Consider the following 56,901-nt stretch of genomic DNA (forward strand, 5'->3'; position numbering starts at 1 on the left):
CCGCGCCATCGGATGGCACTCTCTGACCGTCTCCTGAAGATTCTGTTTCTGAACGTGGGTATAGATCTGCGTGGTGAGCAGCGACGCGTGCCCCAGCAGCTCCTGCACAACCCGCAAATCGGCGCCGCCGAGGATCAGGGCCGTCGCGTACGAGTGGCGCAGGGCGTGGGGAGAGGTGTCCAGATACTTCTGCGTTACCTTGAAAGCCGAAACGCGGCTGAGCGGTTCTCCGCGGTAATTGAGCCATAACAGCGGGCGGCTATACGGACATGCCTCGCGGTAAGCGCGCAGCGCCCTCATCGCTTCTTCGGCGATCGGAACGTAGCGCTCTTTTTCCCCTTTTCCGTGGCGGATACGGAGCCACTCCCCTTCGATGTCCCCTTCCTGCGCCTCGAGGCATTCGCTGATCCGCGTCCCCGTCGCGTACAGAAAAAGGATCAGCGCGTAGTCGCGAAGCCCGAGCCAGTCGCTGCGATCGATCCGGGCGAGTCCGGACTGGATCGTCTCATAGGTGAGGTATTTGGGAAGATTTTTCGGGATTTTGGAAAGGGAAAACTTCGAGGAGATCGAATCGAACCGGCTCCGATGACAAAAATCGAGAAAGGAATTGAAAGAGGAAAGTTTTCGGTTGAGGGTCCGTTTGTTGGGAATCGATCCCCACAGCGCGAAAACATCGGCCGGATCGATCCGGGTCAGGCTTTTGCCCGTCGCTTTTTCGATCTCATCGAGATCGCTCGCATACGCGTCGACCGTCCGCGGGCTCAGCGCTTTGATGACCGTGATGTATTCGATAAAAGCGTCAAGCTCTCCCGACATTACTGGATGGAGATATAGCGGTCGTCGAAATAAAAACGGCCGTCGCCGACAAAAATCTTATCCCCTTCCTGGAGATCGACGTCGTACACGTCGTACGCCAGAAGGTTTTTGGTCAGGGCGATCATATACCCCTCTTTTTCCAGCACGTAAACACGGTCGTTCTGGACGCTGATCCCCACGAAATGGGCAAAAGGAAATTTCTTTTTGGCGCGGAACTGCAGCGCAGGCGACAGAGCGATCACCTCGCCTTGTTTGGTCGTCAGCCAGATCCCCTCATTTGTATAGGCGATATTGCGGATGTCGTATTTTTCCCGAGCCTCTTTTTGCGACAATGCCAAAACCCCATACCCGGTCGACGCGACGAGATTGTTGTCGATGACATTGAGATAGGCGATATTGTTGAAATACTCTTCGGAGCTGACGACGACCGAGCGGAGCACCTGTTTGGTCTGGGAATTAACGATGACGATTTTACCGTCAAGCGTCAGGAACAGTACCAGCTCTTTGAGAAAATAGGGGTTGGCGATGCGTGAATCTACCGCGACCGATGCGTTCGACGCCTCTTTGAAAAGTAACTTTTTCGATTCCAGCGAATAAAGTGCCATCTCGTTGTTTGCAAACAGCACGGCCAGAATATCGTCTTGAACCGATGCGGCGGCGACTCCCCGCTTGAATTCAAACGTCACCTTGCCTTCTCCCCCCTCCGAGGAGAAAAGGACGAGATTGCGCTCGGGGCTTTCGGTCACGATCCATTCCGAGCCGCCGTTGAGCAGACGGTATCCCTCGGGGAGTTTGACCCGTTTTTCACCGTCTTTGGCAAGGAGAACTCCGTTTTCGAGCAACGCGGCGTTCGATGTGACCTGAGCGATCGAATCGCTCAGACGCCCGGCGTTTCGCCATTCTCCCTTGACGTCATCGGGTTTGTACACCTCTTTGTGGGAACATCCGCTAAAAAATACGGCCAGGGCGGCACTCAGCGCAAGCAGGGAAAATTTCATTATTTGACTCCGTAATGAGACAGCGACTGCCCCAGTTGATAAATGGGTGACTCTTCGCCGATCTGGGAGATTTTCTGATGCGCCAGCGCGGTATTGCCCTCTTCGAGAGCGTGGACGGCGAGTTCGAGCAGTGCCAGGTCTTTGTACAGCGCGCCCTGGCGCTTGGTGTAGCTCTCCAGCCCCGCGGCGTCGGATTTGATGATCGCGGCTTCGTACGAAGCGATGTCGGCGACACCGAAGGCTTCGGAGTTTTTCAGCGAAGAGAGAATGAGAGGGTCGTTCTGGGCGATTCCGCGGCTGAGCTTCCACAGGTCGTACAAAGCGGGATTGTCGTTTTTGAGCGTCGCTTCGGCGCTCTTATCCCCCGGGTTGAGCAACAGCGTATTGAGCGCCGCGTTCGAACTTTCGATTTTCGCATCGGTGTAAGCCTGATAGGCGATTGCCCCGGTCGCCGCGAACAGAAGCGATACGACTCCCGCAATCAGCGGTTTTTGGTACCGCTTGATAAAACGCTCGGTTTTGATCGCGCTTTCCAGAAACTTCTCTTCGGAATTGAGCTCCTCTTTGAGAGCGTCCATGTTTTCTTTCAGACTCAAAATAACTCCTGATTTTTGCCTTCGCTTAAAGGGTAATGATAGCTCAGCCAATGTTAAAGTTTCGTAAACCGATTTTTTCGCTACAATTATTTTCATAAATTTATCACGAATCAGGTTAACCATGCAAATCGACGAAACCCTTTTACAGAGACTCGAAAAACTCTCCTACCTCGAAATTCCGCAGGAGCATCGCGCCGAAATGATCGCGCAGCTGAGCGAAATCGTTTCGTTCGTCGACAACCTCGCCGAACTCGACACCGAAGGGGTGGGAGCGACGTTTGCGATGTCGGACGCTCCGACGCGCCTTCGCGAGGATGAGGGGATCGCCGACCGCCGCGTCAACGACGACATCCTATCCCACGCACCGCAGGCACAGGACCATTTTTTCATCGTACCGAAAATCATCGAGTAACCGATGGTTCGTGTTTTCGGCATCAAAAACTGCGACAGCGTCAAAAAAGCGCTTCATTTTTTGAACGCGCACTCGATCCCGTATGAATTCCACGATTTTAAAACCGCTCCCGTCGGCAAAGAAAAAATTGCCGAGTGGGCCCGCACCGTCCCCGTTTCAACCCTTTTGAATACCAAAGGGACGACCTACCGTGCCCTCGGGCTCAAATCGCTTACACTGGACGATTCGGGAAAAATCGGCTGGATGAGCGACCACAATCTCCTGATCAAGCGCCCGGTGATCGAATCGCCCGCCGGCCTGATCGTCGGATTCGACCTAATCCAATACGAAGGAATTTTCGCCAATGCAAGACAATAACGGCGCTCCGCTCGATATCCACAAACTCCTCAAAAGCGTCGTCGCTTACAAAGCGTCCGACCTTCACCTCGTCAGCCGCTCCGAGCCCCAGATCCGTATCGACGGTCGGCTCGTTGCCCTCAATCTCCCCGTTCTGGACGGGCGCGACATCGAAGAGATGGCCTATTCACTCCTCACCGAAAAGCAGAAAAAGACCTTCGAAGAATACAACGAACTCGATTTTTCGATCGTCATCCCCGACGTCGGCCGCTTCCGTGCCAACTACTACAAAACGATGGAAGACATCGCCTGCGCGTTCCGTATCATCCCGGTGACCATCCCTTCGCTGGACGATCTCAACGCCAAAAAAATCTTCAAAAGCATCATCAAACGCGAAAAAGGGCTCATCCTCGTCACTGGTCCGACGGGGAGCGGTAAATCGACAACCCTCGCGGCGATGCTCAACGAGATCAACATGACCGAATCGCGCCACATCATCACCGTCGAAGATCCGGTCGAGTTCGTCCACACGAACAAAAAATCGCTCTTTTCCCACCGTAACATCGGCACCGATACCCGCAGTTTCTCCGCGGCGCTCAAATACGCCCTCCGACAGGATCCCGACGTCATCCTGATCGGTGAGATGCGGGACAAAGAGACGATCCAGGCGGCACTTACCGCCGCCGAAACCGGTCGCCTGGTCTTCGGAACGCTCCACACCAATTCCGCCCCCCAGACGATCAACCGTATCATCGACGTCTTCAGCGGCGACGAGCAGCCGCAGGTGCGGGCTCAGCTCTCAACCTCTCTGGTCGCCGTCATTTCGCAGGTTCTGATGCCCAAAATCGGCGGCGGGCGGATTGCTGCGCAGGAGGTGATGATCACCAATCCCGCGATTGCCAACCTGATTCGCGAAGACAAAGTCCATCAGCTCTATTCACAGATGCAGCTCAACCAGCAGGAGACCAATATGTCGACCCAGACGCAGGAAATCGTCGAATGCCTCCGCAAAAAGCTTATCAGCCGCGATACCGCGATCCAGTTCTCGAACAAACCCGACGAACTGCTCCGGATTATCAGGACGATGTGATTTCCCCCTTTTTCGGGGAAACCTTAAACTTTTTTTCAAAAGTTTGCCCTAACCCTCTGCTTTATCCCTTTTTTCCTTTTTTATTTTCTATAATCGCGGATTATGAAACACCAAGAGCTCCTTAAACGTCACCGTCTCAAAGCGACGCCGCAACGTATCGCCATCATCGAGCTAATGCATTCGGCCGGTCACATCACCATTGATGAGCTCTACCGCTCCATTCTCCAAAAATTCGCCTCCATCTCCCTTGCCACCCTCTACAAAAACATCCACAGCATGATGGACGTGAGCCTGATACGGGAAGTCAAAGTGGCGGGGTACAAAACCCGCTACGAAATCGAAAAGGCGCAGCATGCCCACGTCGTCTGTAAAGAGTGCGGCGAACTCAAAGACATTCCGATGAATCCCTCGTCGCTTCTGAAAGATCCGGGATTTGACATGGCAGGGTACAAAGCCGACGACGTGTCGGTCGTGATCACGGGAATCTGCCCTCACTGTCAGGCCAAATAAAACCGTTTTCTTCAAAAACCGTATCGGATAGCGGACAAAGGGAAAGTGCCGCAAAGCGCGGCGTCTTCGGAGGGAATGGAATTAGCGATGCGCTTCTTTGAGCGTATCGGCGATGAGGAATGCAAGTTCGAGGGACTGGTCGGCGTTAAGACGCGGATCGCAGTGGGTGTGATAACGGCTTTTGAGATTCTCTTCGGTGATCTCGAACGATCCCCCCAGACATTCGGTGACGTTTTTACCGGTCATTTCGAGATGCACTCCCCCCGCGTACGTTCCTTCGGCTTTGTGTACCTGGAAAAACTGTTTCATCTCCCGCAGAACCGAATCGACCGGGCGCGTTTTGTAGCCGTTGCTCGTAATCGTGTTGCCGTGCATCGGATCGCAGCTCCAGACGACCTGTTTTCCTTCCCGCTCGATCGCGCGGATCAGCTTGGGCATTCCTTCGGCAACTTTATCGGCTCCCATCCGGACGATGATGTTCAGCCGTCCCGCTTCGTTCGAGGGGTTGAGGACGTCGCACAAGCGGACGAGGTCGTCGGGGTCCATCGACGGACCGGCCTTGACCCCGATAGGGTTCTGGATACCGCGCATGAATTCGACGTGTGCTCCGTCAAGCTGGCGGGTACGGTCACCGATCCAGAGCATGTGGGACGAAACGTCATACCACTCACCCGTCAGCGAATCCTGACGCGTAAACGCCTCCTCATAGTTGAGCAGAAGCGCTTCGTGGGAGGTATAGAAATCGGTTTCGCGGAGCGTCCGGTAATTTTCGGAAATGATTCCGCATGCCGCCATAAAACGGAGTGAATCGTCGATCTGACGGGCCAGCTCATCGTATTTTTTGGTCATTTCGTTCTGCCCGACGAATCCGAGATTCCACGCATGTACCTGGTTCAGATCGGCCAGTCCCCCCGACGCGAACGCACGCAGAAGGTTCAGCGTGGCCGCCGACTGGTTGTAGGCCTGGACCATACGCTGCGGATCGGGAATCCGGGCTTCGGCGCTGAATTCGACGCCGTTGATGATGTCCCCGCGGTAGCTGGGAAGCGTAACACCTTCCACCGTTTCGGTATCGGACGAACGCGGTTTGGCAAACTGGCCGCCCAGACGTCCGACCTTGACGACGGGTACCCCGCCGGCAAAGGTCATGACAACCGCCATCTGCATCATCACTTTGAACGTGTCGCGGATGTTGGTGGCGTGAAATTCCGAAAAGCTTTCGGCACAGTCGCCTCCCTGCAACAGGAACGCTTTCCCCGCACATACGTCGGCGAGGCTTTTTTTCAACATGCGCGCTTCACCGGCGAAAACAAGGGGAGGATAATTGCGCAGAACGGATTCGACCTCTTCCAAAGCGGTCTGGTCGGGATAGACCGGCTGCTGCTTGATCGGTTTTGTTCTCCAGCTGGATCGTGTCCACGTATTCATTCGTTTATCTCCTCGTACCTGCGTTTACGCACCGCCCGGTTATTGTCTTTGTGAATTGTATCGTTTTAATCTAAAAAGGGACTGATTGGTGGAATCAAATCTTAGATTTATGTTTGAAAAAGTATAATGGCGGCAATTATAAAGGGGGCTTTCCCTAGACTCCCATGGGGTCTAAAAGTCCTTCTTTTTGCCAGGCCGACCCGTTCTTGCGGGAGTTGACCGATTGAATATTGCACCAAAGGCCGAGAATGGACAACAGCCGTTTCAACCCTTTCCTACTCCATTTTTGCAAAGAGCTCTCCGTTCGGCTGGAATCCCTGAGCAACAATCAGGCTACACTCGCTTCTTCCGAATTTTCCGAACTTGCCGAAGCCGCTTTGCATGAGGTACTCGAATCGTATTCATCGGGCGAGTTCGATCTCCAGCAGTACCGCTCCGAGGGGACTTTCGAAGGGTACAAAGAACTCGCGCTGCAAAGCATCACCTCGTATTCGCAAACCAATGAAAATTTCGAAAAGATCACGGCCGACCACGGTTCGCTGCTGGCCGAAAGCCAGGAAGAAGAACTGATCAATTTCGACAAAATCACCGAAAAGTTCAACGATATCCAGTCCCATCTCAGCGACGAAGTCTCACGCGCCAACCAGGTCATAAGCGGCCTGATGGAGCAGGTCAAAACCCTCGAGATGAAAACGACCCTCGATCCGCTCACCAAGGTTTACAACCGTTATGCCCTTCAGGAACATCTCAAGCCGGTACTTGCCCGGGAAAATACCCATTTCGACATTTTCGCCCTGATGGTCGACGTCGACGATTTCAAACGGATCAACGACCGCTTCGGCCACATCGCGGGGGACAAGGTACTCATTTTCATCGCCAAGCTTCTGAAAAAAGCGCTTCGCGAGGGGGACCGCGTCTACCGTTTCGGCGGGGAAGAGTTCATCATCCTTCTCAACCGAACCGACGAAGCGGGCGCCCGTCTCGTCGGCGAGCGCCTCCTTTCGCTGTGCCGTAACAACAAACCTTTGTTCCAGAACCAGCAGATTGCCGTCACCCTGAGCATCGGGCTGACGCAAATCGTGCCGAACGATACGCTCGATGCGATCATCGAACGTTCCGACACGGCACTCTACCGAGCTAAAAACAACGGCAAAGACCGCTTGGAAACGGAGTTTTGATGGATCTGAACTATTTTGACGTCGCGGTCGGCTCGATCGTTCTCCTGCTCGGGCTCAAAGGGCTTCTAAACGGTTTTTCCAAAGAAGTATTCGGCATGGTCGGCATCGTAGGGGGCGTTTTCGTCGCCTCGCACCTCGGCGGCATCATCGGGCACTTCCTCAGCGATACGGTTTTTCATTTCGAAACCGCTACCGCGATCAACCTGATGGGCTTTGTCTTCGCACTGGGGATTTTCTGGCTTCTGATGGTCGCCCTAGGAAGCGGCTTCAAACGCCTCAGCACCCTCAGCGGCCTGGGAACGCTCGACCAGATTCTGGGGTTCGTGGTCGGGAGCAGCAAATTCTTTTTTATCCTCTCCATCATCGTCTACGCCCTTTTCAGCGTTACGGCGATCCGCGAAAATTTCGAGGAGAAGATGGCCCACAGTTTCTTTTACGAACCGATGATGGCGACGGGGAATTTCATCCTCCATATCGAAACCGACGATCTCAAAGCCATCCTTGACGCCAACACCAGCGACGCGAATGCCACCGACGCCAACGCCACCCGCGATGCCAACCAAACCAACGAGGAGCGATAAGCATGGGTTCTTATACCGATTTTACCGAACGTACGGTCGAGTACAACAAGCTGCTGAGCGATTTCAAGCAGCTCCTTAAAGAAAACGGTCTGAAATTCACGATCCAGCGCGAAGTGATTCTCGAGATGCTGTACAATTCCGACGAACATCTCACTCCCGAAGCGCTGCATCATCTGATCCAGGAGAAGCATCCCGATCTCAATACCGGAATCGCGACCGTTTACCGCACTCTCTCGCTGCTGGAAGATTCGGATATGGTTACCTCGCTCTCGTTCGGGGCACAGGGGAAAAAGTACGAACTCGGGGCCAAAGACCACCACGACCACCTGATCTGTACCCAATGCGGAACGATCACCGAATTCGTCGACGACGAAATCGAAGAACGGCAGAAAAAAATCGCCGAAACGCTGGGTTTTAAAATGCAGGAGCATTCGATGCAGATTTACGGCATCTGCAAAACCTGCCAGGACAAATCCAAAAACTAAGAAAGGAATACCATTGGCATTCGAAAACCAATACGTACAGCAGCGGATCGAAAAAGCCCAGGCCCTGAGGGAACTGGGGATAGATCCGTATGCGAATCACTCCGAGCGCAATACGACGATCGAAAAGTACCATAACGTCAACTCCGATCTTTTTCAGAAAGAAGAAAAACGCGACGAGCACCGCCACTACACCGTCGCCGGACGGATCAAACTCTTCCGCCTGATGGGAAAAGCGAGCTTTTTGAAGATCGAAGACGAAAGCGGAATGCTCCAGGTCTACGTCGCACGCGACAATCTCCCCGAGGGGTTCTATAACGACGTGTTCAAAAAGCTCGTCGAAGTGGGCGACATCGTCGAAGTGAGCGGTTATCCGTTCGTCACGCAGCAAGGCGAACTCTCCTTGCATGCGGACAGTCTCAAAATCCTGACCAAGGCGATCTCCCCGCTCCCCGAAAAGTTCCACGGGATTCAGGACAAAGAGATGCGCTACCGCCAGCGCTATCTCGATCTGATCATGAACGCCGAAGTGCGCAAAACGTTCCATATCCGTTCCAAGGTGATCAGCCTTACCCGCCGTTTCTTCGAAGACAAAGGGTTCCTGGAAGTCGAAACGCCGATGATGCACCCCATCGCGGGCGGGGCGAACGCCAAACCGTTCGTCACCCACCACAATGCCCTGGGGGTTGACCGTTATCTTCGGATCGCTCCGGAACTGTATCTCAAACGTCTCATCGTGGGCGGCTTCGAAGCGGTGTTTGAAATCAACCGCAACTTCCGCAACGAAGGGATGGATGCGACCCATAATCCCGAATTCACCTCGATCGAGTTTTACTGGGCCTACAAAACCTATAAAGACCTGATCGCAATCACCAAAGAGTATTTCGAATACCTTTTCGACCATCTTGACCTTCCCAAACGCCTCCCCTACGGCGAGCTGGAAGTCGATTTTGCACAGTTCACCGAGATCGAACTGGTCAAAAGCCTCAGCGTCATCGGCGGCGTCCCGGAGGAGATCGTCAACGACAAAGAAGCGATTCTTTCCTACCTCAAAGCCAATAACCTCGAGGCCAACGCCGCGATGAACCTGGGGCAGCTGCAAGGCGAGCTCTTCGATGAATTCGTCGAGCATAAGCTGATCAACCCGACGTTCATCACCCACTATCCGGTCGAAATCTCGCCGTTGGCGCGCCGCAACGACGAGCGTCCCGAACTGACCGACCGTTTCGAACTCTTTATCGCCGGGCGTGAAATTGCCAACGCATTCAGCGAACTCAACGATCCGGTCGATCAGCTGGAACGTTTCGAAGCGCAGATGGCGGCGAAAGATTCGGGCGACGACGAAGCGCACGAAATGGACGAAGACTTCGTCACGGCGCTCAGCTACGGCATGGCACCGACGGCGGGTCAGGGAATCGGGATCGACCGCCTCGTCATGATGCTCACCAACCAGCATTCCATCCGGGACGTACTGCTCTTCCCGGCGATGAAACCGCTGCACCACACTCAAAACCAACACGGAGAAGAAGAATGAGTTTCCTCAAAGAATTTGACAACGAAATTTACGCCCTGTGCGAGCAAGAGCTCGAACGTCAGACCGATCACCTCGAGATGATCGCATCGGAAAACTTCACCCTTCCGGCCGTTATGGAAGCGATGGGATCGGTGTTTACGAACAAATACGCCGAAGGGTATCCGGCAAAACGCTACTACGGCGGGTGCGAATTCGCCGACGGCGTAGAGCAGCTGGCGATCGACCGTGCGTGCAAACTGTTCGGTTGTAATTACGCCAACGTCCAGCCCCACTCGGGTTCTTCAGCCAACGGTGCCGTTTACGCCGCCTTGCTGCAGGCGGGCGACAAGCTGCTGGGAATGGATCTCAGCCACGGCGGTCACCTGACCCACGGTTCCAAAGTGAGCTTTTCGGGTAAAAACTATCACAGTTTCTCGTACGGCGTCGAGCTTGACGGCCGCATCAACTACGATCGCGTCATGGACATCGCCAAGATCGTCCAGCCTAAAATCATCGTCTGCGGCGCTTCGGCCTATGCACGCGAAATCGACTTCAAAAAATTCCGCGAAATCGCCGATGCGGTAGGAGCGATTTTGTTCGCCGACATCGCCCACATCGCGGGTCTGGTTTGTGCGGGCGAGCATCCAAGCCCCTTCCCGTATGCCGACGTCGTCACGACCACAACGCATAAAACCCTTGCGGGTCCCCGCGGCGGTATGATCCTCACCAACGACGAAGAGATCGCCAAAAAAATCAACTCGGCCATCTTCCCCGCACTCCAGGGCGGGCCGCTTGTACACGTCATCGCGGCCAAAGCGGTCGGTTTCAAGCACAACCTCTCCGATGAGTGGAAAACGTACGCCAAACAGGTCAAGGCCAATGCCAAAGTACTCGCCGACGTATTGATGAAACGCGGATACGATATCGTCAGCGGCGGTACGGACAACCACCTCGTCCTCGTATCGTTCCTGAACAAGCCGTTCAGCGGTAAAGACGCCGATGCCGCACTCGGACGTGCCGGGATCACCGTCAACAAAAATACCGTTCCGGGCGAAACGCGTTCTCCGTTCGTCACCAGCGGTGTCCGTATCGGCAGCCCCGCCCTCACCTCGCGCGGGATGAAAGAAAAAGAGTTCGAACTGATCGCAAACCGGATCGCCGACGTTCTCGACGACATCGACAATACCGAAAAACAAGCCGCCATCAAAGCGGAGCTTCAGGCACTGGCGAGAAATTTCGTCATCTACAAACAGCCTACTTATTAAGCAAGCTGTCTAAAAATTGCCTTTTTTCTCCCCGAAAGGGAGAAAGTCGGTAGTACGATCGCATCAGTAAAAAAGGATACCCTGTGACATCGATGGACATGAAACTGATCAAAATGATTACGGATCATTATTGGCTCAAACACGACAGTGTCGTCAATAAAATCGATTTCAAAGGGCGTACTTTTTACAACAAATACGAGCGTATCGACAAAACGCTGACCCAATCGATCATCGATCAGCACCTCAAGGGGCAGATCACCGTCGCCCATTCCCTCATCAACAAATTCGACAAAGTCGAAAACATCGTCATCGATTACAACGGGACCGATCCGCAACGCTTTTATCACCGCACGCAGCTGCTGCTGCGCGAGGAAGGGTTCATCAATTTCACCGCATTCGAAACAAAAACGCCGGGGCATCTTCACGTCTATATCCATAAGGGGCACACAACTTTACAAGAAGCCAATCAACTGGGTAAAATGATTTCGCTGAAATTGGCTGCCAAACAGCCCAAACAATGGCGGATGTTTCCGACCCTCGATTTACCGATCGAGTACAATATTCTCAATCTTCCCTATGAGGTCTACGCCAAAGAGCGCGGAGCTTCATGGTCGAAGCACATGTAACCGATAAACTCAGAAGGAAACCCTTTCAATGGAAGAAAAAAACGAGCTCAACGATATCATCCTGAACAAAAGCGGTTCGGGTTCCAACAGCAAAAAGCTCTTGCTCGCGATTGCGACGCTGACCCTTGTTTTGATCATCGTACTGGTTATCATGAACTCTCTCAAAAGCGAAAGTGAAGAGCAGCCGCCGCATGCCGCGATTCCTCCCGAACCTTCCGCACCGACCGAAATCATCGATGATCCGCTGTTTGAGCCGGTCGAAGTGATCGAAGAGGGAAGCAATACGACCGCCCCCGCGCAGGATCTGGGTCAAATCGCCCAGAAAATCAAGCAAGAATCGTTCGATAACGCGCCGGTTCAGGAGAAAACGCTCCAGCCTGCCGCTGCCGTTACCGCCCCTGCGCCGGTCGCCGCTCCTGCCGTTCCGGCACGCCAAAACGTCGCCCCCGGGACGCAGCCCAAGACCCCGACCGTCGTGTCGGCACCGAAAGCCGAGCCCAAACCGGCGGCCAAACCCGCCGTGGTAGCCACTCCGACGATCAAAAGCGTCAAGCCCGCAGAGCCGAAGAAAACGGCCGAAACGAAAAAAGCTCCCACTACGGCTCCCGCTGCAGCCAAACCCGCCGCTCAGCCGGTAGCGAAAGCCACCGAAACCGCACCGGCGAAAACCGCCGACAAAACCGAGACGACCGCACCGAAAACGGCCGAAGCGCCCAAGGCCGCCGCAACCGGAGGCGTCTATTACATTCAGGTCGGTTCGTTTACCAAAGAGCCGAATAAAGCCCTCTTCGACCGTCTCAACGCCAGCGGCCTGAAATACACGACCGTCCCCTCAGGTGCGGCCACCAAAGTGCTCGTAGGACCTTTCCAGGGTGAAAAAGCGGCGCGTGACGTCATCGGAACCGTCCGCAAAAACATCGAAGCCGGCGCCTACATCGTAAAGGGATAATGTGATCACTTCCCGCCGTTTTTCGCTTGACCAGTTCGCACCCATCGCCGTATACGAAAAGGCCAAAAAACTTTTTCCCGGCGAAGTCAGTTTTCTGTTCGAAAGTGCCGGGAGCAGCGAAGGAAATTACACGATCATCGTGATCGGAGGCCGCGAACGCCTCACCTACGCCGACAAAACGACCGTCTACACCGATGCGTCGGGAGAACGGCAGATATTGGATGTTTCCCCTTTCGCCTTTTTGAAAAAGTATTATTCCGCGCTCGATCAGAAAACATACCGCGAGCGGGCTCGGGAACTCGGGGTCGGCTATATCGACGGTTTTATCGGCTACATCGGATACGACATGGTGCAGGTTTTCGAACCCGTACTCGAAGAATCGATGTCGAATCTGCTGGATCAGACCCATATTCCCGACATGGACCTGATTCTCCCCAAACTCACCTTCGTCATCTCGCACAAAAACGCGACGATCACGCTGCTCAGCTGTCTCGACGGTTTTATCGGACGGTTCGACGAGATCGAAGCGACGCTCAAAGCGCCCTATACGTATACCCCGCTGGCACCGATCCGCAACGACCGGGGCGGCGAGTTCATCTTTAGCAAAGAGCAGTTTTTCTCGATGGTGGACAAGTCCAAAGAGATGATCAAAAGCGGCGACGTTTTCCAGATCCTGATGACGAACCGCTACATCCGCCACGCACAGGTCGATCCGTTCAGTTTTTACCGGATCCTCCGCCTCAAGAACCCCTCTCCCTACATGTATCTGATGGAGTTTGAGGATTTCAACATCGTCGGAAGTTCCCCGGAAGTGATGGTCCGCCTCAGTGACGGCGAAATCCTGTTGCGGCCGATCGCCGGGACCCGTAAACGGGGCGGGACAAAACAGCGCGACCTCGAACTCGAAGAAGAACTCCTCTCCGATCCCAAAGAACTCGCGGAGCATCTGATGCTGATCGATCTGGGGCGCAACGACGTCGGTCGGGTCGCCAAAACGGGCACGGTACGGGTCGAAGAGATGATGCATGTCGAACGTTATTCGCACGTCATGCACATCGTCTCGGACGTTTACGCGACGATCCGCGACGACAGGGACATGTTCGATCTTCTCGCCGCCGTCTTTACCGCAGGAACGATGACCGGGGCGCCGAAAATCCGCGCGATGGAGCTGATCGCCCAGTTCGAAGGGGTCAAGCGGGGCTATTACAGCGGCACCATCGGCTATTTCGGGTTTGATGGCAACATGGACAGCGCGATCACGATCCGTACCGCTCTCATCAAAGAAGATGAAGTGATCCTGCAGGCGGGTGCGGGCGTCGTCGCCGATTCGGTCCACGAACTCGAATACCTCGAAGTGACCAACAAACTCGGTGCGCTCACCAGTACCCTGGATGATCTGCTCGAACCGCAATGAAGCTCTTTACGATCTTCGGCGATCCGGTGAGCCATTCGCGCTCCCCGCTGATGCACAACAACGTCTTTAAAACCCTCGGCATCGATGCGTGCTATACGCGTACCCATTTGAGCGACGGCCAAAAACTTCGAGAGGTATTTTTTGCCAAAGCCCTCAGCGGCGCCAACGTCACCGTTCCCCACAAAGAATCGGCCTATGCGCAGTGCGACGAAGTGCGCGGCATCGCCTCGATGGTTAAAGCGGTTAACACGCTCGTCCTCGAAAACGGCCGCTTGATCGGTTACAACACCGACGCCGACGGTTTCATCCGGGCCATCGAATCCTTCGGCGAGGTACGCTCCGCACTGATTCTCGGAGCGGGAGGGACCGCGCGCGCACTTTCCGTCGCCCTGCGCGCCAAGGGGATCGACGTCGCCGTACTCAACCGCTCCGCCGGACGGCTGGACTATTTCAAGACCGAAGGGTTCGCCGCCTACGCGTGGGAGGAGTTTTCACCCGCTGCCTACGATATGATCATCAATACGACCTCGGCGGGATTGTCGGATAACGAACTGCCGATTCCCGCACCCCTGCTGCATGGACTTCTCTCACGCAGCAAAGCGGCCGTCGACGTCATCTACGGCAAAGAAACCCCGTTTTTGCGGGAGGTCAAATCCTGCGACCTCCCTTATAAAGACGGATCGGACATGCTGTTGCAGCAGGGGGTGTTGGCCAGCCACCTCTTCCTGCACTGCAAATACACTCCGGTGGAAATCGAACCGGCCATGCGTCGAAGTTTTTTGTATTAAACCGCTATAATTAGCCATCTAAATGCAAAGGCTCTTGATGTGCCCTCTCTATCAGCTCAACGACGCTGAAAAAATTCTCCTTCGCGATCAGCTCCTCGGTTATGCCGCAGCGATCGGCGGGAAAAATTCGTTTTTGAAACTCCTTGAGACGATACACCGTACCTCTCCGCATCCCCTCGTCTCCAAAACGGCCCTGCTCCGTTTTCCCAAAGGGCTGATCAAATGGAACAAAAACATCCACCGCGACAACCTTTCCCTCCTCAGTACCCGCCTCAATGCCCGCAAGGACGGTAATCCAAACCTCATGGCTTCGCCCGAGGACAAAAACTGCAAAAACGTCACGAACATGCTTCGTTCACTCTCCCCGCTGACCTTTACGGTTGCCATGAACAACGAAGCCGACGGCGCGGGATTCAGCTTCAAAGCGTTCGAAATCATCGACGAGAACACGACGGTCATCACCCCGATGTTCGAACTCTTCTTTTTCTGCCCCGTAAGCGTCGCGAAAAAATTGCTCAATTTTATTCCCAAAGAAGCTTCGGCAGAGGAATAACGTGAAAATCGACGGACGTTTCTGGCTCACCAAAGAGGGTCAAAGTTTTTTAGGCGCCGGACGGATCGAACTGCTGGAACGGATCGATAAAACGGGATCGATCAACGCCGCCGCCAAAGAGATGAAAATGAGCTACAAGGCGGCATGGGAACGGATCAACGGGATGAACGCGCTCGCCGATCAGCCTCTCATCGAACGCCTCACAGGGGGCCGTGGGGGCGGCGGGACGAAACTCACCCCCTACGCCCGCGAACTCATCGCGACGTTTCACCGTTTCAACGAGCTTCACCGCCAGTTTATCGACCGGTTCAGCGAAGCGGGAGACGACCCCGAACGGCTCGCCCGCATCCTCAGCCGTACGTTCCTTACCACCAGTGCGCGCAATCAGCTCCCCGCCACCCTCCTCTCTATCGAAGAACGCGGGCTGAACGGTATCCTCACCCTCTCTTTGAACGGAAGCCATAAAATCCAGTCCGTCATCACCCTCAAATCGATCCGGAGTATGGGTCTCACGATCGGATGCGATCTCTATGCCATCATCAAATCGAGCGATGTCAGCATCGTTACCGCTCCTCCAAAAAGCGATGAACCGATGAACTGTCTCAAGGGGACGATCAGTCGCATCGAATCGCAGGACGAAACCGATGAGATCACCTTCGCCCTTGATCTCTTTACCGAGCTGATCGCCCTGATGAATCCCAAAGATACCAAAAAGCTCTCCGAGGGGATGAACGCCTACGCCCTGATCTCTCCGAAACATATTATTATCGGGTTGTAAACTTACTTCACCACACTAGAAAATCAAAATTTATTTGCTTTCATATCTTTCAACGCACTCTCTTCCGACGCAAATACAGTTTTGTGTGATTTTTCATAGATCGCTTGATTGAAATTTTTTACTTCTTCAGCACTTATAGATAATTCAAGATGGTCATAATCTGAAGAATCATTTATCATATACGCGTATTTTGGTGAAAGAGGAATAAAAAAATCTGCATATTCTGGTGCCTCAAATTCATTCAATCCTTTAACAGAACTATGTACGTTTATTATTGGATTGTCACTCGTAATAAAAGGAATATCCGTATTGTTTGTTATATAGATATGTTTGTTCCGAGTTTTAGATTCATATAAGCTCCATCCAACATTAATTCCTAACATAAAACTCAAAAACCACCAATTTTTTTCAAATAGCAATGCTTCATTAGTAAATGGCATACTCATATTGATCGCATCAGATGATCTCTCTTTCATTCTTTTTGTTCTTGTAAGCTGATGACCTAAAAATGTGCAGAACGAAATCATATTGGTTGCAGTATCTAAAATATTTTTATTTCCTTTTGAAAGCTCATTAATAGCCTTTACCGCAGTATCTTCAAATAATGAGTGTAAATTTTCCAAACTATTGTGTTTTATTACATTATTAAGCAATTCCAAATCTTTGGAATAAATCTTAGATTGTGAAATAGTATTGGATACATTTGATAGCTTTATAAAGTATTGCAAATGTGACATATGCATTTCTTGAAGAAAATCGGGTGACATCGCCGAAAATCTTTTTATATATTCAATATCATCTATATTAAGCGGATTAATTTTGTAAAAGTCAATTTCCTTCGCAAGTCCTTTAATACTATCTTTAGAAATTTTCCCCTTTTTAGAAATATAGAATACATCAGTGACTTTAGCCCAACTTTTTAAATAATGGCTCCATACATAATGGTGGTTACGTTTTATCTGTTTATTTTTTTCCAAAATTTATTCCTCTCTATAAAAAAATATATTTATCTCCAATTCTTACACAAAAAATAAAATATGTAAAATCCATAACACTTTTTTATCATTCTCCTACAAACTTTAAGCCTTTTTCTCTATAATTTCGTTATATCTTACAAAACATAACGTAATTGTCGCCCTTTTCTGCGAACCGTTTTTGCAACGTTTGGTTTATCGTTATATCAAAACAGACACAAAGGAGTTTCATGCATCCGCTCAAACTTGTCCTGGCCTCTTTGGCATTCTCCATTTCCTCTTTAGTCGCCGGTGAAGTCAATATTGCCGCTGCCGCCGATATGAAGTATGCACTCGATGATATTGCCAAAGTGTATATGAAACGTCATCCCGAGACAAAAATCAATACGATGTTCGGTTCCTCAGGCAAAGCGTTCACCCAGATTAGCAACGGCGCACCCTATGACATCTACTATAGCGCAGATATTGACTACCCTAAAAAGCTCAAAGCCGCTGGAAAAGCAGTCGGTGAAGTTAAACCATACGCTATCGGGCGTATCGTTTTATGGAGCAATACGATCGATACGGCCAAGGGGATGAATACGTTGCTCTCATCCAATGTAAAGAAAATCGCAATCGCCAATCCCGAACACGCCCCATACGGACGCGCCGCAGTGGCCGCTCTTAAAACGTACGGTGTGTATGACAAGATCAAATCCAAACTCATTTACGGTGAAAACATTAATCAAACGGCACAATATGCCCAAACCAAAGCAGCCGATATTGCAATTTTAGCCCTCTCCATCGCTTCAAGTCCAGCTCTACGAGATACGCCGTCCTTTTTGATTCCGAAAGAGTCTCATCCGAAGCTTGTCCAGGGGTATGTATTGATAAATAACAATCCTGAAGCAAAAGCTTTCATCTCCTTTTTTGAAACCAAAGAGGCCAATGAGATTCTCAAAAAATACGGCTTTGTCGTACAGTAACGTATTGGAAAGGGATGTATGTTTTTCAAATCCATCGATTTCGCGCACATGTACCGCGAACACAAAGCCGCCACCGATTTCAAGGCGAAAAGCCGCGAGGATTGGGATGCCAAATCCTCCGACATGGCGCAATCGACGATCAACAGCCCCTATGTGGAGGATTTCATCTCACGGATGAAGCTGGACGGCGACGAGGTGGTTCTCGACATCGGCTGCGGTCCCGGAGCGCTGAGCGTGCCGCTGGCCAAAAAAGTGAAACACGTCGTCGCCATCGACTTCTCGCGCGCCATGCTCGACGAGCTCGAAGCGTATGCCGCGCGCGAAGGGGTCACCAACATCACGACCTACCATCTGGGCTGGGAAGACGACTGGAGCGCTCTGCCTCCCATCGACGTCGCCGTGGCATCACGCTCGATGGAAGTCCCCGATCTGGATGCGGCACTCTCTAAAATGTCCTCTATCGCTTCCAAAGCATGTTATCTCACCTACAAAGTCGGCGGCAGCTTCGTCGACATGAATATCCTCGATTACATCGGCAAAACGGTCAGAACAAAACCCGACTACTGGTATATCCCCCTGCTATTGTACAAAGCGGGATTTCTCCCCCGCGTCGATTACATCGAGACCGGACGCGGCAGCGTGCGCGCCGGCAGCGAAGAAGAATTCGTCCAATCGCTGATCTGGAGCATCGGAAGTCTGGAGAAAGAACAGCAGGACAAAGCCAGAGAATACTACAACCGGATCGTTGTCGGCGAGAATCGTCCGCCGCGTCCGGTGCACTGGGCTTTTATCGCATGGGAGACCTCAAAATGATCCTTCTTAACGACGCTGAACTCGAAGCACTCCTCGCCGAGGACGTCCCCTACGGCGATCTGACCACCGCGTCGCTGGGGATCACCGACCGGCGCGCGCGCATCACCTTCGCCACCCGTGAGCGCCCTCTCGTCGTCTCGTGCATGGAAGAGGCAGTGCGTTTGTGCGGACTGTACGGATTGGAGATCGACGGTTTTGTCAAATCCGGCTCGCTCGTCCCGCCCCAAAGCGTTTTTCTCGAAGCGCACGGCGAAGCCGGATCGATACACCGTATCTGGAAGTCCGTGCAAAACCTCCTCGATTACGCAAGCGGGATCGCCACTTATACCCGTGAAGCGGTACTCTTGGCACGCAGTATCAATCCTGATATAGTGGTCGCCACCACCCGCAAAACAACCCCGTTTACAAAAAAAATCGCCATCAAAGCGGTCGAATCGGGCGGCGGGATCGCTCACCGTCTCGGACTTTCGGAAAGCATACTGATCTTTGATTATCACCGCGTCTTTTTCCCTGCGGAAGAGGCATTTGCCGAAGCTCTCGACCGTGCCAAAAAAGCCAATCCCGAAAAGAAAATCGTCATCGAAGCCGCCGACATCGCCGAGGCGCTCAAATTTGCCCGCCTCGGAGCCGACATTCTCCAGCTGGAGAAATTTCCCCTCACGAAACTTTCCGATGCCGTCCGCATCCTCCGGACCGATTATCCCCATCTTACCCTCATCGCCACCGGAGGGATCAGCGTCAAAAATATCGCCGAATACGCCGCGACGGGGGTAGATATGATCGTCACCTCATCGCCCTACAGTGCACAACCTGCCGATATCAAAGTGAGGATCGAGCCGTTATGAATATTCTCTCCGCCAAAATTGCCGCCATCACCGCTTCCGAGCACCTCAGCATCCTAAGCGTCGCCGTCGGGGACGACACTTTTCATCTCCTTCTCGCCGAAGTCTCCGACGCCACCGTCGGTGCGGACGTCACCGTGGCGTTCAAAGAAACCGAAGTCATCCTCTCCCCGGAAACGGCCGCTTCGACCGCAAACCGCGCGCGCGCAAGAGTCCGGACGATCGAAAGGGGAATCATCCTCTCCCACGTTACCCTCTCCTACCGCGATACGACCGTCCGTGCGCTGGTGCCGACACTCACCTTCCATTCCCTCGATATCCGTGAAGGGGATAACGTCGGCTGGATGGTTCAGCCCTCTGAAATTTCGCTGCTCAGGGAGACGCATGGAAGCTGATTTTTTTCAAACGATGGTGCTGACGTTCAAACTGGCATCCGTCACGACGCTGATTCTCCTGCTGATCGGGATTCCGCTCGCCGCATACTTGGCATACGGCACCGTGCGCTTCAAAAGCGTCGTCGAGACGATCGTCTCCATGCCGCTCGTCCTTCCTCCATCGGTCCTGGGGTTTTATCTTCTCCTTGCGTTCAGCCCCGCGTCGGCTCTTGGGGAGTTTTTAACCGAACAGGGCATACGGCTGGCATTTTCGTTCGAGGGGCTCGTGATCGGTTCGGTCCTCTTCAGCCTCCCCTTCATGGTTCATCCGATACAGTCGGCCCTCTCCGGGGTTCCGCGCTCCGTCTTCGAAGCCTCCTACACGCTGGGCAAATCGAAACTGACAACGATGACGCGGGTGGTCTTGCCGATGATCCGAAGCGGGCTGATTTCGGGGACTGTCCTCGCGTTCGCCCATACGGTCGGCGAGTTCGGCGTGATCCTGATGATCGGTGGGAATATCCCGGGCGAGACCCGCGTCGCCTCGATCGCAATCTACGACGAGGTCGAGTCGCTCAACTACGCGATGGCTCACCAATACGCACTCACCCTCTTCGCGGTGACGTTTGCGATATTGCTGCTCGTCTACACCCTTAACAAAAAATCCCTGGGCGGCATCCGATGATATTGATCAATATTACCAAACACCTCAATACCGCCGAGGGACCGCTGGAGGCGGTTTTCGACCTCTCGATCGGCAGTGGGGAGTTCCTGACCCTCTTCGGCCCCTCGGGTGCCGGAAAAACAACCCTGATGCGCTGCATCGCGGGACTCGAAACTCCCGATACCGGCCGGATCGAAGTAGCGGGCGAAACGTGGTTCGATTCGGGCCGGAAGATCAATCTCCCGCCGCAGAAACGGAGTGTGGGATTCGTCTTCCAAGACTACGCCCTCTTTCCGACGATGAACGTGCGGCAAAACCTCCTTTTCGCCGCCGAAACCGCGGAGCAGAAAAAAGGGGTGGACGAGCTGATCGAACTGGTCGAGCTGAGCAACCTCGCCGACCGTCTGCCGTCCACCCTCTCGGGGGGACAAAAACAGCGCGTCGCCCTCGCCCGCGCCCTCGTACGCCGTCCGAAAATTCTGCTCCTCGACGAACCGCTCTCGGCGCTCGATCCCGCCATGCGCCAAAAGCTGCAAAACGAGCTGGCACTGATCCACGAGCGGCTCGGGGTGAGTACGCTGCTGGTGAGCCACGACATCGCCGAAACGGTCAAGCTCTCCGACCGCCTCGCCTCGGTTCATGCGGGACGGATCGAACGCATCTGCCCCCCGATGGAATTTTTCAGCTCCCAGACCCTCAGCGGCAAACTTCAGCTCGTGGGGGAAGTGCTGAAAATCGAAGAAGATTCCCCCGCGTGCGTCGTAACCCTTCTGGTAGGTTCCTCCATTGTCCGCACCGTTACGGCAACACAAGAAGCCTCGCGGCTAAAAATCGGGGAACACGCTATAATTTCGACCAAAGCGTTCAACCCGATTCTGCTGCCCATCCATCAACCCAAGGAAACCCCATGACCGTTACTGTTACCGTCAACACCATCGTTACCCTCGATTACACCGTCACTACCCCCGAAGGGCACACGGTCGATGAAGGGCAAGAACCCCTCATCTACGTACACGGCGGATACAACAACATTTTTGCCCCCATCGAAGCAGGGCTGGAGGGGAAATCGGTCGGAGATTCGTTTGAAATTTCCGTCCCCGCCGCCGAGGCGTTCGGCCTCTACGACGACGATCTGGTGGTCACCGAATCGCTCGAGAACCTCCCCGAAGAGATCGAAGTTGGAATGCAGATCGAAGGGCACATGGAAGGGAACGAAGATGATATGCTCATCTACATCGTCCAAGAAATCTCCGACACTCACGCCGTCTTAAACGCCAACCACCCCCTCGCGGGAATCGATATGGTTTTTAAAGGCACAGTCACCGACATCGTCCCCGCCGACGAAGAGACGATCCGCCGTTTACTCGAACATTCGCACGATCATCACTGATCGTATGGCTTAAACTCGGATCACACTCACAGCTATTGGGCTGATTGCAGCCGCTCCCCGTCCGTCCATTTTCTTTTGCTTAAAATTCCAAACGGCGTCAACATCGGCAGGAGCCATAACAGGCTCCACCCATTCAGCCCGACAGCCCCAAGGCCGCCGTACGACCATACGGCCCAGACGATAGAGAGGAAAAAGGTCCCGTAGGGAGCGAGCATGAGCTTCCAATAGTGCGTTGTCGCAAAACGCCAGGGTGCGAAAAAAAGGATGACGAACGCCGACGCGGCGACCAAGGCCATCCCCGCTATCCCCTCCCCGGTTTTTCCCTGGAACAGAAACACGATCGAGAGTACAAGCACCCATATGAAACCACCGGCCCAACCCGCTGTCCAACCGATTTTTTCGCCTATTCGCTCTTTCACCGTTTCACCTCTTCGTGTGGTATGCCCAATTGTTTAAGCGCATCTATTTTAGCAGAGCGTTGTCGAATAGGCTATGCGGCATCCTTCAAAGCCGTATGAGACCGTGTTTATCTTAAGGGGGAACCGTTCCCCCATCAAGCAGGTCAGTTATGCCATCCGGCAGCTATAATGTTCATCAGCGCCTCGTTGTTCTGAATCTGGGTGTTATCACGGAGTTGGAAGCCGTGATCGCGGCTGTAGGCATTTAGCTGCTGGATAATCCCGTCGACGTCGGTGTTGCTCAGGTAGCTGCCGTCATCGAGTTCCAGCCTCTCGATCCGGTTGGCCTCGTTTTTCTGGTTTTTGATCGTCACGAACTCGTTGTCTCCGTACTGTAGCAATAAATCATTCCCTTGTATCAGGAAACTGACATCCTCTTTTGTGATCCCTTTGTCGAATCGGACGGTATCGTATCCCCCTTCTGCTCCGAAATAACGACCAAATAGGCTGAATCCGAAGACGTTTTCGTTCACCGTCGTCGTGTTGGAGCCTTTGGTGAAGAGATAGGTATCATCCCCGCTTCCGCCGCTGAGAGTGTTGATCCCTGCACCCCCGTGGAGCAGATCGTTCCCCTCTGCGCCGTTGAGACTATCGTTGTCCCTCCCGCCGAAGAGTTTATCGTTCCCCGCATCGCCGACGAGGGTGTCGTTGCCATTATCGCCGTAGAGGATATCGTTCCCATCGCCCCCGAGGAGATTGTCACTGCCCTCTCCTCCGACTAGAAGATCATGACCTGTATCACCGCGCAGAGTGTCATTGCCGCCGTTACCGAAGAGGGTATCGTTCCCAGCATCGCCGAAGAGCCGATCCCCGAAGAGGGAGGAGTTGCCGATTAACGAATCGTTTTTGGCACTTCCCCATTGGATTCCGAAGAAACCTCCGCTGGAACCGATTCTCTCTTTGGAAAGGTTGATGCTTCCCTGTGCGGTTTGAACCAGTTCTACCCCTTTTGATGGGGAGGCAAAGTAGTCGATGAGGATGACATCCTCCTTGCCTTTGACATTGATACGAAGGTTATTCGCTTCTTGGAGGAAGGTGAGGTTAGCCATAGAGATATCACTCATGAGCAGGACATCTACTCCGTCATTGTCATTGATACGCATACTTTGTCCGCTGTATGTGTAGTGCCAGTCCGGAGTCATGAGGTTGGTGAAGTTCAACGTGCTTATCACACTTCCTCCGTGACCGTCATCGACGGTGATTACTGCGCTACTCCCTCCGGCGTAATAGCGCTCTGCGGTGTAGTTCCACTCTCCGTTCTCCTTGATCGTGAGTGTTCCGTGTTCAGGATTGGAAGTGATGCTGTAAGAGAGGGTATCACCATCCACATCGGAAGCCTTGATCGCTCCGGCAGTACTTGATCCTGCGTAGAGCGTCGCGGGTGCCGGAGTCTCTGTGAGGATCGGTGCGTCGTTGATCGCTTCGATGACAAAGCTCAGTGTTGCGGTGGTACTCAGTCCGTAGGCGTTGGTTACTTTGATCATGACGCTGTCAGCACCGTTCAGATTTGCTTCAGGGGTATAGTTCCACTCTCCTGTTTCGCTAACGCTGAATACTCCTTTGGTGGAAGTATTGAGAATTTCGTAGGTCAATGCTCCGCCGATAGGATTGGTAACGTTGAATACTCCGTTGGTAGCAGTGTCTTCGAGGAGAGTCGATGTTGTATCGGACAATGTCGGGTCCGACACGCGAATGTCGAAGTTGAGGGTTTGGGAGATTGCACCCCCGTTACCGTCGTCGATCATGACGATAGCACTGTCGGTTCCCATATAACCATCCGCTGCCGAATAGTTCCACTCTCCTGTTTCATTTACCTTTAGAGTTCCGTGAGCGGCTTGGGTACTTACGGTATAGCTTAGAACGTCGCCGTCGATATCCGCAGCTCCGACGTTGCCGCTTAGAATACGGATGTCTTGCAGGGTATTGCTGATCTCGGCTGGCGCTTCCGGAGCCTGATTCAGCGCTTCCATGACAAACGAAAGGGTCGTTGTCACTTCCCCGCCGCGTCCGTCTTGTATCGCTATGGTGAGCGTATCGGTTCCCGCCTCCCTTGAAGTACCTGTATAAGTCCAGATTCCGTATTTGTTGATACTGATCGATCCCATCGTCGGTGCTGAAACGACGCTATAGCTCAACGTATCTCCATCGATGTCATCGGCAAGGAGAATCCCTTTGGCGCTGCGCTCTTTTCCAAGATTGCGTGCTCCCTCTTCGAAGAACATCTCCGGCGCATGGTTGGTGTTTTTCTCAATTAGTTGCGGTAAAGTATAGGAAGTGCCGTCGCTGAACGCAAACGATTCGAGTTTGAAATCATCAACGTTCCAGTTCTTGATAGTGATCTGATCGATTATATTGCTGCTTTGCTCTTGGTTATAGGTGAAAGAGACAATCATATCTTCACCCTCACTACTGAGGATAACATCACGTCGATCGATACCATTACCGAAATAGAGGGTATCGACACCCCCCGCATCGATGATCATGTCTTTACCGTCCCCTTTATCGAAGAGATAGTAATCATCACCGATCCCCCCTTCGAGAGTATCATCACCCGCTCCACCTTCGAGAGTATCGTCCCCTGCTCCGGCTGAGAGGTAATCATCGCCCGCAAGACCGCTGAGATAGTCACTTCCCTCTTTACCGTAAAGGGCTTCTGACCCCTCTAATCCATAAAGAACGTCATTTCCGCCATTACCGCTGAGTGTATCTCCCGCATCCAGTACACGCATGGTTAGATCCCCTTCGACATTGAGAAGCAGATCATAGATCCCTTGTCGATCTATCGTCGTTCCGTCACTAAAGCTAAACTGCTCGATAGCCCCGTTCTCATTAAACCAGTTTTTGATGGTGAGGGTATTGGAGAGTTCTGTGATCGGGGTATCGTCTTCCGCATTCTCGTGAATACCGATACATAGATCGTCGGTTCCACGCACCCATTGTACAACGAGGCGATCCGCCGTAATAGAGCTTAGGAATTTGATCGTATCGACACCGTTGCCATTATCGTCGATCACATCCTCACCTCCGCCATACGCGATAACGTATGTATCATTTCCGACATCGCCGCTAAGAGTTTCAGAGTCCGTTGCACCATAGATCGTATCGTTATCGGTGATGGTATCGGTTGCCTCAATCTTGAACCACACGTCACGCATTGTTCCCGTATTTGTCAATGTCGTATAGTTGGTTTCATTGGTAACGATATTGCCATTCTCGGTGCTCTGGGTATAGACACTGCCATCGGCACGGTTAAGCGAGAGAGATGTTACCCCTGCAACCGAGAGATCGACTAGTTCACCCGCATCGGTTTTTCCGTTCTGATTGGTGTCTTTCCAGAGTTTGAGCTGTGCAAAATCGGTATCGTTTTTATCGATAACCCCGTCACTGTTGGTATCGTACTGCGCTAAGGCTGAGTATCCGTCTATTGCAAGTGTACCGTCGGAAAGTTTGGTACGGTCTCCGAAGAGTTCACTGCCGTCGTTGATGAGTCCGTCATTATTGATATCACGAACTAAAAGAGCGTCACCACGTTCGATCCATGCCGTGTGTTCTTTCAGACCATCCGCCGCATAATCGAAATAGGTGTGAGAATCGGTAAGCGATACAGAGGTTTTCCCGTTGGCATTCAGATCGAGAATAAGTGGAGGGGTAAATGTCGATTCTTCCATGTATATCTTGATGTTATCAACGCCCCACGATTCATCAGTGATTGCTTCGTCTAATGCTGTGCCAAATCCAAGCTTAATCTGACCGTTTTTATCTAAATTTACTGATATAGTATACTGATGTACTTCTTCTCCACCTTGCCCATTGAATTGATTGTTAGCTGTTGCACGACCCCCATCACGCTCTCCATAATGGTAGTCAACAAAAAAGTTATTTTGCGTATTTACTACTCCGTTTACAAAGATTTTAAATACTTCACCATCCCAACTATCTATTTCGTACATATCGAACTCGATCATTATTTGTTTGTTCGCATTCGCCACACCAAAATCATACGTTTTTGAGACTCCTTCATTTCCACCAGTTCCGCCAAAACGACCCAGAAATCGTGTTAATTCAGAAGCCGATTCAGTCGTAGTATTGCTCCAACCGGTTGCCCCGTTTTCAAAGGTTTCAGATAAAACGGGTGGAACTGTCCAGACAATTTTTGGATTTCCGCGTGAAATTACTGTATGTCCGTTACCCGATTTATCATCATACGGATTTATTCCCTCAAAATCATAATAGGCCACTAACCCATCAGAGATAACCTCTTTTTGGATAACACGGTTGATTTCAGCAGTAGTCAACGGACGATTATGAAGTTGAACATTATCAATACTTCCGCTAAAACTATAACCAGTATTTACATCCCATCCAGAAATATTGATCTCTTTGGTAATATCGGCATGGCTGTTAGCTGGTGTACTAAGTTGTTGAGATAAATTTTGCTCAATTCCATCGATATATAATTTATTAGTTAAGACGTTGCCTTGTGTAAAAATTGCAGTAATTTGATGGGTAGTACCTGCTAAAAAACTATTATTTGCGATTCCAAATATATCACCTTGCCCAGTATTGAATCCAAACTTCCCATTGTATAGCCAAAGATCGTATTGATAAAATCCTATAGGCATAACACTATTTGTCCCATCCCATGTCATCTCAAAAGATACACTGACTTGCTGTCCTACCATTGCTGATGTAATTATTTGTGTTGTTGACAGCTGATCTAAACCGCCATTAAATTGAACTTGCCTAGTATTGGTAGAATCAAAATTTAACATTGGTAAAAGTACGGTTTTATCTAAAGTTGTAGCATCTGACAGGATGATTTTTTCAATCAAGTTGTTACTATTGAACCAATTTTTTAATGTAACTTTATCGCTTAACTCATCAAATGACTTATCTCCCTCAGCAATCCCGATGATCAAATTACTGCCGCTTTGTCTGACAATCAAATCTTCTTTTGCAATCCCCTCTCCAAAGATGAGAGTGTCGGTTCCGCTCAAATCATAAATCGTATCGGCTCCATCGCCTCTATTATATTTGTATACATCATTTCCGCCGCTGTCGTTCACGGTATCCTTGCCGGTTCCCATGGTAATAACATCGTTACCAACTCCCCCTTCGATAACATCATCTCCTGTACCCGCATCGATTCGGTCATTTCCGCTTCCGGCATTGATCGTATCATTACCGCCATTTGTCTCAAATGTCTCATCACCTGCCACTCCGATAATACTATTCGCATCATCCCCATAAATGAGGTATTGGCTTGATACCCATCCATAATTAAACGTTGTAGCCGGATAGGTTCCATTTTTATCGATGTTCATCGATTCACCGTTACTAAAAATGACTTTTTCGACTCCGCCATTGGCATTTGCCCAGTTTTTAATAACGACATAATCTCTGAGCTGTTCATACGTCTCCACCTTAGGGGTGATTTTTAGAATCAGATCATTGCCTACTACACCGAACGTCACATCGCTTTTATTGATTCCGCCGCTGAGATAGAGGGTATCGTTTCCGGCATTGACATCGATTTGCCCCTGCTGGTACTGATCGTCGATCACGACCGTAAAATCACCTCGGTTGTAGACATAGGTATTATCTCCGCTTCCGCCGTACACAACAGCTCCGGGTTTACTGTAGAGTGCTCCATGAATATCATTAGCAACAAACAAGCTTGCAACATCCGATTGACTCATCGATGTATTGTCGGCAAAGCTTATTGTCTCTATATTGGTGTCTGATTTAAACCAATCGATAAGAGTAAGCACATCGCTGAGTTGCTCAAACGTTTTATTGACCTCTGCAATACCGATCAGGAGAGTATTTCCCTGCTGTTTAAAGATCAAATCGTCTTTGGTAATACCCTCGCCAAAAGAGAGGGTATCGTTCCCTAACTCATCGAAAATCGTATCAGCTCCGTCACCTCGGTTAAACGTATAGGTATCGTTCCCCATTCCACCTTTGAGGGTGTCAGTACCTCTACCACCGCTAAGAATATCATTCCCTCTTCCGCTTAGGATCGTGTCGTTGCCCGCACTCCCTTTTAGAGTATCGGCACCCTCACCCGAGATTAGGGTATCGTTACCGCCGAGTGCATCGACGATCACCCCCTCATCGCCGAATACGAGATAATCATCCCCTTCGCTGGAGCGTTCGATTTGGGTGAGAGTTATTGCAGCGCCGCCGCTGAGACGGAGGTTCTCGATACGATGCGCCGCATTAAGCCAACCGCTGATGGTGATAACGTCGCTGAGCTGATCGAATGTTTTACCGTCTTCGCGAATGGCGATTTGTAGATCATCGCTGCCGCTCACGACACGGGCGATCAGATCATCCATGCCGATCCCCTCACCGAAGATGAGCGAATCGAGCCCTGCGATATCGACTATACGGTCTTTGCTGTCTCCTCTGCTGAATCGGTAGGTATCATCTCCCGATCCCCCCTCTAGGGTATCGGCGCCCACTCCTCCGCTGAGGATGTCATTCCCTGCATTGGAGATCAGGATATCATTTCCTGCATTACCCTCTATGGTATCGTTACCGCTTCCGGTAATGATCGTGTCGTTGCCTCCCAATGCGTCCAGTACCGTATCGGTATCGCCGAAGATGAGATAATCATCTCCGTCACTTCCCCCCTGCATCTGCGAGAGACTGATCGCCGTTCCGTCGTTCAGGACGAAATTCTCGATCCGTTTATTGGCATCGAACCAGTTTTTCAGCGTTACCGTATCGCTGAGAGCATCGAACCCTTTGCCACTCTCTCGAAGACCAATCACGAGGTCGTTGCTTCCGCTCATCGTGTGTGCGACGAGATTTTCAGCCGTGATCCCCTCGCCAAATACCAGAGTATCGATTCCGCCCGAACCGTAACTGTATTCATCGATGATAGTATCTTTACCGTCTCCGATACCGAAGCGATAGGTATCGTTCCCTAATCCCCCGATCAGAGTATCGTTCCCGCCGTTGCCGGATAATGTGTCATTTCCGTTCTCGCCGTAGAGGGTATCGTTACCTTCTCCGCCGCTGAGAGTATCGTTTCCGATTCCGGCAATCAAGGTATCGCTTCCCGCATCACCGTAGAGGGTATCCTCTCCCCCACCACTGCGGAGGGTATCATGACCCTCACCTCCGTGCAGGGTGTCCGCACCGCTGCCCGACGTGATCGTATCGTTACCAGCCAGGCCATTGACCGTAGTGGCACTATCACCGTATATGAAATTATCATCTCCCTCGGTTGCGCTTTGGATCGCGGCAAGATCGACAATGGTACCCTCATTTAAGCGGATCGTCTCGATACGGTTGTTGGTGTTGACCCAGTTTTTGATCGTAATGACGTCGCCCAGTTCAGAGAGCGTTTTACCCGATTCTTTGAGGGCGAGGATGAGATCGTCTCCGTTGATGTAGGCGATCAGATCATCTTGCGTGATCCCATCACCGAAACGGAGAGTATCGTTACCCGCATTGGATTGGTTGCTCCCGTTGTAGCCGTAGCGGTGTTCGTCGATGATGGTATCTTTACCGTCACCTCTGTTGTAGAGGTAGAGATCGTCTCCCGATCCTCCGTAGAGGGTATCGGCTCCTACTCCGCCGCTTAGCGTATCGCTACCATCACCTGCTATGATTGTGTCGTCTCCCTCGTTACCGCCGAGTATGTCGTTTCCTGCTCCCGCGTTGATCGTGTCCTTACCGCTTCCGCCGCTGATCGTGTCGGCTCCGGTGAGGGTAGTGAGCGTATCATCCCCCTCGCCTCCGGTGATGTGATTGGCTCCGTTACCCGCATTGATACTGTCATTTCCGGCTTCTCCGTCGATAATGTCGTTACCATTGCCTGAAATAACTGTATCGTTGCCGCCCATCAAATCGATAGTGATGCCGTTATCGCCGAACGTGAAAGTATCATCCCCCTCTGTAGCGGTCTGGAGGGTATCAAGGTTGATCGATGTACCGTCAGCCAAAAGGATATTCTTCATACGGTTAGCCGTATTGCTCCATCCTCGAATCGTGATCGTATCGGCTAGTTCTTCGAATGTTTTATCTGCCTCTTTGAGTCCGATGAGCCGATCGCCGTTGGAGAGCGTATGAACTACGAGCATATCAGCGCTGATCCCCACGCCAAAGCGAAGTGTATCGCTACCCGAACCGTCGGTGATCGTATCGTGTCCGTCTCCGAGGTTGTAAACATACATGTCATTACCCGCACCGCCGTCGAGCAGATCGTCTCCCGTTCCGCCGATCAGAATGTCATTGCCACCTTCGCCGTATAGCCTGTCGACACCGGCATCGCCTTCAATCGTATCATTACCATCGCCGGCATAAACAGTGTCACTTCCTGCTCCGGCAATAACCGTATCATTTCCGGCAAATACATATACGGTATCATTCCCTCCCAATGTATCTACGGTATCATCTCCATTGGTTAGTTCGATGAAATCGTCTCCTTCGGTTTTTGGGAACAACAGGTCATTTAGATCGACTTGGTTCTCTCCTGCGAATTGGATCGTTTCGATACGATTGGAGAGCTTTTTCCAATCAATGATCGTTATTTGATCCGTAGGGTCCGATTCAAGGCTAATAATAAGTGTGGTGTTTTTGACTTCAATATTCACCTCATCAAAAGTGATATTCTCCAATTGGAGCGTATCTGCTCCTCCAGCATCGTAGATCGTGTCGGCACCGTCGCCTTTGCGGTAGAGATAGGTGGTGGCTCCGCCGGCGTTATCACGGATGACATCATCCCCCTCCTGTGCCATCATACTCACCGCACCGGATGAGTTGATCGCTATCATCTCTGCCGTATCATCACCGTAGACGAGAGTGTTTGCATAGCTGTAGACTCCGCTCTCTTTGGCGAACTGGAAGTGTACTTTTTCATCCATGATATCGGATACAGTACTTTTGAGGGTCGTATCGGTGATCGAATCGATCATTGCCGCCGCATCGAAATGCAGGAATGTCCCCTCCAAGTTGTTCATCATCGAGGCGAGGTAGAGTTTATCGGTTTGGGGGATTGAGGTGTTATTGAGGTACTCCGTGAGTTTAGCGGTAAATGCCGCACTGTCATCGATCACGAACTCATCGATACTGATGTCATAGTGGATATCGCTAAACACATCGCCATAATAGGCTTGGATGGCGAACATCGCTTCGTAGCGTTCCATGAGGAGGTTGAAATGTTCGGTGATGTAGGCTTCGTTTCCGAAGTCTTGGGTATGGTAGCCTCCGTTGGTGTTTTCACGGAGGTGGGCTTCGGTTCTCCAAGCCTCTTTTTTCGATCCTACGAATCGCTCTAATATCCACAGTTTGATCGGGGAGTGGTCGGCTAAATAGGGAGAGAGGCTCGCTTCGCTGATCCCTTTGCTCTTTGCCATATCGTAGAATCCCGACCATCGGAGGATGAATTCACCGAAGTTGGCACTGGCTCTCTCTTTGTCGTTCATAAAGGTGAGTGCTAACTCTTTTAGCTTAGGATCGAGGTTATAGGCTTTGAAGCTGTTGTCTACATAGCCGTATCCTCTCATCTGGGGGAGCATTTCGGTGATCGGATCGATCTCATAGGTGTCGGGGGTATTTGAGCTGACCGCACGTTCGATTGTGAGGAGCTGTATATCGGCTGCCAGTTCACGATCCCCTGTACTGTCTCCGTAACGTCCTGCTTCGGAGAGGAGATTGCCATTTAGGTTGATGTTGGTACCGATGACATTTAGCTCGATGTTTTTGACTCCGGCTTGGGTGAGGGATTTGAGTTCGGTGGCTTGGCTGATACCGTCTTGGTTCAGATCCTGCCACACTTTGAGCTGGGAGAAGAGTGCGTCACGGCGATCGATAACGTTATCGTAGTTGCTATCGGCAACAGCTCGTAGTTCTGCGAAACCGTTCAGACCGTCTTTACCGAATATTTCGCTCACTCCGTCGATCTTGCCGTTCATGTTTTTATCATAGACGAGTAATCCATCCTCTGGGGCTATCCACCCTACTCTCTCTTTGACACCGTCACCCGTGATATCGAAATAGACTTGGGAGTCTGCCAGAGCAACGGTCGAGATTTTCCCGTCTTGGTTTAGGTCGAGGACGAGGGGGTCATGAGGTTCCGGTTCGTCGGGATCGTAGGGATGGGGATGTGGATCAGGCTCAGGATCATCGTCGATGATGGTGCCGGTGGAAGTGTTAACGAGGAGGACTTGGTATTTTCCCCCTTGGTAGTTGTGTCCGCTCATCGTTACTTCGAAATGTACGTCAGGTTCGACGATGGCATCATCACTCCATGTACTGTACACTACGCCCGATCTATCCCCCGCTTTGATCGTGACATCTCCCAGTGACGTTTCGATCGTAATATCCCGTTCCAGTTCTTTGGATAAGCTCACGGTGAAGCTCATATGTTCGGCGGCCTCTTTGGCACTGGCGTCACTGATATGTGCGGTAATGTAATCAGGATAGTCATCGTCGTAAATGGTTCCCTCTCCTACGTTCGAGAGGAGTATCTGTTCGGGTCCGGTGTAGTCGGTTGAGAGGTAGGGAGCAACGCTAAAGTACTCTGTATCTTCGGGAACTTCGTCGTTTAATATTGCCTCTTCGTAAATGGCGCTTCGTTGTCCGGCTTTGATGGTAACACCGACGCGTTTATTGGGAACATAGTCCTCACCGTTTTTTGCGGTACCGTCTTGGGTGATTAAATCGACCGTGATGTCTTCGCTCAGTACTTCCGATAAACTCACGACAAAGCTGATCGTCCCTCGGCTCTCTACCGCCTGAGCATCTGATACGCTTACTGTGACGTATTTGGGATCGGTAGGATCGGGGTTATCAGGGTCGTTTGGATCATTATCCGTATCGTCATCTTCGATACTGAAAGGTTGGACATCTACGAGGGTGAAATCGACATGGGCTCCATGAACCGTACGTACCGTATCGACGAGAGTGTAAAACATCTCCGTTGGTTCAGGTTGTTGATTATCGATGATGGAGATATCAAATGTCACGTAGGTTTCACCGGCGGGGATACGTACATCGAATGTAGGACGTCCTACATAGTCTGAACCTGCGAGGGCTTTATCGTCTTGGGTATAGAGGGTGACGATGACATCTTCAGTATAGGCCTTAGAAAGAGTCACCGCTCCGGTTGCTATACCGTCTGATTCTTTTACGACGGGAGCGAAGATGGAGAGTTCCAACTCCCCACCGTCCAGTACAATTCCAAGATCGTTATTGTCTTTGTGGTAGTTTTCGATTGTGAGAAAGTTACCGTTTTTAGAAAAAATAAGGGTACCGTCACTTCGGAGGATATACATCCCACCGTCTCCCTCGTAGGTTTTTGTGTTACCGTAAATTCCGGTGAGCATACCACCGGTAAGAACATGCCCCTCAAAATAAACCTCGCCTTTACCGTCACTGTCATCGATCGTGTCGCCATCGCCTGAATAGTAGGTATCAAATCCCTCTCCACCTAAAAGGACATCACTTCCCGCTCCACCATCGAGGACATCGTTTCCCCCTCCAGTATAAACGAGGTCTTCACCCTCTTTTGCATAAACGATCTGCCCTTCATTATTGTCATCGTATACAAGAACATTATCTCCGCTTGCTCCAAAATCGACCAATGAAATGCCGTTGATCTTTTGTCCATAAAATGACTTACCTGAATAATGATCTTGATACAGTGTTCCACTTTGATCTGGGTTGTCACTCAAAAGCTGATTGATATACTCTAAACGATGGGTCATAAATTCAGGGGCGTTTTGAACGATATTCTTAGTAATATCGGCAAACTCTTTTTTCGTACCTATGATCGTATATTTATCAGCTTCTAAATAATGGAGAATCGTTTTATCTTCGGCGGAAAGAAGGAGGAGTTTGTCTTCTGCATTGGAAGGATCATTCGCATAAACGACTCGAATCCCTGAAGATGTTTGATGATTGGCAATCCAGTCAGATGCTGATTCTCCATACCATGTATTTGAGGATGAAATATGGACATAGCTTTGGTCAATATTTTGCGGAATGGCATAATTGCTGTAGCTTTGATTTTTGTAAATGGTTTCACCCAAAGCACTGATCGGTGCCAAATTAATTCCGGCTTGTCTGATGCTGTTGTACATGTCATTCAAAGATACGTTGCTTAATCCGAATCCGAACTCTTTGTCTTCAATGATGATCGCCGATAAAGCCCAATCTCCGGTTGCGGGGAGTGGATTATAATCATATTCCAATGTATACTTTATTTTTCCCGCGCTTGCATTCAGACTGCTTACATACTCATTTAGGCTGGCAATTTTAGCATCGCCGTCTTCCCTGCCGTTGGTATAGACATGATAGTATGAATCGATGACGATTTTCTTGTTCATATCCAGTACGCCGTATCCCCCGCCGATGTCGGAGTGGACACCCATATTGGAGATTTCATTCATATTTGATTGAAGGCCCCATCCGTTGCTATACAGTGATTCGAGGGGAAAGTTCGCCCGCGTCTCATCATCAGCGATGATATGGACGATCCGATCTGCGGAGTTTTCATTCAAATCCAAGTTATATCCGATGTTGATACTGTTTGCCATACCTATAGAGGCGACGGTATCGAAGATTCCCACGAACCCTATTGCACTGCCATCCAGATCGGCGTACTGAGCATTGAATTCGTTGATAAAATCGCGTGCTTCGGTCGCACCGCGACTAAACCCGTAAACATCGACGATAATCTCTTCGCCGGGATGTTGAAAAATAAAGTCAGCAATCTCCGCCATTTTTTTCTCTACGATTGCTTTGGCACCTTCTCCTACCGCCAAGCCTAACGTGCGGTAAAAACTGTTTCGATCAAGGTTATTTTCTCTAATATCCTTAATCTGCGCATCGGTAAAAGTATGACCTTCGGTATATGCTTCGGTTCCTACCCCTTCGGCATATAAAGCTGTATATCCAAGTGTTTTGTCATACAATTGATACAGCTTTGCCACATTGCTTTGCGATCCGTCTCCAATCGCCATATCGTTCCACATATTGTTGCCCGTACCGTCAAAAAAGACTCCGATTCGTGTTGCCATTGGTTTTTCCTTTTAAAATAGTTTTTGAAATAAATTTGGTTTTTCGAGTTCTCTGAAATTGTCAGGAACTATTCGCCTGTTTTCCATCATTTTGCAATTTTTTTCATCGACCAAGATATCGATGTGCATCGTCTCGTTCTCGATCGCATCCACGCCGAATGCGGGATGGCTGAACGAATAAATGAGCGGATCTTGTTGAGTATAAAGCGTTCGGTTGACGTCATCGTCGATCTGCATGGTGCAATGAAACTGACTATGTGCATCTGCATATCGCCCTTTGTCAAACCAAAACGTCTTACACAAAAATGTGCTCTCTTTGGCGATGCGGAAGTATTTTTTGTCGGTTTGTAAGTATGGTGGAGTATCGGGATTTTTGAATGACATCGCTCCCCCCTTAGTTTTCCAATAAATTTGATTGACTTCTTTTTTATCGCTTAGGATGTAATGGATGGAAGAGAGTTCATTATCGTATTTGCGTCGCAGGTAGAGTTCCAATCCTGTAAACCGATAGTTGCATTTGTTCTCCTCTTGGGTGAGAGTGATAGGAAGGATGATTGTGTAGTTCCCATCGGGAACCGTCATACGGCGGCTCGCGATTTTGGGACGTCTGAACCCTTTGTCCCCTTCGTAATAGGAACATGCGTCATCGTCGAGATCCTGACTCACGTAGGTAGCGGCGTAGGTAGCATCCAAACGGGGGTCTTTCGTACCCGTGATCGTATAGGCGGCTTCGTTTTGAGCAATAAGAGTTGTAATGGCGAGGATGGATAATAGAAGAAGCTTTTTCATGCAGCAATCCTTGGTTTAGAATGTTGATTATTGAAAGATTGAAGTGGAAAGTTTGCACGAAACTCATCGTTCACGGTCAGATGAACCATTTGTTGGGCGGAATAGGTGTTGAGATTTAGATTGAGGTTATAGTTGTATTCATTTGCCAATCCGACTGTTGCGACCGTGTCGAACAATCCAACAAACCCAATCATGCTCCCATTTAGACTGGCATATTTGGTATTTATCATGTTGATAAAATCCCGTGCTTCGGCAGCTCCTCGGCTGAAACCGTAGACATCTACGACGATTTTGGCATTGGGGTTAGATCGCTTGATTTGATCAATTTGATTAGTAATTGTATCCATCATTTCAAGCACTTTATCTTTTGCACCAATCCCTAAAGCCATCTCTGTCGAGCTGTAATAATCATTTCGCTTAGATAGTCCAGCTTTGACCGAATCGATCTCCGCTTGGGTAAGCGCTCGTGTGCCGACACCTTCTTTATAGAAAACTTGATAATTACTTTGTTGATACAAATCAAAAATTTTCGCCACATTTGTTTGGCTACCATCGCCAATCGCTAGATCATTGTCTTTATTATTGCCTGTCCCATCAAAGAAAACTCCGAGTCTTATTACATCTGCCATTGTCCGTTCCTTGTATGTATTTTTAGTTTAGAATAGAGATTTTAGTGGTTCCATCACCGAGGGTGATGGTTTGGGGAGTTCACGGAAAGGTTCTTTTAATTCATCAACTTTTACATCAATCTTTAAACTACCGCCTTGCAGTTCATTGATCTTAAACTCTGGATGATTAACATCTCCCCATTCATTTTTATGATACTGTCCCCCTTCAGTATCAAATTTCATTTGCAAAGTGCATATGAAATCATCTCTATCTTTCTTTGTTGTCCATTGCTCTGTTTTACATAAAAACACGCTCTCTTTGGCAAGCCGAAAATAAGGTTTTATATTCTCAGTATCAAGATGTATCAAACTGGTTCCTACTCCATACAAAACGTGATTCCCAAATAATGATAGAATTGGGCCACTTTTACTAAAAACTAAATATTGTGCATAATTTTTGTCATCATATTTCCGTCGCATAATGAGATCAATACTCACAAACTCATATCCACATTCATTGGCATCGGTATAGTCGATGGGCATGGTGATGTTGTAATCGGAGGTAGTAACACGTTTGCTTAAACCTGCGAGTTTGACTTTTCGTCGTCCAGTAGAGGGATTCATGTCACTGCATTCTAGACGGTCGATATTTGTCCCTCGGTAGGTAGACATAAAAGATACATCGAGTCGTGGGTCAACGGTGCCGTGAATGGTGAGTGTTCTTGGTTCATCGGCTAATGCTTGTACTACTAACAAAGTTAATATGCTTAAGATAGGGATTAAAGTTCTCATGCGGCAATCCTTGGTTTGGAATAGGAATTATGGAAAGCTTTGAGAGGAAAATTGGCTCTAAACTCATTATTTGCGGTCAAATGAAGCATTTGCTGTGCGGAATAAGTACTGAGATTTAGATTGAGGTTATAGTTGTATTCATTTGCCAATCCGACTGTTGCGACCGTGTCGAACAACCCGACAAACCCTATCGCACTGCCGTTCAAATCGGCGTACTTGGCATTGAACTCGTTGATAAAATCGCGTGCTTCGGTAGCTCCACGGCTAAAACCGTAAACATCGACGATGATCTCTTCTCCGGGATGATCTTCAATAAATGTTTTAATCTCAGCCATTTTTTTATCGACGATTGCTTTTGCACCTTCTCCTACCGCCAAACCCAACGTGCGGTAAAAACTGTTCCGATCGATATTGTTATCCCTGATATCCTTAATCTGTGCATCGGTAAAGGTGTGACCTTCGGTATATGCTTCGGTTCCTACCCCTTCGGCGTAGCGAACTTCATACCCTTGTCGTTCATAAAGCTGATACAGTTTTGCCACATTGCTTTGTGATCCGTCTCCGATTTTTACATCGTTCCACATGTTATTGCCCGTACCGTCAAAAAAGACTCCGATTCGTGTTGCCATTGGTTTTTCCTTTTAAAATAGTTTTTGAAATAAATTCGGTTTTTCGAGTTCTCTGAAATGATCAGATGCGTTTATATTTCCGCGTCCGAGATTCGCCTTGCACCCTTTTTCATCGACCAAGATATCGATGTGCATCGTCTCGTTTTCTATAGCATCCACCCCGAACTCCGGATGGCTAAACGAGTAGATGATCGGATCTTTTTGATAGAGCGTTCGATTGATGTCATCATCAATCTGCATGGTGCAATGGAATGTACTATTCTGACTAGACTCATACCACTTCGTCTTACACAAAAACGTGCTCTCTTTAGCAATGCGGAAGTATTTTTTATCGGTTTTTAAGTAAGCAGGGGTATCTGGATTTGGTGATGACATCGCCCCTCCCTTAGTTTTCCAATAAATTGGATTGACTTCTTTTTTATCGCTGAGGATGTAATGGATGGAAGAGAGTTCATTATCGTATTGACGTCGCATATAGAGTTCCAATCCTGCAAACCGGTAGTTGCATTTGTTCTCCTCTTGGGTGAGAGTGATAGGAAGGATGATTGTGTAGTTCCCATCGGGAACCGTCATACGGCGGCTCGCGATTTTGGGACGTCTGAACCCTTTGTCCCCTTCGTAATAGGAACATGCGTCATCGTCGAGATTCTGACTCACGTAGGTAGCGGCGTAGGTAGCATCCAAACGGGGGTCTTTCGTACCCGTGATCGTATAGGCGGCTTCGTTTTGGGCGAAGACGTGAATGAATAATAGAAATAGTATTGGGATTAGTTTTTTCATTTAGGCTCCTTTTTTGGTTTTTATTTATAATGCAATAACGTCCCGACGATGTATTTGGGACTGCCTTGGATAATCGGTTTGGCTTGATGCAGCCATCCCCACATCGGAGGAAACATAATCAGCCTACCCGGTTTAGGTTTCGCCATGATTTGCAGGTGAGGGAAATCGGTCTCCCCGCCTGTGAAGTCATCGTTTAGATAGAAAAATACGACCAAAAACCGTCTGGCAGAATCATGATCGGTAACGTCCACGTGAGCATCGAAACGATCATCTCCGCCGGGCTGATAACGTTTCATCCGTATCCGCTCAAACGTATAATCGCTCGGCCATTGATGCGGCTCAATCTTGTTATCTTCTTTGTATCGCTCGATGGCTTCACGAAATAAGTGACTGAGAAATACAACGTCATCACGAAAAATGTCATGCTGAAACAGATTGATTTGGGTGAAACGCATTTGCCACTCATCGTGCGTATTGCGTACATTATGGTGACATTGCGGGTTGGATTCGAACCGATTGATCAAGTCTTGGCAGTAGTTTTTACTCAAGACATCGTCGTACATACTGATATAGTTGTGCATGGTATTACCTTACGCTAAGCCCTTCATCCAAATACTTAATCATCGGATAGATAAAGAACTCTATCACTCTGCGTTTACCGACTTTGAGTTCTGCCGTGACACTCATCCCCGCATGGATAGGGAGGGTTTTACCTTCTCCACGGAGCGTCGTGTTGGTCGGGGTGATAGCAATCTCATATACCGGACCCATCTTCTCATCCTCGATAGCATCATCGGCGATGTGCTTGACATTGCCGTGAATCAGACCGTATTTTTGGAAATCGTAGGTGTCTATTTTGACCTCCGCTTCCATCGCTTTGGCGATGAATCCAATGTCTTGGTTCAACACGGTCGCTTTGATCAATAAAGGGGCGTTTTTGGGGATGATGGTGATGAGCTTCTCTGCGGGAGTGACGACGCCTCCGACAGTAGTGATGAGGAGTTTGCCCACATAACCGTCCACCGGAGAGGTGATGCTTTGTTTGGCATTGCGAAACAGGGTGGTCTCCACTTCGGTACGTAGTGCGGTTGCCTCTTTGGACTTTTGGGTGAGTTCAGTGAGAAGTTTGCTACGGTATTCCTGAGTCACGAGGCGGAGTTGTTCTTGGAGTTCGCGGATATGGGAATCGGATTGAGTGATGGCGTGCTCTTTCATCCGATATTGTTCTTGGTATTCGATCCGCTGGTTCTGTGCTTCGATGTAGTCGCGTTTTGCGATGATGTCAAGTACCTCTTTGAGACGCGTTTCGCGCTCTTTGGCATTCGTGAGGAGCTGTCCCAGACGGGAGAGATCGCTACGGGAAGCGTCGCTTTGGGAGCGGGTTTGGAGAATCTGCTGCTCGATCACCATACGCTGCTGCTCATAGGCGCTTTTGGCGGAGAGGTAGGCGAGCTGTTGGGTGGCGATGGCAGCACTATCGCTGCACGAGGCCCCAGGGATAAAGGGTTTATCACTCACCAGTGCGTTGAGCCTATCGATCTCCAGTTCGAGGAGGGAGAGGTTCTTTTGTTTGGACTCCAGATCGGTAACGGTGACGGAGGGGTCGATCTCGATGAGTACGTCCCCCTTTTTCACCGCCTGCCCCTCACGGACACGGATGGCGCTGATGGAGCCTGATTCGATCGGCTGGAGGGTTTTGATCTCCCCCTCTGGGACGACTTTGCCCCGTGCACTTACAACAATATCGATTTTAGCAAGGAAGAGCCAGAGTAGCCCGATCACGAGGATAACCAACAGAGTATACAACAGCCACCGTCCCAATGGAGAGGTAGGACGTTCTTCGATCTCAACGAGGAGCGGGGTAAATTCGTGTTTGTCTTTGGTATGAAACAGTTCTTTCATCGTTATCCTTGCTGTGTATAAAGCTTGTGATAGTACCCTTGCAGACGCATCAGTTCCTCATGACTGCCCCGCTCGACGATATGCCCTTTGTCCATGACGAGGATGATGTCACAATCCTTAACCGTGGTGAGGCGATGAGCGACGATGAACATGGTACGGCCGGTTTTAATGGTACTCAGATTGTCTTGGATGATCCGTTCGGATTCATAATCGAGTGCCGAGGTCGCTTCGTCGAAGATAAGGATGCGCGGGTTGGTCAGCAGTGCCCGCGCAATCGCGATACGCTGGCGCTGCCCGCCGGAGAGTGCGGCACCCCGCTCCCCCACCTGCGTGTCGTATCCCTCGCTTAGTTCGCTGATAAACTCGTGTGCCCCCGCCATGCGCGAAGCGGCGATGATATGCTCCATCGGTGCGTCGGGACGGGAGAGGGAGATGTTCTCCTTGATCGTTCCGCTAAAGAGGTAGTTCTCTTGGAGGACTACCCCGATGTTGTTACGGAGCCATTTGGGATTCATGTGGCGGATGTCTACTCCGTCTATATAGATCGTTCCACTATTAGGGATATAGAGACGCTGGATCAGTTTGGTGATCGTACTCTTACCGCTGCCGCTGCGCCCGACGAGGCCGACGCTGCTCCCCATCGGGATCTCGGCGCTGATCCCCTCCAATACGGCGGGGGCATCGGGGGTGTAGCTAAAGAGGATGTTATCAAACGTCACACTCCCCTCGACCTTGGGAAGTGTGATCGCCTTGTCATTGGTCTGCTCGGTCGGCGTGTTGAGGATATCCCCCAGACGATCGACCGAGAGGAGGGTTTGTTGAAACTCGTTCCACAGATTCACCAGTCGCAGCATAGGTCCGGTGAACTGCCCCGCGAACATCTGAAACGCGATGAGCTGTCCGACGCTGAGTTTGCCTTCGAAAACCAGCGTCACCCCCACATAGAGCATCGCGATCGTCATGAGTTTTTGCAGCGCTCCGCTGATACCGCCGAGGATGTTGGAGAGGTTGGAGAGATGAAACCCCGAGTTGACGTAGCGGGCGAGGTAGTCTTCCCACTTGCGCTGCATCGAACCCTCCAACGCGAGGGATTTGACCGTCTGTACCCCCGTTACCGCTTCGACGAGATAGGCGTTGCTTTGCGCCCCCATCTGAAACTTCTCTTCGAGTCGTCGGCGAAGTTCGGGGGTGATAAGGAGATAGAGGATCGCGATGACGGTGACGAATCCCAGAACGATGAGGGTGAGTTTGACGCTGTATAGGAGCATCACCGCGACAAAGACGACGGAGAACAAGACATCGAGGATCAGGGTGACCGATTTGTTGGCGATGAATTCGCGTATCTGATCAAGCTCGCGGACACGGGCGATGATGTTCCCCACTTTACGCTTCTCGAAATAGACAAACGGCAGTGCAAGGAGGTGGTGAAACAGCTTGGCTCCCAGTTTGGCATCGATTTTAGAAGTAGTATGGGCAAAGATGTAACTGCGTATCAGATTAAGGATCAGCTCGAACACCGCGACGGCGATAAAAGCGATGGCGAGGACATCGAGGGTGCTCATGGAGCGGTGCACCAGAACCTTGTCGAGGATCACTTGGGTAAAGAGGGGGGCGACGAGTCCGAAGAGCTGTAACACGAACGAGGCGATCAGCACCTCCGCCATCACCTTTTTGTACCTCATGATCGCCCTGAAAAACCACCCGAACCCGAAACGGGCGTCCTGACTCAAGATGCGGTGTTTGAGGACGATGCTTTTGCCGCTCCCCTGCTCAGCGCATTCTTCATATGAGATAATATAAGGCTCTTTTTTGACGGCATCGAAGATAAGAAGCTCGCGTTTCTCGGCGTTGGCCTGCAGGACACTGAAATAGTTCCCGTCAGAACGCTGTATGATGATGGGCATCGGATACGCGCCGATCAGTTTTTCGACGGGGAGTTTCTTGATCGAGGCACGGAATCCCTGCGCGGTCGCGATACGGGTCAGCTCTTCGATGGAGGGTTCGGATTCGCCGAGGGCGTACTCTTTGATAATGACGCGGGTATCGATGGCGATGCGGTTGAGTTTACCCGCCACTTCGAGGGCGGTTAGCGCACTGTGCATTGTTCCACTCCTCTATGCTGCAATCTCAATAACTCCGCTTCATACGCGTGTTGTATCTTTTCGGATTCCAATGCTAGCTCCCTTTCCAAGCTTTCCAGTTTCAGACTCACTTCACTCACCGCATCTGCTTCTCCCTGTGCTCGTAGCCGCTGAGTCATGATAAGTTTTGAGGTGGTTTCGTTGAGCGCTTCGGTTTCGTTTTGGGTGAGGAGAGATAGGCGGTTGAGCTTTTCCTGTCGGGTGCGGGTTTCGTAATCGAACTCCCGCTTGGCAAGTTCGGACTCTTCGCGGATACGGGAGAGTTCGAGTTTGAGGCGTTCCGATTCGCTGTTATATTTAAACCCCTCGAACAGGGCCCATCGCAAACTCACTCCGGCGTTCCAGCTGTTGGCACGTATATCCTCAAATCCGCGTGAAAAGCTATCCCTATCCGATCCGTAGAGATAGTAGGAGGAGTAGAGCGAGATGACCGGAAGCTGGCTGCGGTTAAGCATCTCTATCTCGGCATTTTTCTGGGCTATTTTTTCTTCATAGCTGCGCGCCTGCGGGGTATGGAAAAAGGAGATATCGGATACGGTCGCCGAGTTCGCCTCAAGCGGGAGGAGCTGCGTATCGGTACTGCTGAGATCGATATGGGATTTTTGCGAGAGGGAAATGATATTCTCTTCGAACTCCATAGTTGAGCGCTCGATATCGCGCTCCAGATCGATGATACGGATCACTTCGTCCCCAACCGAGACGCGGGACTCTTTGCCGGCGGCATAGAGCCGCTGTTTCAGGGTGTAGAGTTCTTGGCGAAGAGCCAGCATACGGGATTTGAACGTTTTTTCACTCTGGGCCCTCTGAGCACGAGAGTAGTGTTCGAGCAGTTCGCGATAGAGCTTTACCTCTTCGCTGCATAGTTCCAGCCTCTTTACCGCAATCTCTTTCTCCCCTGCTTCTATCTGTTTCATCGTCGTCCCGAAATGGTAGAGCTCGTAGTTGAGCCGCAGTGACGTAGAATGCTCATAGGGGACGGTCGAATTGATCGTCGTATCACCGACCGAGATACTCCCCGAGGCCTGCGGATCGAGGTTGCGGTTGTACTCGCCGCTGTAGCCTAGGGAGAGCTGTGGATAGAGGGTGGAATAGACGCTATCCAAACGGACTTCTTCGATTTTTACGTCGATGGAGCGAAGATTTAGACGCTGGGAGCGTTCCAAGGCGTTTTGTCTGATTTCGGAAAATGTGATCTCTCTGGAGAGTACGGCGATTGCAAGCAGCCACACCAGATAAAACATTTTATTCATGAGCCACGACCAAAGTTATATTATTTATTAACATAATAGAACATTTAAAGTCATAATTTGATTATATTTGAAATTTTTCCGAATAAGGTAATATGATTCTATTTATTCAGGAATATGAATCCAAACCGTCACCTCCCGACCCGCACGAGCATACAGAGAGTAGATGCATATAAAAATATTATAAAACTCAAACAAATTATATTTCATTTATTGTAACAGATTGTTACATTGGCGATTTGGCGATCCTGAGTAAGGATAAGTGGATAAGAGGAGACCCGCTATACTGTCACCATCAAAACGAAAGGCCCCCATTTTGAGCCACCCGCCCCGCGACAAATTCTCCGTCCTCAAACACACCTTCGGCTTCTCCGGTTTCCGTCCCCTGCAGGAAGAGGCGGTGGACGCGATCCTCTCCGGGCGGGATCTGGCGATGCTCCTCCCGACCGGAGGGGGAAAATCGCTGTGCTACCAGCTCCCCTCCCTCGTGATGGAGGGGCTCACCGTCGTCGTCTCTCCCCTGATCGCCCTGATGCACGATCAGGTGATCGCGCTGCACGAGCTGGGAGTCGAGGCGGCGATGATCTCGTCGGCGCAGAGTGCACAGGAGCAGCAGGAAGTCTACGCAAAGGCGAAAAACGGCGTTTTGAAGCTCCTCTACGTCGCCCCCGAGCGGCTGGCCAACGGGGGGTTCCTCTCGTGGCTGGGGAGCCTCCCGATCAACTTCTTCGTCATCGACGAGGCCCACTGTATCAGCGAATGGGGGCATGAATTCCGCGACGACTACCGACGGCTTGGCGAACTGCGCGCCGCGTTCCCCGACACCCCGATCGCCGCCTTCACCGCCACCGCGACCGAAAAAGTGCGCGAGGACATCCTCTCGCAGCTGGGGCTGCGCGACCCGCTGATCCTCCGCGCCCCCGTGCTGCGCAAGAACATCACGATCACCGTCCGCGAGCGCGACAGCGGATGGCGCACCGAGATGATGGAGATCCTGCGCAAGCACGCCGGGGAGAGCGGGATCGTCTACGCCTTCTCCCGCCGCGAGACCGAGGAGCTCGCCGATTTCCTCTCCGGCAAGGGGTTCAAATGCGCCCCCTACCACGCGGGGCTTAGTTCCGAACAGCGCCACGCCACCCACCAGTCGTTTCTAAATGACGAGACGCCCCTCATCGTCGCCACCGTCGCGTTCGGGATGGGGATCGACAAGGGGGACATCCGCTTCGTCATCCACACCTCGCTCCCCAAGACGATCGAGAACTACTATCAGGAGATCGGGCGCGCGGGGCGCGACGGGATCGAATCGGAGGCGGTGCTGTTCTATTCGGGGAGCGATTTTTTCACCAAGAAGCGGCTCATCGACGAGGGGGGCGACCCGCAATACCGGGAGATGATCCTCTCCAAACTCCGCGCAGCGATGGACTTCGCCACGGCCGAGGAGTGCCGTCACCGCCTGATCGCCGCCTATTTCAACGATACGGTGGAGCCCTGCGGGGACAAATGCGACAACTGCCTTGATACCGACAAGGCTAAAACCGACATCACCGTCGCGGCGCAGAAGTTTCTCTCGTGTGTCTACAAGACGGGGGAGCGGTTCGGCGCGACCTACCTCACCGAAGTCCTCGTCGGGGAGGAGAAGGAAAAAATCCTCTCCAACGGCCACGAGAGCCTCAGCGTCTTCGGGATCGGTAAGGAAATGAGCAAAAACACGTGGGGGACGATTGCCAAACGGCTCATCGAACTGGGCTCAATCGAGCCGGACGAGTATAAAGCCCTCAAGCTGACTCCAACGGGTGCGGAGATCCTGCGCGGGAAACAGAGCGTCTTTATCCGCACCGAGCGCCTCTCTCCCAAGAAAAAAGCGGCCAAGGAAAAAACCTCGCACCCGCACGCACCTGCGCATTACGAGGCATTCAGGGCGTTGCGTGCCACCATCGCAAAAGAACACCATATCCCCGCCTACATCGTCTTCGGGGACAAAACCCTCTACGAGCTCGCCGAACAGCTCCCGCAGACGCGGGAGGAGATGCTGGATGTCAGCGGTATCGGGGAAGTGAAGTTTGAGCGGTACGGGGAGGCGTTTTTGGAGTTGTCGCGGAATATTAAAGAAAACGGATAGGGGGTTATCTCCCCCGCCCTTTTCCCTTTTTCGGTGCCGCTTTTTTGGGCTCCTCTTCGCGTGCCACCCGCGGTCCGCGCTTGCCGATGTGTTTGGGCTGGACGGGTTCTTTTTTCTTTTTGTGGCCGAATGCTCCGGGAGTGCGCCCTTTTTTCTCGGCCTCCTTGGCCATGCTTTTACCCCGCGTTTTGGCCAGGCCGTCGGTCGCAGGCGGTTCGAATCCCGCAACCGGAACGATCTCGACGTTTTTCCCCAGCATGGTGACGATTTTTTTCCAGGAGAGCGATTCGGAAGCGCAAAGAAGCGTTATCGCCGTCCCTTCTTTCCCCGCACGCCCCGTCCGTCCGATGCGGTGAATGTAATCCGAGGCGATGTGGGGAATATCGTAGTTGATGACGACGTCGAGTCCTTCGATGTCGAGTCCCCGCGCGGCGATGTCGGTGGCGACGAGGATGCGGCTTTTTCCTTCGCGGAAATCGCGCAGCGCGCGGTCGCGCGCGCCGTGTTTTTTATCCCCGTGGATCGTGACGCAGGGAAGGCCGCTTTCGCGCAGGTATTCGCTCACTTCATCGGCGATCGCCTTGGTGCGGGTAAAGACGAGGACCTGGGGATAGTTGTTCGAGCCGATCAGGTACGCCAACAGTTCCCGCTTGCGCTCGGCTTCGACCGGATGGACGATCTGGCGGATCGTCGCGTCGGCGGCTTTAAGATTGTCGATTTCGACCAGCAACGGGCGTTTAAGTACCCGTTCGGAGAGCCGCTTGACGGCTCCCGTCATCGTCGCCGAAAAAAGCGCGGTCTGGCGGGATGGGGGCAGCATGTCGACGATCTGCTCGATTTCGCGGATGAAACCCATGTCCATGATCGTGTCCGCCTCATCGAGAACGAGGTGGCTGATTTTCGAGAGGGGGACGTGCCCTTGTTTGTTCAGCTCGATCAGACGCCCCGGGGTCGCGATGAGGAGGTCTGCCCCTTTGGAAAGCGATGCGATCTGCTTGTCGATGTTCACTCCGCCGAAGACGTTGAGGATCCGCAGGTCGAGCCCCAGCGCATAAGAACGGATCGCACGGGTCATCTGCGTGGCCAGTTCACGGGTGGGAACGAGGATCAGCGCGCGCGGACGGGCGATCTCTTCGCTTTCCCCTTTGCCCAGATGCTGGAGAATCGGCAACGCGAACGCGGCCGTTTTCCCCGTCCCCGTCTGCGCCGCGCCGAGGATGTCCCGTCCCCGCAGCATGAGCGGGATGACCTTGGTCTGAATCGGTGTCGGGGTGGTGTACCCGAGTGCGGAAAGGTTGGCCTGAAGCGTGGGGTTCAATGTCGAAAAGGGCATGAATCCTCCGAATATTGTATTAAGATAGTCAAATCATACCTTTTTCGTCCTTATACCCCCGCATTTTGGCACTAATTTTGCTACGATTACGCAACTTATTATCTCGGAGTATTCTAGTGAAAGCACTCGCGCTTTTAGCCGCCGTCGTTACATTGTCATGGGGGGCCGCCGCCATGACCAAAGGGACCGTTCTGGACCGACAGACCCAAAAACCGATCGCGGGAGCGATCGTCACCGCCAACGGTAAAGAATACCGCACCGACGCGGAAGGCAATTTTGCCATCCCCGCTTCCAAAAAGATCGGGGTCCGTGCTCTGGGGTATGACCGCAAATTCTATGCGGGGAGTGGAAAGATGTTCCTCAGTCCCGTTACCCCCAAAGCCATTTACCTCTCCAGCTTTGGAGCCACCAGCTCAAAACTGATGGGGAACGCCAAGGAACTCATCAAATCGACCGAGATCAACGCCCTCGTCATCGATATCAAAATGGACCGCGGACAGATCGCCTACCGTACGGCGAATCCGACCGCGAACAAAATCGGTGCACAGGAGGTGATCCTCTTCAAAGACCTCAAAAAATTCGTCGCCGACCTCAAAGGACAGGGCATCTACACGATCGCCCGGATCGTGACGTTTAAAGACACCCCTTTTGTCACCGCCAACCCGCACCTTGGCGTCCGCCGCAGCGACGGAAGCCTTTTCCAGGACAAAGAGGGGCTGTACTGGATCGACGCTTCGCGGCGCGAAGCGTGGGATTACCCGATCGCCATCGCCAAAGAGAGTGCCGCCGCGGGATTTGACGAAATTCAGTTCGACTACATCCGCTTCCCCGATGCCAGAGGGGTAAAATTCGCCGTCGAAAATACACAGGCCGAACGGGTCAAGGCGATTTCAGGCTTTCTCGAAAGCGCCCGTCGGCAGCTCTTGCCTTACAACGTTTTCGTCTCGGCCGATATCTTCGGTTACGTCAGCTGGCACAATGCCGATATCGAAATCGGCCAGCGCGTCGACGCCATCGCCCCGTTCGTCGACTACATGTGCCCGATGCTCTACCCCAGCGGATTTAACGCAGGGATTCCGGGCTACACCAATCCCGTCGCCGCCAACTACGAAATCGTCAAGCTCTCGCTCGACAAGGCACTGGAAAAATCGGGAACCTCGCCCAAAGCGTTCCGTCCGTGGCTGCAGGCTTTCCGCGATTACGCCTTCGACCGCCGCATCTACGGCGAAAAAGAGATTCGTGACCAGATCCGTGCCAGCGAAGATTTCGGAAGCAACGGATGGATTTTGTGGAATCCCCGCAACGTCTACACCGCCGCAGGCCTGATGCGCGAAAACCAAAACGTCACCCAAGTTTCCAAACCAAGCCCAGCCAAAGCGGAGAAACCCGCATCTTAATGGAATTTTCGGCGCTTCCGATCGCCGGGCGGATCGATGCGATCCGTTCGGAACTGCTCTCTTCCAACCGTCTTATCCTCCAAGCCCCGCCCGGAGCGGGAAAAACGACCGCCGTTCCCCTTTCGTTGCTGGACGAACCGTGGCTGGAGGATAAAAAAATCATCCTCCTCTCCCCCAGACGCATCGCCGCACGTACCGCCGCGATGCGGATGGCCGATATGCTGGGCGAACCCCTGGGCCAAAGGGTCGGATACCACATTCGCGGAGAACGCCGCAGTGGAAGCCAAACACGCATTCTCGTCATCACCGAAGGGATACTGACCCGCTACCTCCAAAACGATCCCGCCCTCGAAGATACCGCTCTCGTCATTTTCGACGAATTTCACGAACGGAACCTCCACAGCGACCTTTCGCTCGCTTTTGCCCTTCAGGCGCAGGAGACGCTTCGCGACGACCTGAAACTGATGGTCATGTCGGCCACCCTCGATACGCGGGGACTCAGCGAACTGATGGAATCCCCTCCGCTCATCACGAGCGAAGGGCGCAGTTTCCCCGTAGACGTCGTCTATCGTCCCCCTGCGGCTCCCCTTCCCGATCCGAGGAACCTTCTCGCCGAAACGTTCCGCACCCTCCTCGATGCGCTCCGAAACGACAGAGGGGACATCCTCGTATTCCTCCCCGGCGAGCGGGAAATCCGTGATCTGGCGGCGCGGCTGCAGGCGGCGGAAGAGACGCGAAGCGATATTCTGATCGCTCCGCTGTATGGGAATCTGACGCGGGAGGAACAACAGCGTGCCATCCTCCCCGCCCCCCGGCGAAAAATCGTCCTTGCGACCAACATTGCCGAAACGAGCCTGACGATCGAGGGTATCCGCATCGTCATCGATACCGGCTTCGAACGTCTCTCGCGGTTCGACCCAGCGAGCGGGATGGAGCGGCTTGTGACGCAGCGTATTTCACGCGCATCGGCCGATCAGCGTGCCGGACGCGCGGGCCGAACATCGGCCGGCAAATGCTACCGGATGTGGAGTGAATACGCCCATCAGGCGTTGAGCCCTTTTCGCGATCCCGACATTCTCACCGCCGATCTTGCGCCGTTGGCGCTTGAACTGGCGGCATGGGGTTCGGACGATCTGCGCTGGATCGATCCCCCCAGACCTTCAAACCTCTCCCATGCCCGTGAGCTTTTGTTCGAGCTCGGAGCGCTCGAGGGAAAGATCACCCCGCACGGAGGGGATCTCCTCGCGCTGGGGATTCATCCCCGCGCGGCCCACATGCTGCTGCGTTCCCGCGAACTCGGCTTTGCCGGCGAAGCGGTCCTTCTGGCGGTATTGGTTCTGGAACGCGATTTTCTCCGCTCGGAAGAACGCTTCAGCGACATCGGCGAACGCTTCCGCATCCTCCGCGATGCGCTCTTGTCCAACCGTATCGAAACCCGCCTTCAGCCCCACATTCAGGCGGTACGCGACATCGCGCGACGGCTTGACGAGCCGCTTGAATTGAGCGAAAACTTTCCCGGGGAGATGCTCGCCGTGCTCCTCTCGTTCGCCTATCCCGACCGGATCGCCCGCGCACGGGGCGGAGGAAAATTTCTCACTTTCGGCGGAAAAGAGGCCTATCTCCCCGCTCACGACCCACTTGCGAATTCCCAATGGCTGGTCATCGCCCGCAGCGACGGAGACGCCAAAAGCGCACGGATCCATATCGCGGCTCCTCTTGAAGAAACGTTGCTGCGGCAGTACCACCCCCGATCCTTCAAATCCGAAACCCTCGCGGAATGGAACCCGCAGACACAGCGGGTCGAAGCGCGCGCGCTCGAACGCTTCGGGGCGATCGTCCTCTCCAGCCGCCCGGTTCCCGATCCCGACCCGGAAAAAACGAAAACCGCCCTGCTCGAAGGAATCCGCCTTCACGGCCTCGGATCACTGGGATGGGATGAAACCGTCCGCTCACTCCAGTCACGCCTCATCGCGCTGAGACATCATCGTCCGCAGCTGTGCGACATCGATTTCAGCGACGAAGCGTTGTTGCAGGAGCTGGAGTCGTGGCTCCTTCCCCATCTGGGGGCGGAACGGTCGCTGGCCGAATGTGCCGGCATGGCGTGGGAGAGTATTCTCCTCGCTTCGCTCTCCTGGGATACCCGATGTGAATTCGACCGCCTTTTTCCCAGACGTTTCAAAGCCCCGACGGGGAGCGAAATCCCCATCGACTACTCCGACCCCGACGCGCCCGTTCTTGCCGTACGGATACAGGAGATGTTCGGAACGACGCTTCACCCCTCGGTTCTGGAGGGGAAACTTCCCCTGACGCTCCATCTCCTCTCCCCCGCACACCGTCCGATTCAGGTGACACGCGATCTGGTCGGGTTTTGGAACGGCTCGTACGCAGAGGTCAAAAAAGAGCTCAAAGGACGCTATCCCAAACACTACTGGCCCGACGACCCCGCTGTTGCGCAGGCAACGAAAAAAACAAAAAAGTTTATGGAGAGTTAGATGCTGACGCGGTCTTCGAGGGCACGGGTAAGCGAGAGGATGTCGACATTCTCCAGGCTCACTCCCGTCGGTACCCCCTGGGCGATGCGCGTGAAGCGGACGTTGCAGTCGGCGAGTTTATCCTCGATGTAGAGGATCACCCCCTGATTGGCGATCGAGGGGGTCAGAGCGAAAATCACCTCTTTGATTCCGCTGTTGACGACATCGCGCAAATGGGACACATCCAGTTCGTCCAGCGTTTCAAGCACGAAATAACGCCCTTCGAAAAGAGCGTTTTCCTCGAATGTCAGGATATCCTTGGCGTTTTCAACAATACAGAGCAATTCGTGGTTGCGGTGTTCGTCACTGCAAATGGGGCAAAGTTCATCTTCACTCAGCCCTCCGCACGAACGGCATTTTTTGAGGCTGGAAATGGCGCTTTCGATCGCATGGGCGAGTTTGAGGGCCCCGAAACTGTCGTGCATGACCATGTGGTACGCCAGCCGCGTCGCCGATTTCTGCCCGATCGTCGGCAGACTCTGCAAAGCGTCGACGAGGCGGTTGAATTTGTCCAGGGATCGTTTCATGCGGGTATTATACAACAACCCCGCCGCCTTTGATATTCCGCTTCGGATCCGAAACAGCTTTAGTCTCATCGGCTCAATTAAGCTAACATGATTTTCCGTATGGTATAATTCGCGAAAACTTAACCTCACAGACATTACGGAGCACACGCGTGGAAGAATTGAGCTATTATGAAATTTTGGAAGTAAGCCGCAGCGCAAACGGCGACGAAATCAAAAAAGCCTACCGCAAAATGGCCAAACTCTACCATCCCGACCGTAACCCAGACGATCCGGACGCGGAACACAAATTCAAACTCTGCAACGAAGCCTACCAGGTTCTCAGTGACGAAAAACAGCGCGCGGTCTACGACCGTTACGGCAAAGAAGGACTGCAGGGAGGCATGGGCGGATCGCGCGGCGGATTCGGCGGATTCGACGATCTGGGCAGTATTTTCGAAGAGATGTTCAACGGCTTTGGCGGAGGCGGACGCCGAAGCTCTCGCGCACAAGCCGACAAATTCCCGCTCGACATGGGCGTCGAAATGCGCATCAGTTTCAAAGAAGCGGTCTTCGGCTGCGAAAAAGAGATCACCTTTACCTCGAAAACCTCATGCAAAAGCTGTAAGGGAACGGGAGCCAAAGAGGGCAAAGTCACCAGCTGTTCGCAGTGCGGCGGCAAGGGGCAGGTCTACATGCGCCAGGGCTTTATGACCTTCTCGCAAACCTGTCCGGCGTGTCACGGCGAAGGGACGATGGCAAGCGAAAAATGTCCCGATTGTAACGGCAAAAGCTATACCGAAAACCAGGAAAAAGTGACCGTCAAAATTCCGGCCGGTATCGACACGGGCAACCGCCTCCGCGTCTCCGGGCGTGGAAATACGGGCAAAAGCGGCGTCAGAGGCGATCTTTACGTTACCTTCGATGTCGAAGAAGACGCCCATTTCATCCGCAACGGCAACGACGTTTACCTCGAAGTTCCCGTCTTTTTTACCCAGGCCGTTTTGGGCGAAGCGATCACGATCCCCTCACTCACGGGCGAACTCACCCTCGAACTCGAAACGGGGACCAAAGACACCCAGCAGTACCGTTTCCGCGGCGAAGGGATCAGCGATGTTCACGGTCGCGGCAAGGGCGACCTCATCGCGCAGGTGCGCCTCACCTATCCCTCACGCCTCTCCGGCGAGCAGGAAGAACTTCTTCTCAAACTCCAGGAGAGCTTCGGCATCGAATCCAAACCCCACGAAAGCCTCTTCGAATCGGCCTTCGAAAAAGTCAAAGGGTGGTTCAAGTAACCGCCCGCCGTTAACGACACTGATGCGGGCTTACCCCTTTTAGCTGTTCGCCCGTTTTTGTATCACGCACGATGACCACCGATTTCGGATAGGCCGAGCACATACCGTTGACGGTAGTGTAGATACTGCTTCCATCGGCTGTAAATCTGACATTTTTGGTGAGCAATTCGCCCGATGAATTGTACGCATCGACATTGTAATATCCCGATACACCCGCACATCCCGTCCATACGGTTCCTATCAGTACGATGACAAATAAACTTTTCATCTTCATCTCTATTTGCATTCCGGTTTCCACTGATATTCGGCGATTTTGGCAGCATCAGATTGCAGTTGTTCAAAAATTTCTTTGAGCATTTTGTTTTTTTCTTCGGACGAAAGCTGCTCGAAAACGGGTTTGCGGATACCGTATTGAAGCATAAACGTTCCGTCGCATTCGGCGGGATGGAAAGTTTTTTGTACGTCGGCCTCGAAATGTGCATGTTCATGCGACGGCTCGAAAATCAACAACACATATCCGCTCTCCCCTTTTTGGTAAAGCGAATAATGGGGAACAATTTTTTTGCTGTCCAGTCCGGCTTTGGTCGCCTGTATAAACTTTGACGCATCTACCTTGAATTTATAATGGATCAGGGTAATCAAACGACTCCAGTTTTCTACCGGCTCGTCATCGGTGGTGTATTCATACAATGCCATTGCACTGTTTTCATTTTGAAAAGCCAACGTATATTGTTTACCGAACATTTCCATGTTCTTGGGCACGACGTACGGTTTTGCATACGCGCATGCCGCAACAAAAAGCCCTGCCATACATAACTTTTTGATGATTTGAGACGATTGCATGATTATCCTTTTTACGCTGAGTGAAAGGCTATTTGGAGAGACAAGAGAAGTATTACACTTTTTAAAGTAGTATCTTTTCTGAACAATATTAAACTAATTCAGCTTAAAAATGATTAACGACGTTTTCCACATTATTTTATTTCTCCCATCCGTCTTTAATATACAAGCTGTCCAATATCCGCCGGGACCGCTTCTGAAGGTCTTCGTAGGTGTACTCGCGTGCAAGCGGTTCGAGTTCTTTTGGGAGGTTCGGAGCGCATGTATAGGTAATATTAATCGTGATATGTTTTGTAATTGTGCGTTCTGGGTTAAATTTATCACAATAATATATTTTGCTTTTTCTTCCTCGTTTTATCTCGCTCGTTTCTACTACAAAACAAGAATAATTTTCTTTTCCATGATGTTCAATAGTTACTAAATCTGTAGGCTTAATCCATGTTTTACTTGTTTTCATATATGCAATATTCTTTTCTTCAAGTGCTCTTTCTCTCTCAGTATAGGGAAGGATTGAGGCAGAAAACTGAATGCTATAATCTAATACAATCGCACCATTTGGCAAAGTTTGTTCTATCCCTACGGAATATCCATTCTCATCTGTCATCATGTTCCATGGGTGATTCATCTTAATAAAATCACTCTCTCTGAATTCAGGAAATAATGAACAAAAACCTTTTTTATGGCACCGTGGATAGTCTTGGCTTTTCATTGATAGATCGTAAAACGGCATCGGTAAATCCACTGCGCGATCTTTTAGTATCATCTACTTGTCATCGGGGTAGATGGTTGACATATGGGGCTCTGAACATCCGCTTATCAGCAGAATCATCCCAATAAGTAATATATGCTTCATTAGGTGTCCTGTCCCTTTTTTCGGAAACAACCGCCCTTTTTCCTTCAAAATCATTTGAACTTTTTGAATATCTGTGCGTGCGTGCCTAAACGAATAAACGTCATAGTTGTACTGTCACCGCTTATTTGATAAATCAGTAACCAATCGTTTTTGACATGACATTCATACGCACCTTCCCATCCACCTTTGAGGGAATGGTTTTTATGCTTCTCATCTAACGTTTTGCTATCAAGGAGCGTACTCATAACTTCTTTTAGAAGCGTAAAATCATCGGCTGAAAACTTACCGCTTTTTCTATCTCGCTCAATGTCTTTTTTAAAAAATCGATGGTACTCAGGAATGTACATTAGAGACCAAGATCGTCAAATAATTCTTTGGCAGAGGTGTGTTTGACGATATTTTTACCTTTTTTAACATCTTGTATTGCAGCTTCAGTCTCATCGTTTGGAATACGCAGTTCAAACGGTAATCCCTTATGCAACACGACACTATGTAGAAATAGACGCGTCGCTTCACTTGTAGTCAAACCCATTTGTTTCAGGTATTCGGCTGCTTTATTTTTAATTTCAGGGTCGATTCGTACCGTCATTGCAGTTCCAGTCATGACAACCTCCTTTTTCTATCATTGTACATCAAGTGATGTACAATGTCAATGTTTATTCAGAAATGGCGAAGATTTAATTCATCTTCTCCCTTTTGGTTTATTTCTCCCATCCGTCTTTGATATACAAGCTGTCCAATATCCGCCGGGATCGTTTCTGAAGGTCTTCGTAGGTATACTCGCGTGCAAGCGGTTCGAGTTCTTTTGGGAGATTCGGAACACGGGTGTAAATAAGTTTAATACCTACTCCTTTCGCCATTGTCCGTTCGGGATTAAACTTAGAACATTCAATATATTTAAAATATGTTTCTGTATTCCATCCCTTGCCCATTGGACGATATGTTTCGGTTACCGTACATGGATAACTTTCTTTACCGTAATGTTTAATTTGAAAAGGAATACGCACGATATCCCCATTTCCATATTGTTTCCCAACATAAGAATTGTAATATTTTCGAATAAACTCTTCATCTCCATTCTCCAATGCTCTATCCGCGTCGGTGTAAGGGGTGATATAACTAGAGAAGCCGATGCCATAACTCAATACAATCGCACCATTTGACAAAGTCTGTTCTATCCCTACAGAATATCCATTCTCATCTGTCATCATGTTCCATGGGTGATTCATCTTAATAAAATCACTCTCTCTGAATTCAGGAAATAATGAACAAAAACCTTTTTTATGGCACCGTGGATAGTCTTGGCTTTTCA

50 protein-coding genes (1 of these 50 cut by a window edge) are annotated in these 56,901 nt (G+C 51.3%); 26 read left to right on the plus strand and 24 right to left on the minus strand.

Going from position 1 to position 56,901, the window contains the following annotated elements; translation table 11 throughout:
* The 3 genes in view from AB1763_09620 to AB1763_09630 are tightly spaced (each overlapping or abutting the next) and all read right to left on the minus strand, a layout consistent with a single transcriptional unit that may run on beyond the window.
* Positions 1–816: the 5' portion of a tyrosine-type recombinase/integrase gene (locus tag AB1763_09620; GenBank protein ID MEW5833079.1), read on the minus strand. It extends 6 nt beyond the left edge of the window; the window shows 816 of its 822 coding nt (coding positions 1–816); its start codon is at positions 814–816; the stop codon falls past the left edge of the window.
* Positions 816–1,814 (minus strand): PQQ-binding-like beta-propeller repeat protein, encoded by a 999-nt coding sequence (locus AB1763_09625; protein ID MEW5833080.1) that lies wholly within the window; start codon positions 1,812–1,814, stop codon positions 816–818. The genes AB1763_09620 and AB1763_09625 overlap by 1 nt, the downstream gene beginning before the upstream one ends.
* Entirely contained in the window at positions 1,814–2,410 is a 597-nt protein-coding gene (locus AB1763_09630) for a hypothetical protein (GenBank protein MEW5833081.1), read from the minus strand. Before AB1763_09630 ends, AB1763_09625 begins: the two co-directional genes overlap by 1 nt.
* Positions 2,411–2,531: 121 nt before the next feature.
* Between AB1763_09630 and gatC the strand changes: the two genes are divergently transcribed.
* From gatC to AB1763_09650, 4 genes are all read left to right on the plus strand, one after another.
* Entirely contained in the window at positions 2,532–2,822 is a 291-nt protein-coding gene (gene gatC, locus AB1763_09635) for an Asp-tRNA(Asn)/Glu-tRNA(Gln) amidotransferase subunit GatC (protein ID MEW5833082.1), read from the plus strand.
* 3 nt (positions 2,823–2,825) lie between these two features.
* The gene (locus AB1763_09640) at positions 2,826–3,179 is read left to right on the plus strand and encodes a Spx/MgsR family RNA polymerase-binding regulatory protein (GenBank protein MEW5833083.1); all 354 of its coding nucleotides are present in this window, start codon (positions 2,826–2,828) and stop codon (positions 3,177–3,179) included.
* Complete coding sequence (locus AB1763_09645) at positions 3,166–4,248, plus strand: type IV pilus twitching motility protein PilT (GenBank protein ID MEW5833084.1); 1,083 nt, start codon at positions 3,166–3,168, stop codon at positions 4,246–4,248. Before AB1763_09640 ends, AB1763_09645 begins: the two co-directional genes overlap by 14 nt.
* A 102-nt stretch (positions 4,249–4,350) precedes the next feature.
* Complete coding sequence (locus AB1763_09650; protein MEW5833085.1) at positions 4,351–4,758, plus strand: Fur family transcriptional regulator; 408 nt, start codon at positions 4,351–4,353, stop codon at positions 4,756–4,758.
* Positions 4,759–4,839: 81 nt separating this feature from the next.
* Here AB1763_09650 and AB1763_09655 read toward each other — a convergent pair whose 3' ends face one another.
* Positions 4,840–6,186 carry a class II 3-deoxy-7-phosphoheptulonate synthase gene (locus AB1763_09655; protein ID MEW5833086.1) on the minus strand — a complete coding sequence of 449 codons (1,347 nt, stop codon included), beginning with the start codon at positions 6,184–6,186 and terminating at the stop codon, positions 4,840–4,842.
* A gap of 248 nt (positions 6,187–6,434) precedes the next feature.
* Here AB1763_09655 and AB1763_09660 point away from each other — a divergent pair, with 248 nt between their 5' ends.
* From AB1763_09660 to AB1763_09710, 11 genes are all read left to right on the plus strand, one after another.
* Positions 6,435–7,364, plus strand: coding sequence for a GGDEF domain-containing protein (locus AB1763_09660; GenBank protein ID MEW5833087.1), 930 nt, complete (start codon positions 6,435–6,437; stop codon positions 7,362–7,364).
* On the plus strand, positions 7,364–7,945 hold the full coding sequence (locus AB1763_09665) for a CvpA family protein (protein ID MEW5833088.1): 582 nt from the start codon (positions 7,364–7,366) through the stop codon (positions 7,943–7,945). Before AB1763_09660 ends, AB1763_09665 begins: the two co-directional genes overlap by 1 nt.
* 2 nt (positions 7,946–7,947) lie before the next feature.
* Positions 7,948–8,430, plus strand: a complete 483-nt coding sequence (locus AB1763_09670; GenBank protein ID MEW5833089.1) for a Fur family transcriptional regulator — start codon at positions 7,948–7,950, stop codon at positions 8,428–8,430.
* 13 nt (positions 8,431–8,443) lie between these two features.
* Complete coding sequence (lysS, locus tag AB1763_09675) at positions 8,444–9,961, plus strand: lysine--tRNA ligase (protein ID MEW5833090.1); 1,518 nt, start codon at positions 8,444–8,446, stop codon at positions 9,959–9,961.
* Complete coding sequence (locus AB1763_09680) at positions 9,958–11,205, plus strand: serine hydroxymethyltransferase (GenBank protein MEW5833091.1); 1,248 nt, start codon at positions 9,958–9,960, stop codon at positions 11,203–11,205. The genes lysS and AB1763_09680 overlap by 4 nt, the downstream gene beginning before the upstream one ends.
* Positions 11,206–11,288: 83 nt before the next feature.
* Positions 11,289–11,831: a DUF1882 domain-containing protein gene (locus AB1763_09685; GenBank protein ID MEW5833092.1), complete on the plus strand. Its 543-nt coding sequence runs from the start codon at positions 11,289–11,291 to the stop codon at positions 11,829–11,831.
* 28 nt (positions 11,832–11,859) lie between these two features.
* The gene (locus AB1763_09690) at positions 11,860–12,780 is read left to right on the plus strand and encodes an SPOR domain-containing protein (GenBank protein ID MEW5833093.1); all 921 of its coding nucleotides are present in this window, start codon (positions 11,860–11,862) and stop codon (positions 12,778–12,780) included.
* 1 nt (position 12,781) lies between these two features.
* Positions 12,782–14,194, plus strand: a complete 1,413-nt coding sequence (locus tag AB1763_09695) for an anthranilate synthase component I family protein (GenBank protein MEW5833094.1) — start codon at positions 12,782–12,784, stop codon at positions 14,192–14,194.
* Entirely contained in the window at positions 14,191–14,982 is a 792-nt protein-coding gene (locus tag AB1763_09700; GenBank protein MEW5833095.1) for a shikimate dehydrogenase, read from the plus strand. The genes AB1763_09695 and AB1763_09700 overlap by 4 nt, the downstream gene beginning before the upstream one ends.
* A gap of 37 nt (positions 14,983–15,019) precedes the next feature.
* The gene (locus AB1763_09705) at positions 15,020–15,535 is read left to right on the plus strand and encodes a hypothetical protein (protein ID MEW5833096.1); all 516 of its coding nucleotides are present in this window, start codon (positions 15,020–15,022) and stop codon (positions 15,533–15,535) included.
* Position 15,536: 1 nt separating this feature from the next.
* A complete protein-coding gene (locus AB1763_09710; protein MEW5833097.1) occupies positions 15,537–16,313 on the plus strand; it encodes a TOBE domain-containing protein in 777 nt (258 codons plus the stop codon).
* 23 nt (positions 16,314–16,336) lie between these two features.
* Here AB1763_09710 and AB1763_09715 read toward each other — a convergent pair whose 3' ends face one another.
* The gene (locus AB1763_09715; protein ID MEW5833098.1) at positions 16,337–17,290 is read right to left on the minus strand and encodes a DUF4238 domain-containing protein; all 954 of its coding nucleotides are present in this window, start codon (positions 17,288–17,290) and stop codon (positions 16,337–16,339) included.
* 227 nt (positions 17,291–17,517) lie between these two features.
* On the opposite strand from AB1763_09715, the gene modA reads away from it, so the two are divergent.
* The 7 genes from modA to AB1763_09750 are packed head-to-tail and all read left to right on the plus strand — an operon-like array spanning position 17,518 to position 22,335.
* Entirely contained in the window at positions 17,518–18,252 is a 735-nt protein-coding gene (gene modA / locus AB1763_09720; GenBank protein MEW5833099.1) for a molybdate ABC transporter substrate-binding protein, read from the plus strand.
* Positions 18,253–18,270: 18 nt separating this feature from the next.
* Positions 18,271–19,065 (plus strand): class I SAM-dependent methyltransferase, encoded by a 795-nt coding sequence (locus AB1763_09725; GenBank protein ID MEW5833100.1) that lies wholly within the window; start codon positions 18,271–18,273, stop codon positions 19,063–19,065.
* The gene (modD, locus tag AB1763_09730; protein ID MEW5833101.1) at positions 19,062–19,910 is read left to right on the plus strand and encodes a ModD protein; all 849 of its coding nucleotides are present in this window, start codon (positions 19,062–19,064) and stop codon (positions 19,908–19,910) included. Before AB1763_09725 ends, modD begins: the two co-directional genes overlap by 4 nt.
* Positions 19,907–20,302, plus strand: coding sequence for a hypothetical protein (locus AB1763_09735; protein ID MEW5833102.1), 396 nt, complete (start codon positions 19,907–19,909; stop codon positions 20,300–20,302). Before modD ends, AB1763_09735 begins: the two co-directional genes overlap by 4 nt.
* A complete protein-coding gene (gene modB, locus AB1763_09740; protein MEW5833103.1) occupies positions 20,292–20,966 on the plus strand; it encodes a molybdate ABC transporter permease subunit in 675 nt (224 codons plus the stop codon). The genes AB1763_09735 and modB overlap by 11 nt, the downstream gene beginning before the upstream one ends.
* The gene (locus AB1763_09745) at positions 20,963–21,856 is read left to right on the plus strand and encodes an ATP-binding cassette domain-containing protein (GenBank protein MEW5833104.1); all 894 of its coding nucleotides are present in this window, start codon (positions 20,963–20,965) and stop codon (positions 21,854–21,856) included. Before modB ends, AB1763_09745 begins: the two co-directional genes overlap by 4 nt.
* On the plus strand, positions 21,853–22,335 hold the full coding sequence (locus AB1763_09750; protein ID MEW5833105.1) for an FKBP-type peptidyl-prolyl cis-trans isomerase: 483 nt from the start codon (positions 21,853–21,855) through the stop codon (positions 22,333–22,335). The genes AB1763_09745 and AB1763_09750 overlap by 4 nt, the downstream gene beginning before the upstream one ends.
* Before the next feature lie 32 nt (positions 22,336–22,367).
* Here the strand turns inward: AB1763_09750 and AB1763_09755 are convergent, their stop codons facing one another.
* The 11 genes from AB1763_09755 to AB1763_09805 form a co-directional block, all read right to left on the minus strand.
* Entirely contained in the window at positions 22,368–22,673 is a 306-nt protein-coding gene (locus AB1763_09755; protein ID MEW5833106.1) for a hypothetical protein, read from the minus strand.
* A gap of 224 nt (positions 22,674–22,897) precedes the next feature.
* Positions 22,898–35,830 (minus strand): calcium-binding protein, encoded by a 12,933-nt coding sequence (locus AB1763_09760; protein MEW5833107.1) that lies wholly within the window; start codon positions 35,828–35,830, stop codon positions 22,898–22,900.
* Positions 35,831–35,842: 12 nt separating this feature from the next.
* A complete protein-coding gene (locus AB1763_09765) occupies positions 35,843–36,619 on the minus strand; it encodes a hypothetical protein (protein MEW5833108.1) in 777 nt (258 codons plus the stop codon).
* Complete coding sequence (locus AB1763_09770) at positions 36,616–37,248, minus strand: DUF2235 domain-containing protein (GenBank protein ID MEW5833109.1); 633 nt, start codon at positions 37,246–37,248, stop codon at positions 36,616–36,618. The genes AB1763_09765 and AB1763_09770 overlap by 4 nt, the downstream gene beginning before the upstream one ends.
* A gap of 27 nt (positions 37,249–37,275) precedes the next feature.
* Positions 37,276–38,019 (minus strand): hypothetical protein, encoded by a 744-nt coding sequence (locus AB1763_09775; protein ID MEW5833110.1) that lies wholly within the window; start codon positions 38,017–38,019, stop codon positions 37,276–37,278.
* Positions 38,016–38,648, minus strand: coding sequence for a DUF2235 domain-containing protein (locus AB1763_09780; protein MEW5833111.1), 633 nt, complete (start codon positions 38,646–38,648; stop codon positions 38,016–38,018). Before AB1763_09780 ends, AB1763_09775 begins: the two co-directional genes overlap by 4 nt.
* Before the next feature lie 12 nt (positions 38,649–38,660).
* Complete coding sequence (locus tag AB1763_09785; protein ID MEW5833112.1) at positions 38,661–39,428, minus strand: hypothetical protein; 768 nt, start codon at positions 39,426–39,428, stop codon at positions 38,661–38,663.
* 20 nt (positions 39,429–39,448) lie between these two features.
* Positions 39,449–40,009, minus strand: coding sequence for a 2OG-Fe(II) oxygenase (locus AB1763_09790; protein MEW5833113.1), 561 nt, complete (start codon positions 40,007–40,009; stop codon positions 39,449–39,451).
* A 4-nt stretch (positions 40,010–40,013) separates the two neighbouring features.
* Positions 40,014–41,330, minus strand: coding sequence for an HlyD family type I secretion periplasmic adaptor subunit (locus AB1763_09795; protein MEW5833114.1), 1,317 nt, complete (start codon positions 41,328–41,330; stop codon positions 40,014–40,016).
* A gap of 2 nt (positions 41,331–41,332) precedes the next feature.
* Complete coding sequence (locus tag AB1763_09800; GenBank protein MEW5833115.1) at positions 41,333–43,432, minus strand: type I secretion system permease/ATPase; 2,100 nt, start codon at positions 43,430–43,432, stop codon at positions 41,333–41,335.
* Positions 43,417–44,721 (minus strand): TolC family protein, encoded by a 1,305-nt coding sequence (locus AB1763_09805; GenBank protein ID MEW5833116.1) that lies wholly within the window; start codon positions 44,719–44,721, stop codon positions 43,417–43,419. The genes AB1763_09800 and AB1763_09805 overlap by 16 nt, the downstream gene beginning before the upstream one ends.
* Before the next feature lie 313 nt (positions 44,722–45,034).
* Here AB1763_09805 and recQ point away from each other — a divergent pair, with 313 nt between their 5' ends.
* Positions 45,035–46,837, plus strand: coding sequence for a DNA helicase RecQ (recQ, locus tag AB1763_09810; GenBank protein MEW5833117.1), 1,803 nt, complete (start codon positions 45,035–45,037; stop codon positions 46,835–46,837).
* A 4-nt stretch (positions 46,838–46,841) separates the two neighbouring features.
* On the opposite strand, the gene AB1763_09815 is transcribed toward recQ, so the two are convergent.
* Complete coding sequence (locus AB1763_09815) at positions 46,842–48,170, minus strand: DEAD/DEAH box helicase (GenBank protein ID MEW5833118.1); 1,329 nt, start codon at positions 48,168–48,170, stop codon at positions 46,842–46,844.
* A 116-nt stretch (positions 48,171–48,286) separates the two neighbouring features.
* Between AB1763_09815 and AB1763_09820 the strand changes: the two genes are divergently transcribed.
* Positions 48,287–49,567, plus strand: coding sequence for a putative glycoside hydrolase (locus AB1763_09820; GenBank protein ID MEW5833119.1), 1,281 nt, complete (start codon positions 48,287–48,289; stop codon positions 49,565–49,567).
* Positions 49,567–52,059, plus strand: coding sequence for an ATP-dependent helicase HrpB (gene hrpB, locus AB1763_09825; protein ID MEW5833120.1), 2,493 nt, complete (start codon positions 49,567–49,569; stop codon positions 52,057–52,059). Before AB1763_09820 ends, hrpB begins: the two co-directional genes overlap by 1 nt.
* Here the strand turns inward: hrpB and recR are convergent.
* Positions 52,056–52,625: a recombination mediator RecR gene (gene recR / locus AB1763_09830; GenBank protein ID MEW5833121.1), complete on the minus strand. Its 570-nt coding sequence runs from the start codon at positions 52,623–52,625 to the stop codon at positions 52,056–52,058. The two genes, hrpB and recR, sit on opposite strands and share 4 nt — an antisense overlap.
* Before the next feature lie 149 nt (positions 52,626–52,774).
* Between recR and dnaJ the strand changes: the two genes are divergently transcribed.
* Positions 52,775–53,896 carry a molecular chaperone DnaJ gene (gene dnaJ / locus AB1763_09835; protein ID MEW5833122.1) on the plus strand — a complete coding sequence of 374 codons (1,122 nt, stop codon included), beginning with the start codon at positions 52,775–52,777 and terminating at the stop codon, positions 53,894–53,896.
* A 10-nt stretch (positions 53,897–53,906) separates the two neighbouring features.
* Here dnaJ and AB1763_09840 read toward each other — a convergent pair whose 3' ends face one another.
* The 6 genes from AB1763_09840 to AB1763_09865 all read right to left on the minus strand — a co-directional run.
* Positions 53,907–54,164: a hypothetical protein gene (locus tag AB1763_09840; GenBank protein ID MEW5833123.1), complete on the minus strand. Its 258-nt coding sequence runs from the start codon at positions 54,162–54,164 to the stop codon at positions 53,907–53,909.
* An 8-nt stretch (positions 54,165–54,172) separates the two neighbouring features.
* Complete coding sequence (locus AB1763_09845; GenBank protein MEW5833124.1) at positions 54,173–54,739, minus strand: hypothetical protein; 567 nt, start codon at positions 54,737–54,739, stop codon at positions 54,173–54,175.
* A 136-nt stretch (positions 54,740–54,875) separates the two neighbouring features.
* Positions 54,876–55,445: a hypothetical protein gene (locus AB1763_09850; GenBank protein ID MEW5833125.1), complete on the minus strand. Its 570-nt coding sequence runs from the start codon at positions 55,443–55,445 to the stop codon at positions 54,876–54,878.
* Between the two features lie 194 nt (positions 55,446–55,639).
* Entirely contained in the window at positions 55,640–55,936 is a 297-nt protein-coding gene (locus AB1763_09855; protein MEW5833126.1) for a type II toxin-antitoxin system YafQ family toxin, read from the minus strand.
* Positions 55,936–56,193: a type II toxin-antitoxin system RelB/DinJ family antitoxin gene (locus tag AB1763_09860; protein MEW5833127.1), complete on the minus strand. Its 258-nt coding sequence runs from the start codon at positions 56,191–56,193 to the stop codon at positions 55,936–55,938. The genes AB1763_09855 and AB1763_09860 overlap by 1 nt, the downstream gene beginning before the upstream one ends.
* 97 nt (positions 56,194–56,290) lie before the next feature.
* The coding region (locus AB1763_09865; GenBank protein ID MEW5833128.1) for a hypothetical protein at positions 56,291–56,901 on the minus strand (611 nt) is incomplete at its 5' end.

Source organism: Campylobacterota bacterium (genome assembly GCA_040752835.1).
Lineage (GTDB): Bacteria > Campylobacterota > Campylobacteria > Campylobacterales > Sulfurimonadaceae > Sulfuricurvum.

Coding starts and splice junctions, on each gene's coding strand:
- AB1763_09845 (MEW5833124.1), bottom strand. CDS start 54,739: ATGCAATCGTCTCAAATCATCAAAAAGTTATGTATGGCAGGGCTTTTT.
- AB1763_09750 (MEW5833105.1), top strand. CDS start 21,853: ATGACCGTTACTGTTACCGTCAACACCATCGTTACCCTCGATTACACC.
- AB1763_09735 (MEW5833102.1), top strand. CDS start 19,907: ATGAATATTCTCTCCGCCAAAATTGCCGCCATCACCGCTTCCGAGCAC.
- AB1763_09800 (MEW5833115.1), bottom strand. CDS start 43,432: ATGCACAGTGCGCTAACCGCCCTCGAAGTGGCGGGTAAACTCAACCGC.
- AB1763_09660 (MEW5833087.1), top strand. CDS start 6,435: ATGGACAACAGCCGTTTCAACCCTTTCCTACTCCATTTTTGCAAAGAG.
- AB1763_09625 (MEW5833080.1), bottom strand. CDS start 1,814: ATGAAATTTTCCCTGCTTGCGCTGAGTGCCGCCCTGGCCGTATTTTTT.
- AB1763_09760 (MEW5833107.1), bottom strand. CDS start 35,830: ATGGCAACACGAATCGGAGTCTTTTTTGACGGTACGGGCAACAATATG.
- AB1763_09725 (MEW5833100.1), top strand. CDS start 18,271: ATGTTTTTCAAATCCATCGATTTCGCGCACATGTACCGCGAACACAAA.
- AB1763_09815 (MEW5833118.1), bottom strand. CDS start 48,170: ATGCCCTTTTCGACATTGAACCCCACGCTTCAGGCCAACCTTTCCGCA.
- AB1763_09650 (MEW5833085.1), top strand. CDS start 4,351: ATGAAACACCAAGAGCTCCTTAAACGTCACCGTCTCAAAGCGACGCCG.
- AB1763_09745 (MEW5833104.1), top strand. CDS start 20,963: ATGATATTGATCAATATTACCAAACACCTCAATACCGCCGAGGGACCG.
- AB1763_09640 (MEW5833083.1), top strand. CDS start 2,826: ATGGTTCGTGTTTTCGGCATCAAAAACTGCGACAGCGTCAAAAAAGCG.
- AB1763_09775 (MEW5833110.1), bottom strand. CDS start 38,019: ATGAGAACTTTAATCCCTATCTTAAGCATATTAACTTTGTTAGTAGTA.
- AB1763_09790 (MEW5833113.1), bottom strand. CDS start 40,009: ATGCACAACTATATCAGTATGTACGACGATGTCTTGAGTAAAAACTAC.
- modB (MEW5833103.1), top strand. CDS start 20,292: ATGGAAGCTGATTTTTTTCAAACGATGGTGCTGACGTTCAAACTGGCA.
- AB1763_09840 (MEW5833123.1), bottom strand. CDS start 54,164: ATGAAAAGTTTATTTGTCATCGTACTGATAGGAACCGTATGGACGGGA.
- AB1763_09770 (MEW5833109.1), bottom strand. CDS start 37,248: ATGGCAGATGTAATAAGACTCGGAGTTTTCTTTGATGGGACAGGCAAT.
- AB1763_09850 (MEW5833125.1), bottom strand. CDS start 55,445: ATGAAAAGCCAAGACTATCCACGGTGCCATAAAAAAGGTTTTTGTTCA.
- recR (MEW5833121.1), bottom strand. CDS start 52,625: ATGAAACGATCCCTGGACAAATTCAACCGCCTCGTCGACGCTTTGCAG.
- AB1763_09665 (MEW5833088.1), top strand. CDS start 7,364: ATGGATCTGAACTATTTTGACGTCGCGGTCGGCTCGATCGTTCTCCTG.
- AB1763_09705 (MEW5833096.1), top strand. CDS start 15,020: ATGTGCCCTCTCTATCAGCTCAACGACGCTGAAAAAATTCTCCTTCGC.
- hrpB (MEW5833120.1), top strand. CDS start 49,567: ATGGAATTTTCGGCGCTTCCGATCGCCGGGCGGATCGATGCGATCCGT.
- AB1763_09645 (MEW5833084.1), top strand. CDS start 3,166: ATGCAAGACAATAACGGCGCTCCGCTCGATATCCACAAACTCCTCAAA.
- modD (MEW5833101.1), top strand. CDS start 19,062: ATGATCCTTCTTAACGACGCTGAACTCGAAGCACTCCTCGCCGAGGAC.
- AB1763_09780 (MEW5833111.1), bottom strand. CDS start 38,648: ATGGCAACACGAATCGGAGTCTTTTTTGACGGTACGGGCAATAACATG.
- AB1763_09805 (MEW5833116.1), bottom strand. CDS start 44,721: ATGAATAAAATGTTTTATCTGGTGTGGCTGCTTGCAATCGCCGTACTC.
- modA (MEW5833099.1), top strand. CDS start 17,518: ATGCATCCGCTCAAACTTGTCCTGGCCTCTTTGGCATTCTCCATTTCC.
- AB1763_09655 (MEW5833086.1), bottom strand. CDS start 6,186: ATGAATACGTGGACACGATCCAGCTGGAGAACAAAACCGATCAAGCAG.
- AB1763_09670 (MEW5833089.1), top strand. CDS start 7,948: ATGGGTTCTTATACCGATTTTACCGAACGTACGGTCGAGTACAACAAG.
- AB1763_09860 (MEW5833127.1), bottom strand. CDS start 56,193: ATGACTGGAACTGCAATGACGGTACGAATCGACCCTGAAATTAAAAAT.
- AB1763_09765 (MEW5833108.1), bottom strand. CDS start 36,619: ATGAAAAAGCTTCTTCTATTATCCATCCTCGCCATTACAACTCTTATT.
- gatC (MEW5833082.1), top strand. CDS start 2,532: ATGCAAATCGACGAAACCCTTTTACAGAGACTCGAAAAACTCTCCTAC.
- AB1763_09700 (MEW5833095.1), top strand. CDS start 14,191: ATGAAGCTCTTTACGATCTTCGGCGATCCGGTGAGCCATTCGCGCTCC.
- AB1763_09690 (MEW5833093.1), top strand. CDS start 11,860: ATGGAAGAAAAAAACGAGCTCAACGATATCATCCTGAACAAAAGCGGT.
- AB1763_09795 (MEW5833114.1), bottom strand. CDS start 41,330: ATGAAAGAACTGTTTCATACCAAAGACAAACACGAATTTACCCCGCTC.
- AB1763_09785 (MEW5833112.1), bottom strand. CDS start 39,428: ATGAAAAAACTAATCCCAATACTATTTCTATTATTCATTCACGTCTTC.
- AB1763_09855 (MEW5833126.1), bottom strand. CDS start 55,936: ATGTACATTCCTGAGTACCATCGATTTTTTAAAAAAGACATTGAGCGA.
- AB1763_09680 (MEW5833091.1), top strand. CDS start 9,958: ATGAGTTTCCTCAAAGAATTTGACAACGAAATTTACGCCCTGTGCGAG.